We start from the raw sequence: 57,671 nt of genomic DNA, 5'->3' as shown, positions 1-57,671 counted from the left end.
AATTCGGTATGTTTTTTAGAATTTAAGTTTAATTCCAAGTTGCCCGACCAAGAGAAATCGTCAACATGAAGGTTTATTCCTTGATATTTCCCGTTGGCATGAGCGTGGACGAGGGATATGGAAGGTGTGATTGTCATCCATGAGGTGGGAGATCCGGATAGATTGATGTCCAAGCCGACCTTGTTTTCCATGCTACCATTCGTGTAAGACAGGGTTAACGTGTTGTCTTCCGAAAATAACGTGACGGGGGTGATAAACCTTTCGGTGGAATTGAAATAAAAATTCCCGTTCAGCTGGATCTTTTCCCCGTGTAGAAGATAATTGATTTCGGCCCGGTTCGTGATTTCGGGGCGTAATAGCGGGTTACCTTGCTCGAATGTTTGGTGGTCGATCGGATTTGTAAATGGGGTTAGTTGGGTGTAATCCGGGTGTGTGGCCTTTCTAGTAAAATGAAAGGCCAGTTCTTGCTGATCAGAAGGAGTGTATTGGAGTGTTAGGTGCGGGTAAAAGTAGAATCGATCAAAATTATGTTTGGCCGTGTTTTCCATGAGCTTGGTGCGGGTAATATCGTAATCGGCGTGTAGCCCTATTTTATAGAGCCAAAACTCTCCTTGTTGTCGGGAGTAGGAGAGATGTGCCGTGTAGATGTATTCATGGTGGTTGAGGCCGTCGTTAAGGGGCAAATTTGATAACCAATTGTCGAGGGTTTCTTCCGTGCCGTGAAGATTGTATCGGGTTTTGTTCCATCTGGAAAAAAATTGAATTCCGGTTTCGAGTTGCCCTTGGTTTTCGAATGTATATAGATAATCCATTTGCAGGCGGACGAATTCCGGTTTCTCGTTTCCGGTGGTGGTATAGGTGAGGAGATCATCGATTTGATACGTGCTTGGGCGGGCATCTTTCGTGTGGGAGAAGATCCCGTTTAGCGATAGTTCGTGTTTGTTTGTTTCGTAGATGTGTTTGTAGAATAAGGAACCTTCAATTGTTTTCCGGCTGAATGCTATTCGATGGTGTAGGTCATATTCTTTTGTTTGCGTGCGATTATTTATATCCCGGTTTGTCGTGATCTTGGGGAATTGTAGTTTGAGATTCCATAGGAAAAGATTGCGAGAAGAGGGTCGCATATCCAATTGGAGGGCTATGGAATGGCTTAAATGGTGTTGTTCTGTCTCTAATAGTTGAGATGTTTCTGCCGAAAAAGAGCGAAATAACTCACTGCTGATTTCGATGCGATCCGAATGTCCGGAATAATCTAGGAATAGATCCCAATTCTTTTGTGTATATCCCAAGTTTACGTTTCCCGTGAAATTGTTCGTGAAATCATAGTTGAGGGAAACAGAACCGCTCCATGGGCTCTTGGTCTTTTTCTCGTTTTCTTGAGCGTAAATGTCCGTATTCGTGCAAAAGGTAAGAAGGCTGAAGAGGAGTTGTGTGATGTGCTTTTTCATATATCTACATTGTTGTTTTGTATGTTTGACAAGGGATATATGTGAAAACTTGTGTTTGTTAGAGATGTTTTAAGATTTTTTGTAATTTGTGGTTTCTGGAGAGAAACCCAAGAGAAGTGATGGAGATACTAAGGTGATAATCCCACTTTTTCGATGATGTCTCGACGCTTGGTCAGTGCTTATTTATCCGGTGATGTATGAGCTACGTGTAAGCTTCGAATAAGCTCTGAATAAGGGGGATTATTTGGGTTAGATTACTTCTTTATTTGGGTTGGTTTAGGGTAGGAATGGGGGTGATGTGTAGTTAAATATAATTTGAATTTGTTTTTATAGGAATGGTGGCAGTGGAGCTTGATTTAAGGGTGATTTATATATCTTAAAATGATCGTTTAATGCGCTGCAAATATACTAAATTTTCATATAGCGCAAATGGAAGTGAAATATTTTTTTTCGATTTAACAATCAGTTGGTTAACGTGTCTGTTAGAAATTACAAAAATCAATCAGGTATTAATAGCATTAAACGATCGTTTTTTTATAGGAAATGATGTTTATGCGGACAGCTTCTATGCGTTATTGCTGTTTAAGTATAGCGTACAGAACACATGGCAATAAATCAGGACTCGTAGTAGGGTTAGTGCGCGAAGCGCATCCGGTCGGGTCGTAATCTTCGAAATTGCCGGTATAAACACGAGCTTTTGTTAAAAAACAATCAATGATAACGACTGATAAATTAAACTGGTATGCCGCCTATACCCGTGTAAATCAAGAATTGGTCATTAAAAAGAAATTAGACGAATTAGGAGTAGAAAATTACCTGCCGCAGGAAGAGCGGGTACGTGAAACTCCACTTGGTCGAAAAAAGATCCGGGTTATTCTGATTCACGGGATGATCTTTATCCGGACAGATAAAGCGACTAGTTTTTCTTTACTAAACGATCACATGCTGAATGTCGTTTATTTGAAAGATCGTGAAGGACGTCATTCACTGATCATCCCGGATAAACAAATGGAAGATTTCATGTTCTTGTTGGACTTTTCTACTGATGGCGTGGAAGTGCTTAATAAGGACTTGAAAAGAGGTGATCGTGTACGAGTGATCAAAGGGCCTTTGCTGGGCTTGGAAGGAGAACTGGTACGCTTGAAAGGACACAAGCGAGTCGTCATTCGTTTGGATGGTGTGGCATCTATTGCCACGTCTTATATACCAAGTTCGTTTCTGGAAAAAATAGAGTAATAGGAATCAATGGAAAAGAATTTATTTCGAGAAGTGTACAAGCAGGTGTGTGGATTGGCATTGAAAGATTGTCCCCCCTCGTCCCTGTCGGGACTTTTGCATGGTTACTTGTCGGTTTATTCAATGGTACGTGTGTATCCATGGTTAGAAGATGAGTATGGTAGTATTTGGGATATTCATGATCGAATACGAGAGATTGCTAGAGTTCTTCAGGAATTGTTGAAGGATAAAGATATTCCCGTAGATACTCGTGCGGGGTATGCTGTAGACTTGATGGATGCTTACCTATTGTATTCGGATGTAAAATTCTTGGATGCTGCTTTAGATGCTGCTTATGAGATTCTTATTCCTAAAGGGAGTGATAAGATTGTGCTGCCTTGTCGTACACCAAATATTTGTCGGTTGCTCTGTAATTGCTATTATTTTACAGGGGAAGAAGAATGTGGATTGCTAGCTAAAAATCTAGTAACGGAAGCTTTAAGGGCAAGCCGGAAATTTAGTTGTGAGGAGTTGTGTGATTGGTGGAGTGGCATCTGCTTTTACGAGGATGTTGTTGGTGTTGTTGAATTGTCCAAAGAAGGGCAGATGCGGTTGAATGAGGAACAGGTTTGTTTATCTGATAGCGTAAAACAGAAGGAGAATGTGAGGCTTGAGTCCTTCCAAAGGATAGGGCAGAATGTGGATAGTGGTTTGATAGCGGAAGTTTTTTATGTTTTAGCGAAACGGGAGTTTGAGAAATGGAATAAAACGTGTAGGTAGATTGGTAAGGAGTGTGTGCACGTGGTGATAATACTTATGATCATTTAAGTTATAGATTATGAAGATAGCGATAGTGGGAACTGGGTACGTGGGCCTAGTATCTGGGACATGTTTTTCGGAAATGGGCATTGATGTGACTTGTGTTGACGTGAATCAAGAGAAGATAGAACAGTTACAACAGGGGATAATCCCGATTTACGAGCCGGGCTTAGAAGATATGGTGCACAAGAATGTGAAGGCGGGAAGGTTACGTTTCACGACAAATTTGGTGGAGATTTTGGATGAGGTAGAGGTCGTATTTAGCGCTGTGGGGACGCCCCCAGATGAAGATGGTTCGGCAGACTTGAGGTACGTGTTGGAGGTGGCTCGAACTGTGGGACGTAACATGAATAAATATCTGGTGGTGGTGACGAAGAGCACCGTGCCCGTGGGGACAGCAATAAAAGTGAAGCAGGCGATTCGGGAGGAACTGGATAGGCGTGGTGCAACGCTTGATTTTGATGTGGCTTCTAATCCGGAGTTCTTGAAGGAAGGGGCGGCAGTGGAAGATTTCATGCGTCCGGACCGTGTTGTTGTCGGGGTGGAATGTGATCGGGCCAAAGAGATGATGGCCCGTCTCTATCGTCCTTTCATGTTGACCAATGACCGGATGATTTTTACCGATATTCCTTCTGCCGAGATGATCAAGTATGCCGCCAACTCGATGTTGGCAACACGTATCTCTTTTATGAACGATGTGGCTAACTTGTGTGAGCTGGTAGGGGCTGACATCAATATGGTACGCAAGGGAATTGGGGCAGATACCCGTATCGGGCAGAAATTCTTGTATGCCGGTTGTGGGTACGGGGGAAGCTGTTTCCCGAAGGATGTGAAGGCTTTGATTAAAACTGCAGAGCAGAACGGTTACGAGATGCAGGTGTTGAAGGCAGTGGAAAGCGTGAACGAGCGACAAAAGTCAGTGCTATTCCGTAAGTTTGTGAATCATTTTGACGGAGACGTGAAAGGGAAAACTGTGGCATTGTGGGGCTTGGCATTTAAACCGGAAACGGATGATATGCGGGAGGCTCCGGCGTTAGTCTTGATTGATTTGTTAACTCGGGAAGGTACAACCGTGAGAGTGTATGACCCGATTGCTATGGAAGAGTGCAAAAGACGAGTCGGTGATAAAGTGATTTATTGTAAGGATATGTATGACGCTATTGTGGATGCAGATGCCTTGCTGCTTATTACGGAGTGGAAAGAGTTTCGAGTACCTAGTTGGAGTGTATTAAAGAAAGCTATGCGAGGTTGTGTGTTGATCGACGGGCGAAATATTTATGATGGAAAAGAGTTGAAGAAAAATGGTTTCGATTATTACAAGATCGGATGATCGTGATATAAAATATGGTAATTATATACTACTTTACAGTCCATTAAGGTAATGTTTGTTTTCATACTCAAACTCCTCCGTCACTTCGTGTCACCTCTTCTATGAACAGAGGAGGAGTTGGTGACTTTACCCGAAAACAGGGAGTATTTCAACTCTCCCTCTGTTTATAGAGGGAGTACGGCGAAGCTGGGAGTGAGTTGGTTTACTGTAAATTCATATATAAGTTCCTAAAATATATTTATATATTGAGGAGAAAGATTAATAGCGAGCATCATGAGAATCAAGGGAGATGTATTCTGGCAATAAAGGTACAAATAAAGAAATGGCTAGGGTAAAGGTTGTCCTTACTGACGGTGGATATAGAGGTGAGTTAATTAAAAACATAAAAAAAGAGTTTCGAATATCAGAGTAATTCGGGATAAACAATATATATGATAGTAATTGTAATTATCATTTTTATCTGTTTAATGGTATTGGTAAAGGGAAAAATTCACGATAGTATATCGTCTTTATTTGCATGGGTATTCCTTTTGTATTGGGGCGTATCGTTAGTAATATCGTCTTTCAATCCTTATAACTTGTATGAAGTTTCAAATTATGCAATCTTTTTATTGCTATTGAATGTAATTTCTTTTATTACTGGATTTTTGGTAGTCAAAAAGAAGGTAAGTGCTGAAATCTCTAAAATAGATATTCAAAATATAGTAAGTAGTAAATTATTTAAAATAGTACTATTAATTGGAATTTCATTGGTTTTTTCCTTATTTTTTGCAAAACAGCGCATAATGCAATATTATGATTATGAGACGGCTTTGTTTAGAGCTGATTTCTTTGAAATTTTATTTGAAGGAAATGCATTGTTGTTATACGGATATTATATGTTTCTATTTCCACTCTATTATTTTTTGATTTCTGTAGTTTGTTATTGCTTATTTTTCTATAGAAAGTGGTGGATTATTATTGGTTCTTTGCTTTATTTATTACCTTTTATGTCGTTGAATGAAGGGCGTATGCATTATATGGGATTTGCGTTAATATTGTTATTTGATTTTTTCTTATATAGGTCCAATCGGTCAAAAGTATTTCGAACTCCAAGAAAAGTAAAATATTTTAGTGTATTAGGTTTTGTCGCTCTTTATTTATTTATGGCTCATGCCACTGCAAACAGATTAGATAAGGATAGTTTATTAGATGGAGTAAGTGAGCTCAACAAATCATTCATAATATATAGTATAAGTCCATTTCGAGCATTTGATTATGCTATCAACAATAACTATGTTGAACTTGCTGGTGGATATCAATATGGGTTAGCCAGTATTTGTGGTTTTGATTATGTAATTTCAACTCTTCTAAAAAAAATAGGTATTGAGTATACTTCTTCGCGTACAATCACGAATAGTTATCTTCAAAATAATTCAGTGGTGGTTGGACCTGATCAAGAGATTAATTATGCGTTCACCAATGCAATTTACCATTACTATGATTTTGGCGCTTTAGGAATTGTTATAATGCCTTTTATATTTGGATGTATTTGTCGTTCAACTATTATGAGATTTAGCCATGAAGGGACATTTTATTTGCATGCAGCTTGTACATTTTTGTTTTTTATAATGTCTCATATGGTATTCAGTTGGTACTTTAACAAACTGTTCACAATACCATATTTGTTGTTTCTCTTTTATAAATGCCGTAATATAAATAGAAAGTTATTAGTTAGATGATGATTGAACGAGTAAAAGGAATAATCAAAGCAAACAAAACTATAGCTGAAAACTTTATATATATAACTTTGCTTCAGGTATTTTTATTGGTGGCTCCATTGATTACTTATCCTTATTTAGTAAAGGTATTAGGCAGAGAAGTATATGGAATGGTTATAACAGCTCAGGTTCTAGTTAGTTATTTTTCTATTGTGATAGATTTCGGTTCCAATAGTATTGCCGCACGATATATTGCATTGCGACAAGGCAACAAAGATTTGCTTTCAGATACATTATCTTGCATACTTTCAGCACGATTTTATATTTGGTGTATAGGTTTTGTTGTGTACTTATTAATTGTTAATCTCATTCCATCGTTTAAAGAACATTTTCTTATGTTTTTATTGATGTTTGGTATGACACTTAATGATCTGCTATTTCCTCAGTTTTTCTTTCAAGGAATTGAACAAATGAAACATATAACAATAATTAATTTACTGATAAAAGTAATTTTTATTTTATTGATATTTGTTTTTGTAAATGAAGTGTCTGATTATGTTTTAGTTCCTTTATTTTATTCTACTGGTTATTGTTTTGGTGGATTATTTGCACTGAATATAATTCATAAGCGATTTGGAGTGCGGTTGGCTTTAAAACCGATAAATAATGTTATTTGTTATATCAAAGATTGTGCGCCCTTGTTGGCAAAGGATTTAATCGCCACGGTTAAAGATAAATTTAATTTTTTTTTAATCGGTAAATTTGTTGGAATGGGGGATGTTGTCGTTTATGACCTGTGCGTAAAGTTTGTGAGTGTATTTTCCAAACCAGTGGGTATATTAGGGACGGTACTTCTTCCGCGTTTTTCGAAGTATCCTAATAGTAAACGACAAATGATGATTGTTTATTTATCATTTGCAGTTTCCTTGCTATTGGTAATAACAGCTAATTTGTTTTTGGATAAAATTGTATTTGTATTTCTGCATGAACATATAGATTTAATGCCTATCCGGTTAATATTATTAGCACCGCTTATGCTAGCAATTAGTCAATGCATAGGTTATGTATATATTTTAGCTAATGGAATGAATAAATATATGCTATATAGTATAATTATTGCAACATTCACTTATTGTATATGTATGAGTATTACAATCATTGCAGACAAAGCAAATAGTATTATACCATTTGTACTAATTGTGTTATTATCGTATTTTACAGAGACTTTATATCGAGTTTATATTTTTCTGAAAAAAAAGAAATAATCTTGCTTACTATGCTTGTGACTTACATCAGAATTGTCAATATCGTTGTGTTTTGTTCAATTAATGAGTTCGCAGACAAATATTTAATCGGATGAGACATAAATTAGTCATATATACAGCAATTATTGGTGGTAATTATGATTTTCTGCATCAACCTATGATAGTAGAAGATAATGTGGATTACATTTGTTTCGTAAAGAAAGGTAGTCGTTTCCCATCCCGAAATGGAGTATGGGAGATACGTGAAGTTGATTACGAGAATAAGGACAACACTAGAATTGCTAGATATATAAAAATGCATCCACATATACTTTTCCCTGATAATGAATATAGTTTGTGGATAGATGGTAACATACAGATTGCTACATCTGATTTGTATTCTATTGTTGATGAAAAAATTGATGAGGGAGTTTTGCTTTCAAGTATGTTTCATCCTCATTTGGATTGTTGTTATGATGATGCTTATGTATGTATGGCATCACATAAGGACAAAATATATCGCATAGTACTGCAGTTGCTGTATCTTAAATTTCATGGTTTCCCTAAAAATTATGGGTTGTATGAAACAAATGTGTTTTATCGTAAACATAGTTCTGAAAAAGTCATTCAGTTTAACAATTTATGGTGGCACCTGTTGTCAAATCTTTCAAGAAGAGATCAATTAGGATGTACTTACTCTATGTGGAAAATAGGAATTCCTATGAATTATCTTTTACCCAAAGGACTGCATGCAAGAAATAGTAAAATCGTAAACTATTATCCACACAAGGATAAGGCTCAGGTGCGAGTTAAGCAAGGAAAACTAAGAAATACATTATATTCTTGGATTAAACAAATTGTCGGATACAGAAAGAATAAAGAATGAAAGTATCAATAGCAATGGCGGTTTATAATGGCGAGCGATTTATACGTGAGCAGATTGATAGTATTTTATACCAATTACGGGTTGACGATGAATTGGTTATATCGGTTGATAAATGTACAGATAAAACGATGGAAATTCTTACAGCCATTAAAGACAAAGATGAGAGACTGAAAATTTATAGCAATCCCTATAGTTCCGGAGTTGTAAAGAACTTTCAGAATGCGGTAGAACATTGTAGGGGTGACATTATCTTCTATTCCGATCAAGATGATGTATGGATGACGGACAAAGTGGAAACGGTAAGGCGGGAATTCACTGATATGAGGGTAGCAGCCGTGATACATGACGCAAAATTGACAGACGCACGACTGAACGTGACCGCAGAATCGACTTTTAAGTTGAGAGGTGGTGTACGTACTTCTTTTTGGGGCAATTTCGTTCGTTTGAGTTTTATTGGGTGTTGTATGGCTTTTCGAGCGGCATATAAAGATGTGGTGATACCAATGCCGACAATATATCGCTCGCACGATTGGTGGACAGGGTGCTTGCTAGCTTGTGGAAAAACTCGTGTAAAGGCTATTGGTCGTCCGCTGATATTGCATCGTAACCATGAGAACAATGCCACGCCTAAACATCGTCCATCGCTTTCATACCAGTTACAGGTGAGATGGATTATTTTTAAAAATGTGGTATTGCGATATTGTAAGAAAAAAAGAATCGATAAATCGTTAAATGTATAGGGATCTATGGCAGGAGTGATTTCAACACTTTATGAAAGTATAGCACTGCTCTCTCCACGGATAGAGGTTAAACTAAGGCAATTCTACTGGAAAAATAGTTTAAAATTGACAAGGTTTAATCCGAATAAGGTAGAAAATCGTGTACTAGCAAAAGAAGAAAATCCAGAAGTAGATTTTGATGAAATACTTAATCAATTGAAAGTGTGGGGAGTAAAAGAAGGAACATTACTGATAGTTCATTCATCGTATGATAGTTTGAAGTGTACAGGATTATCTCCTTTAGAGATAATTGGTAAATTACGAAAACTAATAGGGACAAACGGCACATTAGCAATGCCAGTGATTCGTAGTTATAGGGAAGAACCAGAACCTTACATGAAAATGAGGAAAGATTATAGACCACCAAAATCGATTTACAACGTGAGGCGTACGCCTGTTTGTACGGGTTTGTTACCTACATTGCTAATGCGTATCCCCGGAGCAGAAATTAGCTTGCACCCTTTAAATCCGATTTGTGCGGTGGGACCATTAGCAAAGGAAATGATGAAGAGGAACATCTGTGGAGAGAATCCTTCCCCGCATGGCCGTCAGTCTGCTTGGAAGTTCTGTTTGGATCATAACGCTATCATCATTGGACTCGGAACGGATCTACGACACCATAATACGATGGGGCATGTGGCAGAAGAGGCTTTTGATGATTGGTACTGGACGGATGATGATTGGTATAATTTGAGAGAATTTACAATAGAAAAGTCAAAAGAAGAAAATATAGAAATTACAGTGAGAGAACGAAAACCATTATGGGGGATGCTCTATCTGGCTGAAATTAATCGATATCATGATTTTTTGAAAGGTGGTATTGTAAAATCAAAGATGTTTGGTAACATATTATTAGAGTTTGAATACTCTCAAAGTCTTATATCATATTTACGAAAGAAAAACAAAAATGGTTATCCATATTTTAAATAAACAAAAAATGAACAATTTACAGAAACTCAATACAGTTTTTATTACTTCCTTCGAAATAGATGAGTCGCAGTTGGATGATGTGGCTTATAATACTGTAGCATTGTGGGATTCAGTAGGACAGATGATTTTGATTACCAATTTAGAGGAACAGTTTGATATAATGATCGATATGGAGGACATCATGGACATCAACTCGTATAAGGCTGCAAAAAGTATCTTGACAGAAAAATATAATATTGATTTTAAAAATGTTTAATTTATTGCAATATGCTTCACGGAAAGCTATAGTAACAGATCGTGGAGAAACATTAACATACTTGCAGCTCAATAACGAGGTTGAGTTATTCCATAAAGCGCTTCCTGCAAAGGGTTTTTTATTTATACTCAGTGAAAATTTATTGGGTGCTTTAGTCGGTTATGTTGCTGCAATGAAGAAGCATGTACCAAGCGTATTGCTTAATGGTTGTACGGATTTGGAATTAGTGCAACAACTTATTTCTATTTATCATCCTGAATATTTGTGGATTCCTACCCGAAGGGTTTATGAGATTGGTGGAAAAACGGTTTATGAGTATGGAGATTTTTCCTTACAAATGATGCAATATGAGAAAGAATATATAGGAATAATTAAAAACATTAATCCAGATCTTTTGTTATGTCTCACGACATCTGGTAGTACCGGTTCTCCTAAACTTGTGCGGCTGTCGGAAAGTAACCTCTATAGTAACGCTGAAAGTATAGCAGAGTATCTGAAAATAGATGAAAATGAACGTCCTGTTACAACATTACCAATGTATTATTCATTTGGAATGTCAGTTATCAATTCACATCTAATTAAGGGGGCTACAATATTACTCACCGATAAAACCGTGTTGCAAAGGGAATTTTGGTCGTTCATGAAAGAACAAAGGGCGACTTCCATTGCAGGGGTGCCATATACTTACGAAATGCTCAAGCGTTTAGGATTCTTTCGTATGGAATTGCCTAATTTGAAAACAATGACACAAGCTGGAGGTAAATTAAATGCTGCTTTTGTAAAAGAATATGTAGATTATGCTGAGGCTAATGGTAAATCGTTTGTCGTGATGTATGGTCAAACCGAAGCAGCTCCGCGTATGAGTTATTTACCTTATAACAAAGCTGTAGAAAAAAATGCATCTATCGGTATTGCCATTCCAGGGGGGGAATTTTATATAATTGATGCAAGTGGGAAGGAAATAATAGAATCTTATATAGATGGAGAGTTAGTATATAAAGGACCTAATGTGTGTCTTGGATATGCTGAGAAACGAGAAGATTTGCAATTGGGCAATGAAAATCATGGAGTACTACATACTGGAGACATTGCCTACCGTGATGAAGAGGGTTATTACTATATCACTGGTCGTATGAAACGTTTTGTAAAAATGTGGGGGAATCGTTGTAATTTGGATGCTATAGAGCAGTTTGTTAAGACGATAACGTTAAATTGTGCCTGTAGTGGAGTGGATGACCTCATCACCATCTTTGTTACAGAAAAGGGCTTGGAAGAGCGTATCAAAAATTTATTGATGGGAAAGACAGGCTTTAATCCATGCGCCTTTGTTGTAAAGGTGGTTCGTGAAATACCTAAATTTAATTCGGGAAAGATTGATTATCCCAAACTTCAGAAAATGATATGATAAGGCTAGGTAAGAATCTCTCGCCTCTGTGTTTCCTACCTTCGGGGCAATTGCTGTGTTATCGAAGAGGAAATCTATTGGTGGTGAAGAATTACAAGATTGAACTGAAGCATAGGGTGTTTTTTAATTTTAAAGAGCGAGTGTTGGGTAATTTCGGTACACTCTTTCGTTTGTTGCGGCTTGGAGTACGTGCGGCAGAAGCTATTGACAATGATCATATTCTATTGAATATAGGTAATAGTATCAGTGAATATAGTCTCTCGAAAGGAGAGTTGTCTAAAGGTTTTTTCGTTGGAGAGGGGATACGTCCGTTAATATTTACTATAGTAAAGGGCATAATAGGGATCAACGATGGTGTGTACTTTGGAGGTTATAGAGGAAATAAATTGAAAGAACCAGTACATGTTTATAAACGGATAGCAATCGACCAGTGGGAGATTGTGTACACTTTTGCACAAGGAATGATAAATCATATCCATAATATTGTAGCAGATCCGTATCGTAATTGTTTATGGGTCTTTACTGGTGATTTTGATGAGGCTGCAGCCATTTGGAAGATAACGGATAATTTCAAGAAGGTAGAAAGAGTGTTATGTAATAAGCAAATGTACAGAGGATGTGTCGTGTTTCCGGTAAAGCAAGGTTTGCTCTATGCAACAGACGCTCCGTTTGCTCAAAATTACGTGTACTTACTGAAGGATGATTTTACCGTTGTACAATTGAGGGAAATAGATGGATCATGTATTTATGGATGTCAGGTTAAGGATAAATATGTGTTTTCGACTACGGTAGAACCTGATGGGCGTACAAATACCATATTTAATCTGTTATTTAGTCGGAAAAGAGGAGCTGGTATTAGAGATATGTACACTCGTATGTATGTGGGTGATATTAGTGGCGGTTTCAAAGAAGTTTACAAAGTAAAGAAGGATATTTTGCCTTACTTGTTCCAATTCGGGGTGATAAGATTTCCATATGGTGTTAATACATCTGAAAAGCTTTATTTTCAGCCGGTAGCAACCAATAAGCACGATCTGGATTTGTTAGTCATTGATGATGTATCAATTTATGAATGAGATACATTTTCTTATCTTACTAAAGAATTCGGAGACGACGTTGTACAAGAAACTAATTTACGCTTTAAAGAACACGAAAGATAGGCGTCGTATGCCTGACTTAGTGAAGGAGTTGGTTTGTTAACACCTTGCCAACTTGTCGGCATCTAACCGTATCGTTTACGACAAGGCGATGGAGCGTTTTTTCGTGAACCGTATCGTAGAGGGAAATATTCGTGAAGCGGTGATACAAGAGGGGATCGAAAAAGGGATGAAGAAAGGGCTTGAAATCGGAAAAAAGAGGGGATATTAGCCGTGACACTTGAAAAAGATGTAGTTGTCTATAGCACAGACTATGGAGTAACGGACTTGACGGTAGGTAAGGAAGATTGAGGCGTTGTAAGTATTATGGTAAAAGATTTAAAAGGCGGGCTTGCTTGTTTCTTTTTTTCAAAAGATGGGGAACATAGATAGCATCAAGATAATAGTCAAGAGAAAAAACGGTAAAATATTTGACAGGTATTTGATAAGTACTTGTTTTGGCGTGTATCGTCTTAGGTGACCGTTAGTGGTGATTGATGGGCGATAGACGTGATATGTTTTGTTATCACAAATATTAAAATCAATAATCATGTCTATTTTTAAAGGTAAAACCTTGTTGATAACCGGGGGTACGGGTTCTTTCGGTAATGCGGTTTTGCGTCGATTTTTGGATTCGGATATCAAAGAGATTCGGATATTCAGTCGTGACGAGAAGAAACAGGATGATATGCGTCACCAGTTACAAAACTCAAAAGTGAAGTTTTATATCGGGAACGTGCGGGATCGGCAGTCTGTTGACGGGGCAATGAAGGGGGTTGATTACGTGTTTGCGGCGGCGGCATTGAAGCAGGTGCCGAGTTGCGAGTTTTTCCCGTTACAAGCGGTACAGACAAACGTGATTGGCACAGATAACGTGTTGGAGTCAGCAATAGCTCATGGGGTGAAAAATGTGGTTGTATTATCAACGGATAAAGCTGCTTATCCAATAAATGCGATGGGTATCTCAAAGGCAATGATGGAGAAGGTGGCGATTGCTAAAGGGCGAACGCTTGGGGAGAGGGCTACAACAACGATTTGTTGTACACGTTATGGTAACGTGATGGCGAGTCGGGGAAGTGTGATTCCTTTGTGGGTGGAGCAGATTAAATCGGGAAAACCTATTACGATCACAGATCCAAATATGACTCGTTTTATGATGACGTTAGATGATGCTGTTGATTTGGTTTTGTACGCTTTTGAGCATGGTTATAATGGGGATTTATTTGTTCAAAAAGCTCCAGCTGCAACATTGTACGTACTCGCAGAGGCGTTGAAGCAATTATATAAGGCTGATACGGACGTGAAAGTGATCGGAACTCGTCACGGGGAAAAGCTTTACGAGACGTTGGTAACCCGAGAAGAGATGGCGAAAGCGATAGATATGGGAAACTATTATCGGGTTCCTTGTGATAATCGGGATCTGAATTATGATAAATATTTCAAAGAGGGGGATGAAAAAATTGCTATGATCGAAGATTATCATAGCCATAATACGGCTCGTCTTGATGTGGAAGGGATGAAAGAGTTGTTGTTGAAACTTCGTTTTATTCGGGAGGATTTGGGACTGGATGAGAGAAGAAAATCTTCAGAAATACGCTCTGAATAGTAAACCAAGAATTGAATTAAATCTGAATAGAATTTTACGAATCTGGTAAAATCATAATTTTATAACATGAATGTATTAATAACGGGAGCCAAGGGATTCATCGGGCGAAACCTCGTATCCCAATTGAGGAATATCCAGTTAGGTAAGGCAAAGAATTATAACGTGTCTGGAGAGTTAAACGTTTTTGAATATGACGTGGATAGTGACTCGGGGAAGTTAGAGGACTATTGTAAGGAAGTAGATTTCGTTTTTAACTTGGCAGGAGTGAATCGCCCGAAGAATGAATCTGAATTCATGAAGGGAAATTTCGGGTTTGTTTCGACCTTGTTAGAGACGTTGAAGAAGCATAGAAACTCGTGTCCGGTTATGATCTCGTCTTCGATTCAAGCCACTTTGGATAACCCTTATGGGGAGTCTAAACGAGCGGGAGAGGATTTGATGTTCGAGTATGCGAGGGAGACGGGGGCAAGGGTATTGGTTTATCGTTTCCCGAATGTGTTTGGGAAATGGTGTCGTCCGAATTATAACAGTGCAGTAGCCACGTTTTGTCATAATATTGCCAATGATTTACCGATACAGGTGAATGATAAGAGCGTGATGATGAGACTTGTGTACGTGGATGACGTGGTGGACGAGTTGATCGGGGCTCTCTCTGGGAACGAGCATCGGGATGGAAATTATTGTTTCGTCCCCACTGTACACGAGCTCGAACTTGGCAAGATCGTGGATTTGATACTCTCGTTCAAGAAGGATCGGGAGAGTTTGAATGTTCCGGATGTGGAAGACTCTTTCATAAAGAAGTTGTATTCCACGTACCTATCGTATCTGCCGAAACACGGTTTCGGTTACCCGTTAAAGATGAATGTGGATGACAGGGGAAGTTTTACGGAGATAATTCGTACAAGCGATCGGGGACAGTTTTCAGTGAATATCTCTAAACCGGGAATAACTAAGGGTAATCACTGGCATCACACGAAAAACGAGAAATTCCTAGTGGTGAGTGGTCGAGGCGTGATCCGTTTTCGGGATATGAATGACCCGAACGGGGAGGTGATCGAGTATTTTGTTTCCGGAGAAAAGATGGAGGTGATTGATATTCCCACGGGATACACACATAATATAGAGAATCTTGGAGAAGGGGAAATGGTCACGTTCATGTGGTGTAACGAGTGTTTTGACCCGGAACGTCCGGATACCTATTTTGAGAAAGTTTAATTTATGGTAAAGTGACAAAATCATGGATATAAATATAGATTATTCCGGAATCCGTTTTCGGGATAACGGGAAGTTGAAGTTATTGATCATCGTGGGTACGCGCCCAGAGATTATCCGGCTGGCGGCTGTAATCAATAAATGTAGAATATATTTTGACTGTATTCTGGCTCACACGGGGCAAAATTATGATTATAATTTGAATGGGATATTTTTCCGGGATTTGAAGTTGGAGGATCCGGAGGTGTACATGAATGCAGTGGGGGATGATTTGGGGGCCACGGTGGGGAATATTATCAATTGTAGTTATAAATTGATGGTGGCAACGAGACCTGATGCCTTGTTGATTTTGGGAGACACAAATAGTTGCCTTTCAGCGATAGCGGCGAAGCGGTTACATGTTCCGATATTTCACATGGAGGCAGGAAATCGTTGTAAGGACGAATGCTTACCGGAGGAGACGAACCGTCGGATAGTTGATATTATTTCCGACGTGAACATGTGTTACAGCGAGCATGCTCGTCGCTACCTAGCTGAGAACGGGTTGCCCAAAGAGAGAACGTACGTGACTGGATCCCCGATGGCGGAAGTGTTACATGCTAATTTAAGAGATATAAAGGCCTCTGGCATTCATGCAAAATTGGGTTTGGAGAAGGGAAAATACTTGTTGCTCTCGGCCCATCGGGAAGAGAATATTGACACGGAAAAGAATTTTCTTTCTCTTTTTGTGGCAATTAATGTTATGGCAGAAAAGTATGATATGCCAATATTATATAGTTGTCACCCGAGATCAAGAAAACGTTTGGAGCAGAGCGGTTTTAAATTGGATCGGCGGGTGATACAACACGAACCATTAGGTTTTCATGATTACAATTGCCTTCAAATGAACGCTTATGCGGTGATCTCCGATAGCGGAACTTTGCCGGAGGAAAGTAGTTTCTTTACTTCAATAGGGCAATCCTTCCCGGCCGTGTGTATTCGTACCTCAACGGAACGTCCAGAGGCTTTGGACAAGGGGGGATTTATTCTTGCCGGAATAGATGAGAAGTCGTTACTTCAGGCTGTGGAAACGGCAGTGGAGATGACTGTGAAAGGAGACAATGGTTTACCAGTGCCTGATTATATAGAGGAAAATGTGTCAACCAAAGTGGTGAAGTTGATTCAAAGTTATACGGGGGTCGTAGACAAGATGGTGTGGAGAAAATATTGAGAAAATGAATGTGTTGTTCTTGACATTAAGCTGGATCACGGACATTAACTTGCGAGGAATATATACTGACTTGCTTCGGGAATTTATTCACCACGGACATACTTGTTATGTTGTGACTCCAAATGAGCGTTCAACAGGAAAACCTACGGGAGTAATAGAGTTTCCCGGGGGAAAGATTCTTGGGGTTAAGACGTTGAATATTCAGAAAACGAATATAGTGGAGAAAGGGATCGGGATGTTGTTGTTGGAAAGACAGTACTTGCATGCAATACGAAAATATTTTACGAATGTTTATTTCGATTTGATTCTTTATTCTACGCCGCCAATTACTTTTAATCAGGTGATTGAGAGTGAAAAGAAAAGGTGTGTGGCGAGAACTTACTTGCTGTTAAAAGATATATTCCCTCAAAATGCGGTAGATTTAGGGATGTTTTCTCGAAAAGGCTTATTTTATCGTTTTTTTCGTAAGAAAGAACAAAAGTTGTATCAAATTTCCGATTATATCGGTTGTATGTCCCCGGCTAATGTACGATTCGTGTTGAAGCATAACCCGGGAGTAGATCCTCGAAAAGTGGAAGTCTGTCCTAATTGTGTGAAATTGGAGGAGACAGAGAAGGTGGTTGACCGCAAACAAGTATTAAGTGAGTTAGGAATTCCTTCTGAAAAAGCGGTATTCGTGTATGGTGGAAATTTAGGAAAACCTCAAGGAGTGGATTTCTTGATGGAGGTTTTAGAGGCGAATGAACGGAGGGAAAACTCTTATTTCGTGATAGTTGGTAGTGGAACAGAATACCTAAGGTTGAAACGTTGTTTTTTAGATCATGATTTTCAGAATTCAAAACTATTGTCAACTTTGCCAAAAGAACAATACGATAATTTAGTCCGAGTGTGTGATGTTGGCTTGATTTTTTTAGATCGTCGTTTTACAATTCCCAATTATCCCTCTCGTTTGTTATCGTATTTAGAAAATCGGGTACCAGTGCTGTTGGCTACAGATAGGAATACAGACATAGGAAGAATTGCAGTTGAGAATAGTTACGGATATTGGGTGGAAAGCGGGGATTTGGAAGGATTTGTTCGTGCTATCGAAAGGTTAGGGGGAGATGCTGGCTTACGAGAGGAAATGGGGCGACGGGGATATCAATTTTTAAAAGAAAATTACACGGTAGAGAGAGGTTATAAAATAATCATGAATCATTTTTGAATGAAAATGTATAGAAGTTGTTTTAAAAGGTGTATAGATTTTTTTATCGTCTTCTGCGTACTATTAGTGATTTGGCCAATTTTAGTTATTATAGCGCTCGGATTGCATTTTGCCAATGAAGGTGCTGGTGCGTTTTTTACGCAGGAACGTCCGGGAAGAGACGGGAAGATTTTTAAAGTAATAAAGTTTAAGTCGATGACTGATGAACGAGATCCTATGGGTAATTTATTGTCCGATGAAAAACGCTTGACGAAAATTGGAAAATTTATTCGCATGACTTCTTTGGACGAATTACCACAATTGATTAATGTACTAAAGGGCGATATGTCGTTAATTGGTCCGAGGCCTCTATTGCCACGATATTTACCATTGTACTCGAAGGAGCAAGCTCGCAGACATGATATTAGACCGGGAATTACAGGGTGGGCGCAAGTGAATGGGCGTAATAACATTAGTTGGAAAAGAAAGCTTGAGTTAGATGTTTGGTATGTCGATCATCTTTCTTTTGCATTAGATATAAAGATTTTAGTCTGGACAATAAAGAAAGTGATTAAAAGGGATGGAGTAAGTAAAAAAGGAATGGTCACAACTGAATTTTTTGATGGAAATAATTGATATGAAAGATATTGCTATATATGGGGCTGGTGGGTTTGGTCGTGAAGTTGCTTGTGTGTTGAGATGTATTAACGAGATTAAGCCTGTTTGGAATTTGGTGGGTTTTTTTGATGATGGAAAACAAATAGGTAACCAAACGGAATTCGGGCCGATTTTGGGAGGAATGACACAGTTGAATAACTATGCAACTCCATTGTCCGTGGTTTTTGCAATCGGTTCCCCTCGAGCGGTGGACGTGTTAAGAAGTAAGGTAGTTTCAGATAAAATTAGTTTCCCGAATATCATTGCTCCTGATGTCAGATTTTTAGATAAAGAGCATTTGGTGATGGGGGAAGGAAATTTGTTTTGTCTGGGATGTACTGTTACTTGTAATGTTCGGATGGGGAGTTTTAATCGATTTAACGGTTATATCACTATTGGACATGATGTAGAACTAGGGAGTTATAATGCCGTGATGCCTGGGAGTCGTATTTCTGGGGATGTGAAAATGGGAAATTATAATTTTGTAGGAGTGAATGCTGCGATATTGCAGGGTGTCACGATAGGTGATAATACTGTTATTGGTGCTAATAGTGTTATTATCAGGGATACAAAAGATGGATTAACTTATATCGGTAATCCTGCCAAAAAATTTAGTTTTTAATCTTTAAATATAAATACAATGGATTTACAACAATTTATTCAACAATTTGCAGAACAGTTTGATGATACAGATTTGACGGTGTTTTCTGCTGGAACGAAATTCAAAGAACTTGATGAGTGGTCTTCTTTGATTGCTTTATCGGTTATTGCCATGATTGATGATGAGTATGACGTACAAATCAAAGGGGATGATGTGCGGAATGCAAGCACCATCAAAGAACTTTTTGAAATTGTCAAAGGTCAGAAATAATGGCTATTTTTTCTATTCCCAATGTCGTGTTAAAAGGGGTTACGGCTTGTGTTCCCCCTTTTATCGATGAAAACCATAGGTCTACATTAATGTCTCCGGAGGAGATGAAAAAATTAATCGAATCTATCGGGGTTGAAAGAAAACATATTGCAGATCAAGATACTTGTACTTCTGATTTGTGTTATAAAGCTGCCGAAAAATTGATAGCAGAGTTAAATTGGAGAAAGGATGAGATTGATTGCCTGATATTTGTATCTCAGACGCCAGATTATATTTTACCTGCCACTTCCTGTTTACTTCAAGAAAGATTGGGATTACCTAAAGAATGTTACACGTTAGATATTTCTTTAGGGTGTTCCGGATGGGTTTATGGATTAAGTGCAATTTCGGGGCTGCTATCAAATGGAGGAATGGAGAAGGGGCTTTTATTGGTTGGTGATACAACTTCTAAAACAACATCTAGGAAAGACAAAAGCTCATGGCCTTTATTTGGTGATGCGGGGACGGCTACAGCTTTGGAATATGAAGAAGGGGAAAAAGGTTTCACGTTTCATATGGCAACGGATGGTAGTGGTGGAAATGCAATTGTCGTTCCAGATGGAGGATATAGAAATCCATACTCGGAAAGTACCTTGAGCATGAAACAACAATCGGAAGGTGTTGTTATGAATAATTTGCATTGCCGATTGGATGGAATGACCGTTTTTTCTTTTGCTATATCCAAGGTTCCGAAAAGTGTGAAAGCTTTATTAGAAAGAGTGAAGATGGACAAAGAACAAATAGATTTCTATTTATTTCATCAAGCAAATTTCTTTTTAAATGAAACGATTCGTAAAAAATTGAAATTAAATGAAGAACAGGTACCTTATTCTTTGCAAGATTTTGGGAATACGAGTTGTGCTACGATTCCATTAACGATGGTTACAGAAATGAAGCCAAAACTTGAAACCGAAAAATTAAGAATGGTCGGTTGTGGATTTGGAGTTGGGCTGTCTTGGGGAAGCGTGTATTTTGAAACGAATAAGATAGTATGTCCTCAATTATTAATTTATTAAAGTTATAATGATATATAATCCGTTTGCTTTATCAGGTAAGACCGTTTTGGTTACGGGAGCATCTTCAGGAATTGGAAAAGTTACTGCAATTGAATGCTCGAAAATGGGAGCTAGTGTAATTATAACTGGGCGAGATCAAGAGAGACTTAATGAAACTTTTTCTTCTTTGGTGGGGAGCGGCCATAAACAGATTATTGCAGACCTAACTGTAGAAAATGAGTTAGAGAATCTTGTGGAACAGTTACCCGTTTTGGATGGTTGTGTGAATAATGCGGGTATTGGAATAACAATACCGATTCAGTTTTTTTCCATGGAAAACATGGAGAAAATTTTTCAAACTAATTTTTTCGCCCCTGTTTTATTAACAAGCTTGTTGATAAAGAAGAAGAAAATGGGTAAACCGTCTTCGATGGTTTTTACCTCTTCTATATCTCATATGGTTCGAGAGGCTGGAAGTGGAATATACGGTTGTTCAAAAGCTAGTTTGGAAACATTTATGAAATTTGCTGCGAAAGAATTTTCAATCAAGAAAATCCGATGTAATTCAGTGAATCCAGGAATGGTTCATACCCCATTGATTCATGAGGGAATCTTGTCAAAAGAACAAATGGAGGAAGATATGAAAAAATATCCTCTAAAGCGGTATGGCGATCCTTTAGATATTGCTTATGGTATTATATACTTTTTGTCTGATGCTTCTTCGTGGGTAACTGGACATACTCTTGTTATTGATGGTGGACGAATATTATAAAAATGGCTTTTATAACTTATAATAATGTTGGCATAAAGGCAATAGCAGCTTGTGTTCCTTCAAAAGTCGTTCGTAATGAAGATTTGATACATCTTATCCCTCAAGAAGAGATAGAGAAGCTTGTAAATTCAATAGGAATAAAAGAAAGACGAGAGGCAAGTGAAAAAGTGTGTTCGTCTGATTTGTGTTTTGAAGCGGCGGAGAGATTGCTGAGTGACAATCAAGTTGATCGGGGAGAGGTTGATGCCTTGATTTTTTTAAGTCAAACACCGGATTATAGACAGCCTTCAACAGCACCTTCATTGCAGAATAGGTTAGGACTATCACAAAAGACGTTAGCGTTTGACATGAACATGGCGTGCTCTGGATATTTATATGGTTTATCTGTTGCTTTTGCCCTTGCTTCTCAAGATGGTATAAATAATGTATTGTTACTTGTTGGAGAAACGATGTCTAAAACTGTTTCAAAGCAAGATAAAAATACAACACCATTGTTTGGGGATGCAGGTACGGCTTCGTTAATAACGAAAGGGAAAAACTTCGGTTTTTCTTTTTTTAACCTGAATTCTGATGGTAGTGGCTGTGATATTTTGAAAGTTCCTTATGGTGGATATCGTAACCCTAGTTGTAAGGGAGGTTTTGAAGAGATTGTAGATGATAATGGAAATGTGTTGACTGGGGAACAATTACACATGGATGGAATGAATGTGTTTAACTTCGGTTTGCGAGTGGTTCCTACAAGTATAAAAAAAGTTGTTGAATATGCGGGTAAAGAAATGAGTCAAGTTGATGTCATTTTGTTCCACCAGGCGAATAAATTCATGACTGATTTTTTTGCTAAGAAATTAAAATTCTCACTAAATAAGGTGCCTTACAGTCTTGATCGATACGGGAATACGAGTGCGGCCTCGATCCCGTTAAATGTCGTGTCTGAGATGTATAACACCAGTAATTTTACCGTTAGAGATAATGTTGTCATGGCTGGATTTGGAGCTGGGCTTTCGTGGGGAACTTGTTTGTTATCTCTGGCAAGTACAATTATTTCACCATTAATCGAGTATTAATTATGAGATTTTATGTTTTCAGGAATTACACGATAGAACCTTTTTTCAAGGGGATGGATGTCGTTTTTTCTGGTTATGAAGATGTTTTGTCATTTGACGAACATGTGGATCGTTATATTTGGATGTATTTGCCTTCCTTTAAATTGGAAGAAGAGGTTGTTGTTTCCGAGGTTGATAATTATACCCGTATGTTGGAATGGATTCTTTCGAGAACTAATAAATTATTGCTAGCCTTGACAATGCCAAATGTATTTGAGGTGAAATTCCAAACGAGCACGAGAAAATTAGCTGATGCGATTGAAAAGTATAACGAGAAACTTCGTGTGTTAACAACTCGATATTCTCATTTGCGAGTACTTGATATTCTTGACTTTTTACAACGCTACGGGAATGTTAATTGGATTGATTGGAAATTTTATTTTATATCTCAAATCCCGTTGAGTCCCCGTTTGGCTAAAGATTTCAACGTGTGGTTTCAACGCCAGGTTGATATAATCGAATTGAAGAGGAAAAAATGTATCGTTCTGGATTTAGATAATACTCTATGGGGAGGAGTGTTGGGAGAGGATGGGGAACGAGGAATAAAAATCGGGGAAGGTTACCCGGGGAACACGTATCGTTTTTTCCAGCAATACTTGTTGGAGTTGAGACGTAATGGTGTGATTCTGACTGTTTGTAGTAAGAATAACGAGAGAGAGGTTTTAACTATTTTGGAGAAGCATCCTGAAATGATATTACGAAAAGAGCACTTTACAGCTTATCGTATAAATTGGAATAACAAGGCAGATAATATTCGAGAATTAGCGGTGGAATTAAATATCGGCTTGGATAGTATAGTGTTTGTCGATGATAATCCAACGGAGAGAGAGCTAGTGAAACAAATGTTACCGGAAGTAAGTGTACCGGATTTTCCTGAACAGCCTTATTTATTTCCTGTATTTGCGAAAGAATTGACGGATTCTTATTTTAAAGTGTATTCTTTGACCTCGGAAGATATTGCCAAAAGTCAACAATACAGAGAAAATGCGGAACGAGTTCGGTTTGAAAAACAATTTGCTGATTTTGATAGCTATTTGAAAAGTCTCGATATTGAATTGACAATCGAACCGATGGATGAGTTTAACGTTGTGCGGATGGCCCAGATGACCCAAAAAACGAATCAATTTAACTTGACCACTCGCAGGTACACGGAAACGGATATACGCGAGTTCGAGAGGAATGGGGCTCGTGTTTGGGGACTACGAGTGAGCGATCGTTTCGGGGATAACGGTTTGACGGGTTTAATAATAGTAACGATCAATCAAGGAAAAGCCATGATTGATACCTTGCTTCTAAGCTGTAGAATACTAGGTAAGAATATAGAAGATGCTTTTGTTCGATACACGTTATCACTTTTAAAACTTGAAGGAATACGAACAATTGATGCAGTGTATTGTCCAACGGCTAAAAATATTCAAGTAAAAAATTTTTATGATAAAATTGGATTAAAGTTCAAGGAAGATAAAGAGGGTAATTGTTATTATTCAGGAGATTTGGATAATTTGGACTTGAGTGTTTCTGAAATTTATAAATTGAAAAATGATGAGAGACAAGATAAAAGAAGTGCTGAAAAAAGTGTTTGAACTGAATGAAGTACATGAGAATATTTCGCAAACAACATGTGCTAAATGGGATTCGTTAAATCATTTAAATTTGATAGTAGAATTAGAGGATGAATTTAACGTGTCTTTTGAACCGGAAGATATTGCGGAGATGAAATCTTTGGATATAATAGAAACTAAGTTGAATCGTTTAGTTTAAAGAATTGAATATTGAGAGAGTCGTTTCTGGGAGCTTTACATCAAATATGTATATACTCTGGGAGGACGTTACAAGAGACGTGGTTGTCATTGATCCTGGGGAGCAAGATGAGGTTAAACTTTTAGATTTTTTCTTAAAGACAAAGTTGAAACCTGCCTGGGTGTTCTTGACTCACGAGCATTTTGATCATTGTGCGGGAGTTAACACCTTAAATCGTTATTACGATTTCCAGTTATTCACCACGTTTGAATGTAATCATAAAATTCGAGACCAGAGAGGAAATCTTTCTTTGTACGCGGAAGGGTATTGTGAGCCTTTCGTGATCGAGATGCCCGTGCGTGTTGTGTCGGATTCGGAGCGGATACTGATTAATGGGAAAATTTACGAGATTATAATAACCCCGGGACATTCTGCTGGTGGAATGTGCGTGAAAGTCGAAAACTATTTATTTAGTGGGGATTCCTTGTTAGAAACTAAAGTACCAGTAAAGCTTCCCGGGGGAAACAAGCTACAGTTACAGGAGTCTTTACAAAGGTTGAAAGATAGGTGTGATCCGGGTGTCCGTGTTTATCCTGGGCATGGAGAGTGTTTTGCTTGGTAATGTTTTAATTATATATTATATATGAAACCTAGGATTTGGCTTTCGTTAGCCCACATGAGTGGTCGAGAACAAGAATTTATACAAGAGGCATTTGACACGAATTGGGTGGTTCCCTTGGGGCCGAACGTGAATGCCTTTGAAAAATCTCTCAGAGATTTCTTAATTGAAAATGGAGAATTGAAAATTGAAAATGAAGAGATGCGGGTGGTGGCATTGAGTGCGGGGACTGCGGCATTGCATTTGGGGTTGATATTACTAGGGGTACAGCCAGGAGATGAGGTAATCTGTCAGTCGTTCACGTTTGCGGCATCGGCGAACCCGATTGCTTACTTGGAAGCAACTCCGGTTTTCGTGGATAGCGAGAAGGAGACGTGGAATATGGACCCGGTGTTGTTGGAGGAGGCGATCAAGGATCGGTTGGAAAAGACGGGGAAGTTACCGAAGGCGATTATTCCGGTACATTTGTATGGGATGCCTGTGAAGATGGACGAGGTGATGGAGGTGGCGAATCGTTACGGGATTCCGGTGCTAGAGGATTCTGCGGAAGCGTTGGGGTCGGAGTACAAGGGGCAGAAGTGTGGGACGTTCGGGGAGTACGGGGTTCTGTCATTTAACGGGAACAAGATGATCACGACGTCGGGAGGTGGTGCCTTGATTTGTCCGAACGAGGAGAAGGCGAAAAGAGCTTTGTTCTATGCCACGCAGGCTAGAGAACAAGCCCCGCATTACCAGCACGAGAAGATCGGGTATAATTACCGGATGAGTAATATTTGTGCAGGAATCGGGAGGGGGCAGATGTTCGTGCTGGATGAACACGTTGCCCGGAGACGGGCGATTCATGATTTGTACGTGAAATTGCTAGCCGGGGTGAAGGGGGTGAAGGTAATGTGCCAGCCGGAAGGGATGGGTTTTAACTCGAATTACTGGCTGACGTGTATCACGGTGGAACCGGAAGAGGCGGGTTTCACGAGAGAAGATGTCAGGTTAGCCTTGGACGGGGAGAATATAGAGAGTCGGCCGTTGTGGAAGCCGATGCACTTGCAGCCGGTGTTCAAGGATGCGCCATTCTATGGTAACGGGACAAGTGAACGTTTGTTCGAGATCGGGTTGTGCTTGCCGTCGGGGCCGACGTTGACGGATGAGGACGTGGAGAGAGTGGTGAAAGTGATTTACGATTTATGATTTTAAATTTTAGATTGAAGGATTGAAAGATTGATAATTTTGGATTGAATGGTTGAGAGATTTGAGGGGGTATGATGATGTGATTTCCTGATTCCGATTTTTAAATTAAGAATATGTCCCGGGTAATAACGCCCGGGATTTTTTATTATTTTAAATTTAAAAACTATGACAGAATTGTTTAAGACGAGGTTCTTAGCATTATTGGCAGGAGAATCGCAGGAGGAAATTACGAAAGAATGTTTAGAGGAAGAATTAGGAAAATTTGTTGAAGAGGTTGCGGGACTATGCGACTCGGGGGGTGATTATTTGGCGACGTGTCGGACGTTGAATTACACGAAAGTTCGATTGCAGGTGTTATCGGAGATGTATAGGGACTGTGATGGAGTGGGGGAAAAAAGGTGCGTGGCGGTTATGTTTTATCGGGCGAGGATTGCAAGTGGTTGAGGACGAGTGGCGACTTTTTCACGAGAGGATGGATAATCCGGCGAGGTTCCTGAAAAATAAGGAGAAGAAGGTGTTGGTCTATTGGAAGACGGAAAATGTACAGACGAAGGTGATGGAATTGTTGATTGGTTTCGAGGCTCTTGAAGAATTTTATTCTCCGACTGGAAAGTTACTGGAGTTTTGCGAGTTGGTGGCCATTGCAGAGCAGGTTTTGGGGATCCAGATCAAAAATTATCGGCAGTTGAAAAGCAGGGTATTGAAACGGTATAAGGAGGAGACGGTTTTGGATCAATTGGAGAGGTTGATTGAGAAATTGAGGGTACAGGTTTACAAGTAGATTAAAATTTAGAGTTTAGAATCTAGAGTAAAAAGTTGGTAAGATTTTAGGGTAGTAGGAGTTTAAAACACTTTTGCTACCCTTTTTTGTTGTCTTGAAAGTGGGGGGATGAGTACTTTTTTGAATGCTGGTAATCATTGGGTTGGGATTATTTTGTTTGACGGAACCGTGGCGTATACCAAGCGGGGAGTTGAAGTGTTGTAATATTGCATTTGGAAATCAACGAGAGTTGATGAGATAAAAATAGTATTCATTTAAAAAAAGAATTATGGCTTTAGTTCGTAATGAATTTGGAATAAGGGGGCGAGTCGGAAATGTCGTTTTCTGCAAGCTGAACGGGAAGTCTTATATGAGGAGTTTGCCGGATAGAATTGATCCTAACACGTCGAAACAACAGGAAGTGAGATCTCGTTTCCGGGTGGCCGTGCGTTTTTACAAGAAGATAAAGGAGACTTCTTTGAAGGGTATTCTGGATCTTTCGGCTGACAAGATCTGTAGTAGTGGGTATGCGCTTTTTATGAAAAAGAATTTGAAGGCATTTCGGGCAAACGGAAAGATCGGTGATTTTTCGCAATTGCATTTTTCTGCCGGGAAGCGACAACAGGCGTATAATCTGCAGGGGAGAATGGATGATCAAGGAATGGTCACGCTGGATTGGGAGAATGACGAGGAGGCGTACAATTTTGAGGCGGCAGATCGTTTGAATGTTATCGTGCTTCCGTCGAATCGTTCATTTAGCCCGAAGTTGTTGGAGGGATTGGAGGTATTGCGGGTGGCAGAAAAGGCGACTTTCCCGTTAGAGCGTGGCAAGGGGGTGAAGATACATTTGTATTGTTTTTTCGAGTCCCCGGATGGGAAACGATTCTCGAATTCGCAGTACATTAAATTGTGAACGGGGAATGAAACCGATAAGTGGAATTGTTAATTCGATCAGCGAGTTGATTGGTCAATTGACGCTCCCGGCGAGGGAGAAAAAAGAGCTGGAAACCGGGTTATTGAAATTGATTCAGGAACTGGAACGGGAATTAGCACAGGCGAGAGCGGTTACGGTACAGGAGGAAGTGAGGGGGAATTGGTTGCAGCGATCGTGGCGGCCGCTGGTGATGTTGACATTTGCCAGTGTTATTTTGATCGGGACTTTTACTAGTTTACCGATTCCGGATGAAACTTCGCGGTTCTGGGATTTATTGGAGATTGGGTTGGGCGGGTACGTGGTAGGCAGGAGTGGGGAAAAAATGGCAGAGGCCATTTTTAAGATAAAAGGTAAAAACTAAAAGATAAAAACTAATCAATTTAAATTTTTTGTTATGGAGGTATTTTCAAGTTCTAATTCACCATTTTCAATTGTAAACCATCGTTTGGTGGGTGGTGGGGTAATTCATGTTGTGTGTGAGAAGAATAGGCGAGGATTGGGAGAGCCGGATATGATTATTTTGCATTACACGGGAGGTACTAGTGCCATGTCTTCGGCAAAATTCTTGGCAAGGTCGGATGTGAAGGCGTCGGCTCACGTGGTGATCGGGCGGGACGGGCTGGTGATACAATTGGTGCCGTTTAATATCGAGGCTTGGCACGCGGGGAAGAGTAGTTACGGGGGAAGGAGTGAGTTGAATCATTATTCAATTGGGATTGAGCTGGATAATTTGGGGCAGTTGCGACTGGAAGGGGGAAAGTTCGTGGCAGAGTGTGGTCGGGAAGTTCCCGTGAAGGAGGTGTACACGGAAGATTCGGGTGAAGTGCCGACATATTGGCATGATTACACGGACGTGCAGATGCGGGTGTTGAACGAGGTGTGTGGTTTGCTGGTGGATACTTATCCTATCAGGGATATCGTGGGGCATTCGGACGTGACATCGAGAAAGGTGGATCCGGGACCGGCATTGAGGGTGGCGGACTGGATTCGGTATTATTGATTTTAGGTTTTGAATTTTAGATTGAACTCCCTCCCCCCTTCGGGGTGCTCCCTCTATAAACAGAGGGAGAGTGGGATTACTCGCTGTTTTTGGGAAACTTTTCATTCTAAATTTTAAATTTTACATTTTAAATTCCATTCTTCGTGTAGGGCCCATGCGGGGAGTGCGGGATCATTTTAAATTTTCTGATTTATTCATTTTTAAATTTTAATGTTATGGCAAAATTTAATTCTTATTTATTAGGCAAGGTAAAGAAGTCCGTTGGTAACGTGACGATGTGTTACACGAACAAGCAGAATATCGCGAAGGCGAAGATCTTTTCAAGGAGGGATAACCCGACACCGGAGATGCTTGATCAACGGGCGAAGATGAAGGTGCTGGTTCAGTTGTCTCGGAGATTGATTCCGGTGATTCGGAAAGGTTTCGTGGGTATGGGAAATGGTACGACTTCGAATGCTTTCGTGAAAGCGAATCAAGTAGCCGTGGAAGTGGACGAGAAACACGTGGCAACCATCGTGTTTGATCAGTTAAAGATGGCTACCGGGTTGTTGTACACGCCTAAGGTAACTGTAACGTACGCCTCGGAGAGTAAGATGTATTCTTTCGAACAGGAGATGCAAGAAGAAGAGGAGGGGTATGCGTTGGCGGATGACAAGGTGTATGGAGTGTTGCTGGAAACCGTGTTGAATCGTGCCAAGATCGTTCCGTTGAGAGATCGGGGAGAGAATGGTAACACGAGTTACGCACTTCCCGAGGATTGGGATGAGACTAACGTGAAGGTGTATTGTTTCGCAACCTTGAAGAACGGGAGTGCGGCATCGGACAGTCGTTATTTGACGGTATGATAAGCGTGTACTTTTTTACCGGAATATTTTTCACGCTGGGATTTGATGCTTTCCTCTCGCGGGTGGCTGATGATTTCGTTACGGGGGTGTTGAGTATCGTGGGAGGAGTGATTAGCTCGGTTGTGGTGGCTTGGTGTAAGGATCGATGGGAACGGAAACGTTCCGGACGATAAGAGAAAGGGGTGGCTTCGGCTGCCCCTTTGGTTTGTAAAGTGAGGGGAGTTTTCATCATGATGAAAACTTTGATCTAATTTGCTTGAAGTTTTCATTATAATGAAAACTTTTTCGTATTTTTGGAAGAGTTTTAATTATAATGAAAATGGAGAATATAAAATATAGAGAACATTATTTGAGGAAAATAGAGCCCTTTATGGGAACGTCTTTGATCAAAGTTATGACCGGACAACGTCGAGTTGGGAAAAGTTATATTTTATTTCAACTAATAGAATTGATCCGGAAAAAGGAATCCGAGGCAAATATTATTTATATAAATCTGGAAGATATCGCTTTTGATTTTATAAAATCTGCAAAGGAGCTATATGCTTACGTGATGAGTAAATGCTTAAAAGAGAGTAAGAATTATATATTTATTGATGAGGTGCAGGAGGTTCGTGAATTCGAGAAAGCTCTACGTTCACTGGTTTTGAATGAAAATAACGATATATACGTGACGGGGAGTAATGCAAAAATGTTGTCCGGAGAATTAGCTACTTATTTGGGGGGACGGTATATTGAGTTCACGATATATAGTTTGTCATATCCTGAGTTTTTACAATTTCATGGACTTGAAAATTCGGATGAAAGTTTTAGATTATATACTAGGTATGGAGGATTGCCCTATTTGATGCATTTGAAATTAGAAGATGGAATTGTTTTTGAATATTTAAAGAGTATATATTCCACGATTGTTTATCGGGATGTGGTTAGCCGATATGCTTTACGGAATACTGATTTCTTAGAGAGGTTACTTCTGTTTCTTGCAGATAATGTGGGAAGTATATTTTCAGCCAAAGGGATAAGTGATTATTTGAAATCGCAACGAGTCACGCTGGGGGTGAATCAGATCCTGACTTATATCGAGCATTTTACAAATGCTTTTATTATTTCTTGTGTTGATCGGTATGATATTGTGGGGAAGCGTATTTTTGAGGTAGGAAATAAGTATTATTTTGAAAATCTGGGAATTAGAAATGTTATAGCAGGTTTTAAACTCCAAGATCAAGGGAAAGTATTAGAAAATATTGTTTATAATCATTTGCTTTATCAAGGGTATAAGGTTTCCGTGGGAGTATTGGAGAAACAAGAAGTTGATTTTATTGGTGAGCGGGAGGGAGAAAAGGTGTATGTACAGGTTGCGTTACAATTAAATGATGAGGCAACTATCCAACGGGAATTTGGCAATCTTTTAAAAATAGAAGATAATTATCCCAAGTTTGTCATCTCACAAGATTTATTTCATGGAAATACTTATGAGGGAATACAATATTTGGGGATTCGTGATTTTTTAATGAATGTTAGGTAAAAAAAGAGACTGAATAATCAGTCTCTTTTTTCGTATTATCTTTTCAACTTTTCAGTTAAAAGCGGAACGATCTTGCGAACATCGCCGACGATACCCAAGTCTGCCACGTTGAAGATTGGGGCAAATTTGTCTTTGTTGATTGCGATGATGTATTCGGATTCTTCCATACCGGCCAAGTGCTGGATAGCTCCGGAGATTCCCATGGCGAAGTACAAGTCGGGACGTACGGTTTTACCGGTTTGTCCTACCTGACGTTCGTGTCCCAATACTCCGGCATCAACCATGGCACGAGATGCGGATACTTCAGCACCGATGGTGTTTGCCATTGCACGTAACATATCGAATCCTTCTGCATTACCCACTCCACGACCTCCGGAAATCAATACATGAGCTTCGGTGATATCAACCAAATTCTTGGTTTGTTTAACTGTTTCAAGAACACGTACACGGAATTTAGATTTATCGAAGTTGATTTTTACATCCTCGATCGTTCCTTGCCGATTCTCGTCACGTTGTCCCATGCGCATTACGCCCGGACGAACGGTTGACATTTGAGGACGGTGTTCCTTACAGATGATGGTTGCCATCAAGTTTCCACCGAATGCCGGACGGGTCATTAACAAATCCCGTTCTTCAGAAACTTCCAATCCGGTACAGTCTGCAGTCAATCCGGTTTCTACACGGGCAGACAAGCGCGGGCCGAGGTCACGACCGATGGTCGTTGCCCCGATCAGCACGATGCTCGGTTTGTTGTCACGGATGATCTGGTAAATAGCCTGTGCGTAAGGTTCGGTAACGTAGGTTGCCAATTCCGGTGCATCCACACGTAACACGGTGTCAGCCCCGTAAGCAATACATTCCTGAGCTTGTGTCGTCAGGTCATGTCCCAATAACATGGCATATACTTTTTCATTTAAAGCATCAGCTAATTCTCTGGCTTTACCTAACAATTCCAGACCCACGTTTTGGATAACGCCTTCTCTTTGTTCAACGAAGACGTAAACGTTTTTATATTGTGCCTTATCCATCTTCTAATTTCTTTATTAGATAATAAATTTTTCTTTCAATTTGCTGATAATAATGTCTACAGCTTCTGCAGGGTCTACTTCGTAGATTTGTCCGGCAGCTTTCACACCCTTGGTGAATGATTTGAATACACGGGTCGGTGATCCGTTCAATCCGATCTTCTGGTCATCCACGGTGATGTCATTGTAGGTCCATGTTTCGATGGGGTGGTTGTAAGCCTCAACGATTCCTCTTACAGACATATAACGGGGTTTCACTCCGGATGCCAATGCGGTGAACACGCAAGGAGTGTCTACCTGTACCATCTGGTAACCGTCTTCCATGGATTTCTTCACCGTGAAAGTCTTGTTCCCGTCGAAAGTCAAGCTTTCCACGTAAGTTACTTGCGGTAAATCCAGATGCTCGGCGATCTGCGGACCCACCTGTGCGGTATCCCCGTCGATAGCCTGACGTCCGGTGATCACCAAGTCGAATTCCAGAGATCTCAAGGCTGCGGCAATTGTATTAGAAGTGGCCAACGTATCGGCTCCACCGAATTTGCGGTCGCTTAACAGGATGGCACGATCCACTCCCATGGCGTATGCTTCTCTCAAGATTGCTTCAGCCTGGGGCGGTCCCATGGTGATCACGGTTACGTGTGCTCCATATTGATCTTTTAATTGAAGGGCAAATTCAAGTCCTCCCTTGTCATCGGGATTCATAATACTGGGTACACCGTCTCTGATAAGGGTTCCTGTAACGGGGTCCAGTTTGATTTCCGTGGTATCCGGAACTTGTTTAATACAAACAACGATCTTCATGTCAACTGTCTTTTACTTTAATAAATTTGCTGCAATCACCATTCTCTGAACTTCTGACGTACCCTCGTAGATTTCAGTAATCTTGGCATCTCTCATCATTCTTTCAACAGGATATTCACGGGTATATCCGTATCCTCCGTGGAACTGTACGGCTTTGGTCGTTACTTCCATGGCCGTCTCTGCCGCGAATAGTTTAGCCATAGCTGCATCTGCGGAATAAGGCACTTTCAGGTCTTTTTTGTAGGCAGCTTGTCTTACTAATAAGCGGGATGCTTCCACTTTGGTTTGCAGATCAGCCAATTGGAATTGAGTGTTCTGGAATTGACCAAGGGATTTTCCGAATTGTTTACGCTCTTTCACGTATTTCACGGTTTCGTCCATAGCTCCTTGGGCGATACCTAATGCTTGAGAAGCGATACCGATACGTCCGCCGTCAAGTGTTTTCATGGCAATGCCGAAACCTTTACCTTCTTGTCCGAGTAAGTTCTCGGCAGGAACGATGCAGTTTTCCATGATCAGCTCGCAAGTAGCCGAACCGCGGATACCCATTTTCTTCTCTTTTTTACCGATAGAGAATCCCGGGAAGTCTTTTTCCACAATAAAGGCGGAAATTCCCTTGGTCCCTTTGGATTTATCGGTCATCGCCATGATGATATACACGTGTGCATAGCCGGCATTGGTGATGAAGATTTTAGATCCGTTAAGCACGTAATGATCTCCCTCTTTCACCGCGAAAGTCTGTTGTGCGGATGCGTCGGTTCCGGCGTTCGGTTCTGTCAGACCGAATGCTCCGATCCATTCACCGGAAGTCAACTTGGGAAGATACTTGGCTTTTTGTTCGGGCGTACCGTGTTCCATGATCGGTGCGCAGCACAAAGAGGTGTGTGCGGACACGATTACTCCGGTCGTGGCACATACACGGGATAACTCCTCTACCGCCATCGTGTAAAGGATGTTGTTACCACCGGCACCGCCGTATTCAACCGGGAATGGGATACCCATAATACCAAGTTTTGCCATTTTTTGAACGGTTTCCATCGGGAATCTTTCTGATTCGTCCACTTCCGCCGCCAGAGGTTTTACCTCTTTTTCTGCAAACTCTCTTATCATTTGTAAGAAGAGTTGGTCTTGTTTTGATAGACTGAAATCCATTATTATAAATGTTTTTAATTGATCGAAGCTAGTTTTTAATTCTAAATCAACATTTCTTCAGAATTAAGGCCGTCCCCATGCCCCCTCCGATACAGAGGGATGCAAGACCTAATTTTGCTTCATTGTTTATCATTTCGTGTACTAATGATACAACGATGCGGTTTCCTGATGCCCCGATGGGATGTCCCAGTGCAATTGCACCACCGTTGATGTTCGTACGTTCATTTATCCATTCTCTCGTAACGCCGTGTTGTGCCATGAGTTCGTGAATGACTCCCAGTGATTGTGCTGCGAAAGCCTCGTTTAACTCGATCACGTCAATGTCGGATAGTTTGATACCGGCATTCTTGAGTGCGTTGGCAATGGCTGGCACGGGTCCCATACCCATGATGGCCGGGTCCACACCGCCTTGTCCGACACCAATGATCTCGCATAGAGGGGTTAAATTGTATTGTTTAACAGCCTCTTCCGATGCGATCAGTACGAATGATGCCCCGTCGTTGATTCCTGAAGCGTTACCGGCCGTGACGGAACCCTCTTTTTTGAAAGCGGGACGTAAGGTCGATAATTTTTCCAGGGAGGTCGTCCGGTTCGGGAATTCATCCGTGTCGAACACGTGAGTTTCTTTTTTCACCTTGTACTCTATAGGCACGATCTCTGACTTGAATTTACCATTATCGATAGCCGCAATAGCACGTTGTTGCGATTCGATTGCAAATTCATCCTGTTCTTCCCGGCTGATCGCGTATTTCTCCGCGATGTTTTCAGCCGTTATGCCCATGTGGTAGCCTTCGAAGGCGTCCGTCAGACCATCATACACCATATGGTCCACTACTGTCACGTCGCCCATCTTGTGCCCGTCACGTACTCGTGCTGGGAGGATATAGCCCGCATTGGACATGGATTCGGTTCCTCCTGCAATGATCAGGTTCGCCAGCCCCGATTTGATAGCGGTTACACCATTGAGTACGGCTTTCATACCGCTCCCGCATATCATGTTGATTCCGTAAGCCGGAACTTCTTGTGGGATCCCTCCTTTGATGGATGCCTGACGGGCTACACCTTGACCCTGTCCGGCGGATAGTACGTTGCCGACGATCACTTCATCAATATTGGCGGGATTGACTCCGGTTTCCGCGATAATGTTTTTTATTACGGCGGCACCCAAGTCTGCTGCTGTCATTGAAAGAGTTGTTCCTAAAAATTTGCCGATCGCAGTTCTTTTTGCTGCTACGATATAGGTTTTTGTCATTGAGGCATTGCTTTTAAGTTTTTGGAAATTATTAATTCACAGCCTGTAGCTGCTTTGATGTCATCTAAAGTAAATTCAGGGTTTAATTCTACCAGTTCGATTCCGGCAGGGGTAATGTTCATAACACCCATTTCGGTGATAATCATGTCAACTTCCCCGGCAGCGGTTAACGGCAGCGTGCATTCTTTTAAAATCTTGTGATTGCCTTTTGCCGTGTGTTCCATGGCAAGGATCACTTTTTTAGCACCTACCAACAGGTCCATGGCTCCACCCATACCCGGGGCTTTCTTACCGGGGATGATCCAGTTTGCCAAGTTTCCTTTCTCGTCTACCTGTAAAGCACCAAGAATGGTGACATCCACGTGTCCACCGCGGATAAGTCCGAAAGAGGTTGCGCTGTCAAAGCTGCAGGCGCCTTCGATCGCCGTGATGTAGCCACCACCGGCATCCGTCAATTCCGGATTTTCTTTACCTTCTTCCGGTTTCGGACCCATACCTAATAATCCGTTTTCGGATTGTAGGATCACGTGTACGTTTTTGGGCAAGTAGTTCGGTACCATCGTTGGCAGTCCGATTCCCAAGTTTACCACGTCGCCGTCTTTTAATTCGAGAGCTACCCGTTTTGCGATAACTTCTCTTACTTGATCTTTATCCATACCGTTTTCAATTTTAAATTGTAAATTTTAGATTGTAAATTGATTACCGATGAGTCCTGTAATTTAAAATTTAAAATCTAAAATTTAAAATGCTATTTATTTTTTCTTCTAACAAATTCTTGCGCAACAAATGACGCCACGTCATCTGCATAGGTGTTCATGCCGAAGCCTGCATCGTAACCCAGCTCTTTTGCCAGCTCGTGGGAGATACGAGGACCACCACAAGCCAAGATTACTTTATCCCGCAAGCCTTCTGCCTCCAGCATTTCCACGAGTTCGATCAGGTTCTTGATGTGAACATCTTTCTGGGTGACGGTCTGGGATACCAGAAGAGCGTCGGCTTTCAGCTCGATAGCTTTGGCAATAAACTCTTCATTGGGCACCTGACTTCCCAAGTTGTGAGCCTCGATCATGTCGTAACGTTCCAGTCCGTAGTGTCCGGCAAAGCCTTTCATGTTCATGATGGCGTCGATACCCACGGTGTGAGCGTCGGTTCCGGTACTTGCACCTACAACAATCAAAGGACGTCCGATATTTTCACGGATGAACTCGTCAGTTTCGTGCATATCCCATTTCGTTCCTTCTACTTTCGGAACATGAATACTCGTGAAATCCACGGTGTGCGTGCAGCTTCCGTAACAGTTGAAGAAGGTGTAACCCTCGGTCAACTCTTTGTGGAATACTACTTGCGGGTTTTCAAAACCCATTTTTTTCAATAATTGTTTTGCAGCTTCGATAGCCTCATCCCCGGCAGGCACGGGCAACGTGAAACTCAATTGAGTTTTCCCGTCGTTCATCGTGTCCCCGTAGGGTTTTATTTTTTTCAGATCCAGCGTCTGGTCGAAATCATTTTTTTCGGTAGAATATAATCCTCCACTCATAATGAATTGAAAATTGAAAATGCAAAATTGAAAATTATCAATCGCATCGGTTTAAATTTTATTTTTATTCACTCTCTTGAAACTTGGAACTAAAAATGACAAGTCGTCATTTTCAATTCTCAATTTTCAATTTTCAATTGCCTTTCAGCATTAACTCGATAAACGGATTGTAATAATTGGCACCTTTGGCTGCAACTCCGTCAAGTCCTTTACCGCCATTCTTCGGACGTTTCACGTCACCGAAGATTCCTTTTTCCAAAGCGGTGAAAAGACCTTCACGTTCAATGTTCTCAAGTAATGCGATAGCGTTGTTCAATACTTCCTTGGCACGACTTTGGATGATACCGTCCTTTTTGAACTCTACCTCGTCACCGATATTCTTCATGTTACCGAAGATATACTTGGCATTCTCGATAGAAAGATAACGGTCGGACATGAACGGTGTGTGGATAGCTTCTGTCGGCATACCCAATAATTGGATTCCTTGTGAAGTCCAGATTCCGATCATGTTGAAAAGTGCATCCTGAATGTGTCCGCGGAAAATATTTCCCGTCATGAATTTGGTTGGAGGCATATATTTTAAAGTGGCTTTCGGGAAAATCTCACGGGTCATTTGAGCCTGAGACAATTCCAGTAAGAAACCGTTTTCAAGAGACGGGTCCATTTCGAAAGCGTGTCCTAATCCCATTTGTTCTTCTTTCAGTCCGGCGATCAAGGCCAATTGCTCGTTGATCAAGTCGGATGCCAGCACGGTGTGTGCCTGTTCCACGGCATCAGCGGTTGTCAGGTAGTTGTCCTCTCCGGTGTTGATGATCACCCCGGCGAATCCGTTGATCACTCTTGACATGAACTGGTCAACCAGTGTACGTTGCATATTAATATCCCGGAACAAGATCCCGTAAAGAGCGTCGTTCAACATCACGTCCAAACCTTCCAAGGCTCCCATTGCCGCGATTTCCGGCATACACAGGCCGGAGCAATAGTTACATAAGCGGATGTAACGGCCTACTTCTTCGCCCACTTCATCCAAAGCCTTACGCATGATGCGGAAGTTTTCTTGTGTAGCGAATGTTCCCCCGAATCCTTCCGTGGTAGCTCCATAAGGCACGTAATCCAACAAACTCTGCCCTGTTGTACGGATTACGGCAATGATGTCAGCCCCCTGACGTGCGGCAGCCTGTGCCTGTACCACGTCTTCGTAGATGTTTCCGGTAGCCACGATCACGTAGAGGTAAGGTTTCGGACCTTCCCCGATCGTGTTCAAGTAGTTTTCTTTCTTGGCACGACGATCACTGATCCGTTTGATACTTGCGTCAACGTGCGGTTTCAGTGCGGCTTTAATCTCATCTGTCGGGTGAACGGGTAACGTGGTGATGTCCAGAGTCCCCTCTGCAACGTTCTCTGCTATTTGTTGCGGGTTCATTCCGGTTTCCACGATAGCGTTTCCGAGGAAGAATAGAATACCTTCACCTAACACGCCTTTGTCTTTGATCTCATCTACCAGCACGTTGGGTAGGGGTACGGTGTTAGCGTCGACCCCGTCAATACCGAGCAAACGGCATAACGTACGCTCAACGGCAACGGTAGAGTATTGTTCCACGAATTTTTGTACATCGTCGGCTATCTTCCGGGCCACGTCCTTCGCGTGTGCCACTTTGGTGAAATCAAGCCCTAGTTTACTGTTCTGCATATCTTTGTTCTGTTATTAATTTCTGTTCTTCTCTTCGTCATCCAAAAACTCCTCTGCTTTGTCCAACAATTCTTCGTCAACGCCCAGAATACGGGCGATGCGCATGGCTTCTTGCGGCACGGAGTCGTGAGTATCTTCGATTAGCGAGTAATCGATGAACTCGTTTATATTATTGATGGTCAATTGACCTTTCACGTGTTCTTTTACAAATCCTTTTACCCGCATTTTTTTACAATGGGCTTTGATCCCGCTGTAATGGCTGGTAATCAAGGAGCGGACTCCTTTATCCGTCAAGAAGTCGAGCATGGCATTCACGATTGCTTTCCCTTCCGTGGGGTTGGTGGTTCTAGCCAGTTCATCAATCAGGATCAAGGCGTTTTTACCTGCTTTCACGTCTTGCACGATAGCATTTACCCGTAGCATTTCCGAGGCATACGAGGACAGTCCGCTTAATTCGGATTGCTCGTCCCCGATGCAAAGGAGAACTTCGTCAACCAAGGCAATCTCGGCTTGTTCTGCCGGAACGTAAAAACCAAATTGGAATAGCGCTTGTGATAGTGCCACGGTTTTTAGGATAACGCTTTTCCCGGCCATATTGGCTCCGGTAATTAAACAGGCTCCTTGCTCGATGTCAATGTCAATTGCCTGGAATTTCTTGCCTTCCTGCCAAAGAACCTCTTTTACTTGTGGGTTGAATATTTTTATATAGCGAGTTGTGCCAGAGGAAATTTCCGGTTTGCACAACTGCATATCAATGGTCTGTTGGGCTTTTGCCAACAGGATATCTAAAGTTGCCGTGTTTGTCAGGGCTTCATTAATTTCTTTTTTATAGGGATGAATCTGTTCGGATAACTTTTCCCGGATTTGGTCTTCTAATTCCGTGTGTTCGAATTGAAGTTGATCCAGTACTCGTTCTTCTGTTTTTTCATCCATTTTAAGCGTCTTCATTTTTGCCCGCAGGGCTGCCAGTTCCGGGGAATAGGCATCGTACACGTAAAAATGAGGAATACGCATCTTTTCGGGATCTAGAATGTTTACTACCGGTTCCAAGTCCGGGAGTGAAACAACCGTGATATTTGCTGATAGGAGCAATTCCCGCATCTCCACGACCAGCAAAGAAAAAGCTTTTAATTCAAATAGTTCAATGTCATCCAGTATCTGTGATTCCGTCACCCGGTTCGCTGTTCCTCGGACATCCTTCACTTGCATCAGTTTGACTTTGATCTTGGTAATGGTGTCTGTTAGTTCGGAGGTTTGTAGAATATTGCGCATTACCTCGGTTTTGTCCAATTCTTGGGCAATTGCTTCCGGGGTACGCAAATAAGGTAATGTGTTCAAGATCCGTTTCGCCAGACCGGATTGAATTTCCAGTTTGTCGATCATGAATCTGAATCCGTTAATTTCTTCTATGGCACTTCTTAAAAACACCGCTACTAATTTTAGATTTAATGATTTATGATTTTAGATTTCAGCCGCACGGGCCGTCGCTTCTAAATTCATTTTCAATTTTCAACTTTCAATTCTTTTGACGTCATAAACAGGAATTCCCAAGCTTTCTTGCATGGCAACTCTTAGTTCGTCGGAATCCAAACAATAGCCTTCCGGAGATTGGGGATTGATGCAAACGGCCAGTAGTTTACTTTTTTGCAATACCTTCATGGTACCGCCTTTTTTAAGGAAGGCGTAGTATGTTTCCATGGAGGCAAACATTTTAGTGAAATCACGGATGATCAATGTGATCTCCTTGATTTGTTTCTGCTGCCGTAGGAATTGCAATAATTTGTCACTGATGGCGCCTGCCACGTATAACGTGTTCCCGTACTTGAAAACTTCATCTTTGTTATTTTCAAGCATAAATACGGAAGGTATGTTCAGATCGTGAACTTTCCCGTTTTCGTCAATGGACCACATTCCTTGCTCGATGTCAATCAGTTGCCGGATGATTTCCGGCTCTGCTTTCTCCAAGCAAATGAGGTCATACACGTATTTTGTTTTTCTAACCAGTTGAGGAATATTACAGGAAACCGCAGCTCCCGTGGCTAACACCATGGCTTCCGTCACTGCCGGAGAGCTGAGACTGAGGCGGGAGAGTGCTCCGTCGACGATGGTGGTATCCACGTCAAAACGTTTCATCCCTTGGATGAGGGCTTTCAATGATCCCGTGTCGGCAGGCCCTGATAACAAGGCTTTTCCCGAACTGACAGCTCTGGCGGTTACCAGACGTCCTAACGAGGTTTGTTGTGTGCTGACATCCATGATCTCTGCCACCAGACGTTTAGATCGGTAATGCATCTCCGACGTGATGAATATCATGTCTTCAAAGATTTCAATTTCCGGCTTGGGCGTTTGGCAAACCTGATCCCTGTTTTCCCCGTCGATGCCTATTGAGGTAAGGGCGAAACGCTTTCCCGTATTCTTCACTTTCCGAAGAATATAGTTCAGACATTCCGTTTTTCCGGCATTTTTTGCCAGACCCACGATTGCTATACTATTGTATTTTAGAATCTCCTCGATAAACATTGGTTATTGATGATTTATTGATTAAGTGATTCTGTGATTTCCAGAGAAGAGACTAAATCACTTAATCGGAAATCACGGAATCACTTAATTATTTTATTCGTGATGATTTCTCTCGTTACGAGCCAAATGTTTGGGTTCAATAGAGAGCATATCGCCATTTAACAGTGCGGCGACACCTTCTTTGCGAGCTCGCTCACATTCCGGGCAGTGGCACTCTTCCTTGTAATCTGTCGGTTCCGTGTAGGTCGTGATAACACCTTCGTAGTTTCTCAATACAACCCGGTTCGGAGATTGAGAGATCACGTAGTTCGGCATTACCGGAGTCTTACCACCACCACCGGGTGCGTCAACCACGAATGTAGGAACTGCATATCCGGAAGTGTGTCCACGTAAGTTCTCGATGATCTCGATACCTTTGGAAACCGGAGTACGGAAGTGTTCGATACCCATAGAAAGGTCACATTGATAGATGTAGTACGGGCGAACACGCATTTTTACCAATCCGTGCATCAATTTCTTCATCACGTAGGTACAATCGTTGATACCTCTCAGTAACACGGTCTGGTTTCCTAACGGAATACCTGCATCAGCTAGGCGAGCGCAAGCGGCAGCTGATTCTTCCGTGATTTCGCTCGGGTGGTTGAAGTGGGTATTTAACCAGATCGGGTGATATTTTTTCAGCATATTCACCAACTCCGGGGTAATTCTTTGCGGGCATACTACCGGGGTCCGGCTACCGATACGGATGATTTCCACGTGAGGGATTGCTCTCAAACGGCTGATAATGTACTCCAAACGATCGTCGCTTACCAACAATGCGTCACCACCGGACAACAGCACGTCTCTTACTTGCGGAGTCTTGGCGATGTACTCGATACATCTGTCAATACGTTCGGTCGGGGAGGCACTGTCTTTTTGTCCTGCAAAACGTCTGCGGGTACAGTGACGGCAGTACATGGAACATTGGTCCGTGATCAAGAACAACACCCGGTCCGGATAACGGTGAGTTAATCCCGGTACGGGAGAATCGCTGTCTTCGTGTAACGGGTCTTCCAAGTCTGCGCTGGCTTTGTGTAACTCCAATGCAGAAGGAACGGCTTGTTTGCGTATCGGACAATGCGGGTCGTTCTTGTCGATTAAACTTAAATAATATGGGGTGATTGCCATTCTCAGCATTTGTAATGCTTTACGAATACCCTCTTCTTCGCTGGGATCCAGATCAAGATATTTTTTTAATTGATCCACAGTCTCGATTCTGTTTTTCACTTGCCATTTCCAGTCGTTCCATTGTTCATCTGTTACTTCCGGAAAAAATTCTTTTCGTCTGCTTTCAGCCATCTCAGTTTATTTATTTTAGATTTATCTTTTAATTTTTATCTTTTATCTATAAAATCGTATCGCGATGTTATTTCACGTATAGTCTATTAAATAGTTCCCGAATCTCCTCAGACTCCCGAATGATACTCAATGTCAGTTCGGCATGTCCTTTGGCGTATCCGTTCCCTACGATTAAATTTATATCTTTTCCTACTCCCTCAGCTCCCAATGCCGCTTTCGTAAAGCTGGTCGCCATGGAGAAGAAATAAACGCATCCTTGTCCTTTTGTGACGAGAATCGAGGTCATTTCTGTCGAGGGAACATTTACATTGTTAATTGTTACCTCGCAACCTCTTTCCCCTGCAATGGCAGTCACTTTTTTATACACGTCCATCACTTTTGTCGCATCGGCAACAATAACGTGAGTGGCGAGATTCATCTCTTTAATTCTTCGGGCGTTCTCTTCCGAGTATTCCACCACGATGACCTTTCCGTAAGGTCCAACGTTTTTCATGGCCTGGTAGCAACAAAGTACTCCAGACTTTCCTCCCCCTCCGATGATACATACCGTATCTCCTTCTTTTACCAGACGGGCCACTTGAGCCGGGGCTCCAGCCACGTCCAACACGGCTAATGCCAGTTTTTCCGGAATATCATTCGGTAGCACGGCATATAAGCCGCTTTCAAACAGGATCGCTTGTGCGTCCACGTCAACCTGATCTGATGCCGGGTCAAGATGCTTGATCTTGTTTATTTTTAATGGGGTCAGGGATAAGGAAACCAGTGTGGCAATTTTATCTCCGACCTTCAGTGATTTGTCCGGGAAATTAGGCCCGATCTCTTTCACTGTTCCAATGAGCATACCACCCGATCCGGTAACAGGATTTTGCATTTTACCTCTCTCTGCCACGATAGAAAGAATCATCTCTTTCATTTTGTTCGCATCCCCGTTACAAGCGCTTTTAATCTGCGTGTAACTGGCCGAATCAATGTTTAATGTTTGCACATCTATCAGCAATTCGTTGTCATAAATGCTCATCGTGTTATCCAGCTTTAATGCCGGTTGTGGAAGTGTACCTTCCGGAGTAATTACCCTGTGTGTTCCGTATCTACAACCCTTGTCCATCAAATGATTTTAAATTTTAGATTTTAAATTTAATGATTTATGAAGATGTATCAAAAACTCCCTCCCGGCTCCGCCGTACTCCCTCTATAAACAGAGGGAGAGCTGGTAAATCTTCTTGAAACCGGGTAGTAATTTAACTCATCCTCTGTTTATAGAGGAGGTGGCAGCTTTGCTGACGGAGGAGTTTCTGAGACATCTTCATAAATACTTAATTATATTAAGCGTAAAGTTCAGTAAAGATCTTTCTCAAAGCTTCGCTTTCTCTCAGTTCTTGAAGAGTGATCTCTGCGTGTCCTTTCGTGTAACCGTTACCAACGATCATGGTCACGTCGCTACCAACACCTTCTGCTCCAAGAGCTGCTTTCGTGAAGCTGGTTGCCATAGAGAAGAAGTAAACAACTCCCGTGTTCTTCGTACAAAGGATAGAAGTCATTTCCGTATCGGTGATGTTCACGTTGTTGATCGTAACGTCGCACATTTCGCCATTGGTTAACTCCTCGATTTTCTCCATTACCGGAACGGGTTGAGTTGCGTCGGCAGAGAATACATAGTCGCAGAAACCAAGTTTCTGTAAACGTTCGGTACTCTTTTGGCTGTGGCACAAACCGATTACTTTACCAGTAACGCCTGCACGTTTTTTAGCCTCGTAACAGCACAACATTCCTGATTTACCACCAGCACCAATGATTAACACGGTGTCGCCCGGTTTAACCAATTTAGCGGTTTGAGCGGGGGCTCCTGCCACGTCCAATGCCGACAAGGCCAAGTTTTCAGGAAGATCAGCCGGGATCTTGGCGTAGATACCACTCTCGAAAAGGATAGCTTTACCGTCAATGTCTACTTGGTCGATGTCCGGGCGAATATCTTTGATCTTGTCAATGCGAAGCGGGGTCAAAGAAAGAGAAACCAAAGTGGCAATCTTATCACCTTCTTTCAAATCGATTTTGCCTTTCAATGCATCACCGATTTTTTCAACCGTACCTAACAACATACCGCCTGATCCGGTTACCGGGTTACGATGTTTTCCTTGTTTTGCAACAATGTCCATCATGATTTCAGCGATCTTTGCTTTATCACCACCAGCTTGTTGCTCGATCTGAGTGAAACTAGCTGAGTCGATATTTAAAGTCTGAACGTCGATCAGGATTTCGTTGTCGTAGATCTCGTCCATGTTGTTGTCAATCTTGTTGGCGGGTTGTGGTAATACTCCCTTTGGTTCGATTACACGGTGGGTTCCGTATTTATTTCCTTTCTTTTGCATAGTATAATTAAATTTGAAAATTTATAAATCGATTATTTTAAAGGTTTTAATCCTAAAATTTCTCTTGCTTCCGCGGAGGTGGCGATTGGACGACCTAATTCTTTGGCGATACGAACCACTTTGGCAACTAATTCACCATTAGATTTAGCCAACACGCCTCTTTCCAGATAAAGATTGTCTTCAAAACCTACTCTCACATTACCACCCATCGCGATAGCGGGAGCTGCAAGCGTGAAAGCATGACGACCGATCCCGGTTGCTGTCCACGTAGAACCTGCGGGAATTGCGTTTACAAGCCAGCAAAGGTTCGGTACCGTGGCAGGAGTACATCCGGGAACACCGAGAACAAAGTTGAATTGCATCGGGGCTCCGGGAACCTGACCTTTTTTAGCCATGGTTAATACGGTGTCAAGATGTCCCATTTCGAAACATTCGTATTCCGGTTTGATATTGTTTTCGATCATTCTCTTTCCGAAGTCTCTCATCATCGGCATGGTATTCTCGAACACCTCGTCTCCGAAGTTACAGGTACCACAATCCAGCGTGGCCATTTCGGGGAATAGTTCTGTCGGCTGAAGACGTTCTTCTGCGGTCATTCCCACGGCTCCTCCGGTAGAGGGGATCAAGATCACGTCCGGGCATACCTTATAAATAGCGTCGATACACTCTTTGAAGCGTGCTTTGCTTTGAGTCGGGGTACCGTCATCTTCACGAACGTGAAGGTGGACAATAGCTGCACCTGCGTCTACAGCGGATTTCGCTTCTCTCACGATCTCTTCTACTGTATAAGGGACGGCGGGGTTTTGTTCTTTGGTAACTTCTGCCCCGCAAATGGCTGCTGTGATAATTAATTTCTCCATAATAATAATTTAGATTATTTCTTTCTCTGGTCTTCTTTTTTCACCACGCAGGTTCCGCTTGCACGGCAAACTACGATCGGTTCTTCCAGTACATCTGCTGCCGAAGCCGAAATGTCAGGTCTGGATGCGATTACTTTCTTTGCCTCGAAAACCATTTTCCGAGAAGTGTTTCCTACTTTCACGATCTCTCCGGTAGCCTCGATATAATCTCCGGCATAAACAGGTGCCAAAAACTCCACGTTGTCATAAGCCACAAACAACCCTTCGTCACCGTCATGCATGATTAATAATTCCGTGGCCACGTCTCCGAACAAATGTACCATGTGAGCCCCGTCAACCAAATTACCACCGTAATGAGCGTCTTTTGCACTCATTCTTAATCTTATCATTGATTTTTCCATTTCCTTTAATTTTAAATTTTAGATTTTAAATTGAGAACCCATTTTCAATTTTCAATTATGAAGTCCACCATGATTGACGGTGTCTTCACGTTTTCTGCGGCGATTTCACCGACTTCAACCAGTTCGTTAATTTCGGCAATTACCAAATCAGCGGCAGAAGCCATTAACGGGTTGAAGTTTTGAGATGTTCCCCGGTAAACCAGATTTCCTGCTTTATCTCCAAGGCTGGCGCCAACCAACGCGATGTCGGCTCTCAACGGTTTTTCCAACAAGTAGTCTTTGCCATCCACGTTGACGATCTGTTTTCCTTCGGCCACGATGGTTCCCATTCCGGTTTGAGTCAGGATTCCTCCCAGCCCGCAACCGCCGGCACGTACACGCTCTGCCAATGAACCTTGCGGGCAGAATTCGATTTCAAGTTCTCCGCTATTCATTTGTTCGCTCGTGTGCGGGTTCGTCCCGATATGTGACACGAAAAGTTTCTTTACTTGTTTGTTGGCAATCAATTGACCCACTCCTTTGTCCGGGTAAGCCGTGTCATTACAGATCAACGTCAGGTTCTTAACGCCTGATTTCGCTAACGCATCAACGATTTTGTTAGGGGTTCCGTTTGCGAGGAATCCGCCTACCATGATGGTCATACCATCTTTTACTTTTGATACAGCCTCTTCGATAGAAATAAATTTACTCATAGGAAGCATTTTTATATTGTTTCAGTTAAATATTTAACACATTCGCATTGATTTGTCAAATTTATATCATTTGGAGCAATAAATGAAATATTTTCAACACAAAAACGGAAATAATTCTTTATTGAGAATCATTTTACGTAGTCGAAAATAAATATCTGTCACCGCCTCTGAATTTGCGGTATTAAATTATGAAATTTTAAGATAAAAACCAACGGTTTGATTGAAAAAGTGCAATTATTATGCTGATAATCAATTTTTAAGAGGATATGGGCAGGTTAATTGGATTTGTTTGCCCCTTGTTGCTTGTATTCGCTTGGAGAGCAACCCACGAATCTTTTAAACAGGCAGAGAAATGTTTGGGTATTGGGAAAGCCTAATGCGAGAGCAATTTCTGAAATTGTTTTATTCGAGCTTGTTACGAGGTATTTCGCCATGTCTATTTTTTTCAGGCGCACGTATTCCCGGAGTGTTTTTCCGGTTTCTACCCGTACGAGATCATTGAGATAGGCAAGAGATTGGGGGATCCTTTCATGAACGTACTCGATCGAGCGTAATTCCGTTTTTGTCCCGTGTTCCGCTTGGAGATATTGTTCCAAAAGTTGATTGAAATACGCCAAAATATCATTATTTATATTGCATCGGGTGATGAATTGACGTTCGTAAAATCGCAGGCAGTAATCTAGGAGTAATTCGAGATGTACGGCTAGTAACCGGAGGCTGAACCGGTCAATGTCTCTTTGTAATTCTTTCTGAAAATTACTTATGCATCCCAGGATAATTTGTTTTTCCCGTTCGGATAAATGAAGGGATTCGTTTTCCTGGTAGGAGAAGAACGAGTATTCGGATTTCTTACAGACCAATGATGTTTCGTTGAAAACTTTGGGGTGGAACGCGATGCCTAAAATGCTGGTCTGTTCCGGAGTGTCGTGCTGGGTGATGTCAATAGTTTGTCCGGGAGCTTTGAATACTAACGTGCAGGATTGAAAATCATGACACCTGCGACCGTATCTGAAATCACCACATTGTACTTGTTTGAAGAATAGAGCGTAGAAATCGCCGGAAATAGAGAGTTGACCGAGGCGTGTGGCTTCGGCTAGGTCAATAACACTTAGGAGCGGGTGTAATGTCTTTTGTCCGATTAGCGTGTTTAGCTGACTGATAGATTCTATTTTCTGCGCATGGTTGGCCATAATGATATGGTTCGTAGTCGGTAAAACTTTGCTTGTCGCTAGATAAACTCCTCCGGCCTTCGGCCACCTCCTCTATAAACAGAGGAGGTGCTGGTAACTCTTCCCGAAGATGGTGAGTATTCCAACTCTCTCTCTGTTTATAGAGGGGAGTTTAAAATGATTTTTATTTTATCACATCAATTTCTTTCAGCCATTTTTCTACTTGCGGGCGGGCTGAACTTGCCGATCCGCCACTGGTGATGAATCCTTTTTTATTCGTGGCCTTGCTTGTGTTTTTCACGAAATCCTTAAAACAGTTTTGTTCACCACCTCCACCGTGTGTGCAGAACGGGATCACGATTTTACCTTCTAGCTTGTAGCTCTCTAGGAATGTCAAGATCGGCATGGGCATTGTTCCCCACCAGTTCGGGAAGCCGATAAAGATAATATCATACTCTTCCATGTTCTTCACCTTCTCTTTTAATTCGGGGCGGGCGTTGTCATTTTTTTCTTTTTTGGCGACTTCCGTGCAAGCGTGATAATCTGCCGGGTACGGTTTTGCTGTCTGTATTTCGAATAAATCTCCGCCTGTCAGCTCTTTGATATGATTCGCTATCGCTTTGGTGTTTCCGCTACGTGAAAAATAAGCGACCAGTACTTTCTTCCCGTTAGAAGTTTTTTGTGCTTCTACATTCATGCTAAATGTTGCCATAACTGTTGCAATTATTAAAAAATACATTGTTTTCATCATGATATATTATAAAATTGTCCATTTATTTTGTGATACAAATATATAGGGTATGGCGGGGATTGTGTGTAGATAAATTACAGATATGTGTACCATTTTTACTGATTTTGAATATCCGGTGAAAAAACTTAAGCGAGAATTATTATTTTTGTTTCAAACAAAAGCCTTGAATGTTATGGGTGAAATATTGAAAATGAATACGATTCATGATTATCATGAATTTTTAGGAGTAAAGACTTTGCATCCTTTGGTGAGCGTGATTGACCTGTCGGAAGTGCCTCCGGTTCGTTTAGCTCGTAAGAATTTTGGTTTTTACACGGTCTTTCTGAAAGATGTCAAGTGCGGGGATCTTCGTTATGGACGCAAGATGTACGATTACCAGGAAGGTACTTTAGTTTTTATCGCACCCGGTCAAATCGTAGGGGATGATGATAATGGGACTAGGGTACAGGTGAAAGGATGGGCGTTGCTTTTCCATCCCGATTTATTATTGGGGACGTCTTTGGGGCGCAAGATGAAGGACTATTCTTTTTTTTCTTACGAGGCGAACGAGGCTCTTCATATGTCTGACCGGGAACGAGAGATCGTGATTAATTGTTTTCAAGAGATCCGGGAGGAGTTGGAACACGCTATCGATAAACATAGTCGATCCATCATTACCGCTAATATTGAAGTATTTTTGAATCATTGTGTCCGCTTTTACGATCGGCAATTTATAACTCGTAAGGATGTGAATAAGGATATTCTTACCCGGTTTGAAGATTTGTTGAACGGTTATTTCGAGTCGGATGCCCCGGTTTCTTATGGTTTACCTTCTGTTGCTTTTTGTGCGGATAAACTTAATCTTTCCGCGAATTATTTCGGGGATCTGATAAAGAAGGAAACGGGAAAATCGGCTCAGGAGTATATCCAATTCACCATTATCGAGAAAGTTAAGGAACGTTTTGCCGATTCGTCCAAGTCCGTGAGTGAAATTGCCTATGAGATGGGATTCAAATATCCTCATCATTTGAGTCGCTTGTTTAAGAAAATGGAGGGGTGTTCTCCTAATGAGTACAGGGTGGCATTGAATTAATCATGCCGCCTTGTTATTCCATAATTTTTTTTGACTTCTCCTATCGTAAGGTCGAATGATATTGCGTACATAATATTTAATTTAAAGATTGGAAAAATCTCTCCTGTCCAAAGAATATACGCCCATCATCAAGTTTAATAGATATGACAATACCATTAAACCTGTTGTTTTCAATATCTACGATAATCCCCTCGTACCAAGCATCTAATCCTGTTAAGTCGGGGGATACTTTTACTCTTTCACCAACTTTCATAAAGATCTTTTTTACCGCATAAAGATACGGAGATTAGGAATATAAACAAAAGAAGCATATAAAAAGATGAGGTATTTGTGGGATAATTCTTGTATGGTTAAGAGATTTTGTCAATGGTTATATGAAGAGTGGTCGGAAAATTTTATTTTTGTTTGCCAAGAAGAAATGGTAAAGGGTACTTATGTTAGATTTGAATATAAATTGAGATTTATGCGGGAAGTCATGGTTCAATATCTGCAACATCGTTTGTTGAAGTGGTTTGACGAGAACCAGAGGATATTTCCGTGGCGGGAAGATCGGGCGACGAAGTACCAGCAAATTGTTTCTGAAATCCTGTTGCAGCGCACGAAAGCAGAGACGGTGGCAAAGTACTACGATACTTTTTTCTCTAAATTTCCCGATTGGAACGCTTTGGCTAATGCTTCGCTTGAAGAGTTGGAAGAGATTATGAAACCTTTGGGATTATATCGTCACCGGGCTCGACGATTGTATAAGCTGGGGGAAGATATTCGACGACGGGGAGGTAAGATTCCGGGAAACGAAAACGAGTTGAGGGATTCCGGTTTTATCGGGTTATACGTGACCAATGCTTTCGAATTGTTTATCTTGAGGAATCGCAAACCGCTTTTAGACGTGAATATGTCCCGGTTGCTGAAACGTTATTTTAAACCGGGAGATTTTATTGACGTGCGTCATGATAAGGAGATTCAGGAGTTGGCAAATGATATTATCGAGGTGCGTCGATGCAAGGAATTGAATTGGGCTATTCTGGATTATGCAGCATTGGTGTGTAAAAGCCGGAATCCGTTGTGCGGGGAGTGCGTTCTAAATAAGCATTGTAAGTATTATGGGTTATCCCAAGGTGATGTAACCGAAGAGCCGGAGTAGTAATCTCCTGCCATCTTTGTAACAAGTTTCTTTCGTTCTTGTTCGTATATTGGCGAAGGGCGATGAAAGGGCGATGAATGAGAGGTGAAAGGGTTATGGGAGATGATTGCTCTGGGAAAAGGCTGGCTTTGCCCTAGCTTTAGGTTATGTCGACTTGTCATTCTCCCAATAGTTTCCTGATAGTTCATTTAGACCAAGGAGTATTCAACAAGCATTCATCTTGCATTTATCTTCGATAAAATTGATTTTTGATACGGTTATATTTGCAAGTCGGGTGTGTCGTGTAGTATATTAGCTATCGGGTGGGGTACACTCTTGTTTGAAAAAAGGAATAGAGAGTGGCTAAAGAGTTTAAGGGAGAGATTAGATCAGTAATAAAACTAAAGAGACTTTTGATTTGCCCAAAAGTCTCTTTAGTTTTTATTGTTGAAGTCATTGTTTGATCAGGTAGCTATCGTTGCGATTTCCTGTTGAGTTCTCGTACCAGTCTTTGTTTTGATTCCCGCCTGAAGTAGCCCAGTCTTTGAAATGAGGATAAGCCTCCAAAAAGTCTGCTTTTTCGTAAGTATGGGGAATGTCTGTCGGAACATTGATAGCCCATATTAGGTTGGAGTTGGAGGTGTAATAGATACTACTTTTCCCGATATAGGAATTCCCTTCTTTTGTTTGTTCGTAAACGGTTTGTCCGAATTCTTCTGTCGGAGCGTATCCTCTCGTGTGAATTTCTTGCCATTGGGCGGCTTTTTCCTTTATGGGTTTGGCTATGAAAAAGTCAAATGCATCAAGGGTAAGATCTGCTTGAGGAATTGAATTGCGGAATGTAATGTAAAAAGTAATATTTACCATATCGCCCTCTTGTATTCGTGCTTTTTTATCAGGATCTGTATTAAGGAATGCGAAACCTTTGGGTGCCTTCGTGTTGGTTCTAATGTTATTGAACCTGAATATAGGAGGATTTTTCTCACTATTGCCTGGGTTAAGTAATTCCATATCGGCGTTTTCTAAAGCATTGTTCGATTCTTGTTTTTCGAACTCGTCTATTTCTCCTGCCTTTATCCCTTTTATGGCAAGGCATAAATCATAAGGTAGCGAGCCTCCAATGGCTTTGACTCGAATTCCGAGGATCATTTCCTTTACCATGTTTTTGTTATTGGGATAAAGCTGCATTTTGTAGTTTACAACTAAGTCATTAAAGTCGTAATCCCCATAGGCAGGCCAAAGGTCTTCGAACATCAAAGTTCCCCAACCATTTTCCCGGGCGGGGTAAAATATAACAGCTTGATCATTTCCTCTGCTCAAGTTTGTTTTTGCCGAGTAAGCAAGAGCTGTTTCCACTTTTTCACTGTCAGAGGGAACTACATAAGTCACGGTATTATTGTTTATATCAAGAGCTTTGGCTGCTGATAATCCTGCTTCCGTTTCGTATTTGACGTAAAGCGTGTTAATGTAAGTTGGTATGTTCAATTTGACTTGGTCTACATCCTGTCCGACATAGAACGAGGCAAAAGGAGCCGTGTCTGCTCCCGTGGAAACGTACACTTTAGAAACGTGTTCCGAAGTGAAATTACAAGTCACGTTTTCGGACATTTTCCAATCGAAATCAGCAGGAACGACTAATTCCGTGAATCCTGTTGTTTCCTTTTCCTTGTGCTCAATATCTTTCTTGGCACAACTACTTATAATTGTGGATAAGAAAAATAGGGCCAAAATTAAAGCCTTTGTTTTCATGATTAGATTTTTTTGTTATTGCAACTAGACGCCGTTATTGTATTATATTGCTATAATGTTGGTGTAAAGGTATGGTCTATTTTTCGAAATTCAAACTATTTAGCAATTAATGTGTCAGATTTATATTTTTTTATTTGATAGAGACAAATAATCTTGGTTTGAAACAAGTGCTTGCTGTGTTGCCGGAAGATTAAAAAATGTGGTGAGGGGAGAAATAAAAAAAAACAGTTTGAGATTGCTCCCAAACTGTTTTGTATGATGTAGGTGTTATCTTCTTTATTTGATAACGCCCAATTTTTTACCAATCTTGATAAAGGCGGCCAATGCACGATCCAGTTGTTCACGCGTGTGAGCGGCAGACAATTGGATGCGGATACGAGCTTGTCCTTTCGGTACAACCGGGTAATAGAATCCGGTAACGTAGATATTTTCTTTCTGTAATTCGGCAGCGAATTGTTGAGAAAGAACTGCATCGTAAAGCATCAAGGCACAGATTGCTGATTCTGACGGTTTCAGATCGAATCCGGCCTCGGTTAATTTTGCACGGAAATAGTTGGCATTATCCATGACACGGTCTCTTAATTCAGTGCTCTTTGACAGCATGTCGAATACAGCGATAGACGCACCGCAGATTGCCGGAGACAAGGAGTTGGAGAACAAGTAAGGTCTTGAACGTTGACGCAACATATCGATCACTTCTTTTTTACCAGTCGTGTAACCACCCATGGCTCCACCAAGAGCTTTACCTAGAGTACCAGTGAAAATGTCCACACGATCCATGCAGTGGTGATGTTCGGCAGAACCACGACCGGTTTTACCGATAAATCCGGCAGCATGGCTATCGTCAACCATTACCAATGCGTTGTATTTTTCAGCTAGGTCACAGATTTCGTTCATCTTGGCGATATCCCCGTCCATAGAGAATACACCATCGGTAACAATGATCCGGTAACGTTGAGCTTGAGAAATCTTCAATTGTTCTTCGAGGTCAGCCATGTTGGCGTGTTTGTATCTGTAGCGTACGGCTTTACAAAGACGAACACCGTCAATGATAGAAGCGTGATTCAGTTCATCAGAGATGATGGCATCTTCCTGACCGAATAACGGTTCGAATACACCACCGTTAGCATCGAAACAAGCGGCGTAAAGAATGGTATCTTCCGTTCCGAAGAATTGAGAGATTTTAGCTTCCAGTTCTTTATGAATATCTTGGGTTCCACAGATGAAACGCACTGAAGACATTCCGTATCCACGGCTGTCCAATGCTTTCTTTGCTCCTTCGATTACCGTCGGGTTAGAAGAAAGTCCTAAGTAGTTGTTTGCACAAAAGTTTAATACAGTTTCTCCCGTGGCAAGTTTGATTTCAGCATCTTGCGGGGTAACGATAATTCTTTCGCTCTTGTATAAGCCGGCGTCTTTTATGGACTGCAATTCAGTCTTTAAAAAGTCTTGAAATTTTCCGTACATATAACTAATTTTTTTGTTTGTTTTAATGGCCTCAAAAGTAATGATTTTTTGATTATGGCGTACTCGAAAATGAATATATCGTGTTTTATTTGGTAAATAAGTTTTGAAGTATTATTATTTGGGGATAAAAACTTAGAATTCTTTATAAATTGGGGCTATCTAAAAAGTCATTTTTCAAACTCCCTCCCCCCTTCGGGGTATTGAGCCTGCAAGCAGGCTCGAATCGGCTCTCGCTCGACAGGCAACGAGTAAACTCTCTGCCTGTTCTCGCTTACTCGCCGATTTCCCTCTATAAACAGAGGGAGAGCTGAAATACTCCCTGTCTTCGGGAAGAGTCACCAGCTCCTCCTCTGTTTATAGAGGAGGTGGCACGAAGTGACGGAGGAGTTTCTGAAATAAATGACTTTTTAGATAGCCCCTCGTCGATCAATTTCTAATGGCAGCGATTTCTTTCACGGCTTCGATAGCAGTATTCACGTCTTCTTCCGTCGTGAAAGCGCCGATGCTCATACGGACGGTTCCATGAATATCGAATGTGCCGATGACCTCGTGTACTTTCGGAGCGCATTGTAGTCCCGTACGTACGGCGATGTTGTAATCCACGTCAAGCATGGTTCCCACGTCTCCGGAATCGAATCCGTTGATGTTGAAACTTAATACCGGATTCTGGTTTTCTATGCTGCTGGCGCAATAGGTAGTTACACCCTCGATGTCTTGTAAGGCTTTACGAAGTTTATCCCAGAGTTGGATTTCCCGGTGATGGATGTTCATGATCCCTTGTTCCTGAATCCATTTAACCCCGGCGTTTAACCCGGCAACACCTAACAAGTTGAGGGTCCCGTATTCCAAGCGGTAAGGATATTCATCCAGATGTACGGGATAAGCGGAGCGAACTCCAGTCCCCCCGGCACGGGTATGTTTGATTTCGATACCTTCGCGTACATACGAACCACCGATTCCCGTCGGTCCCATGAGGCATTTGTGACCAGTGAAACAATACACGTCGATTCCGGATGCTTGCATATCCAAGTCTACGGCTCCGGCACCCTGACTACCATCAACCACGAAGATCACGCCTTTCTCTTTACAGATTTTCCCGATTTCGGTCAGTGGTTGAATCGTTCCCAGCACGTTGGAACAATGGGTTACGACAACAAATTTCGTGTTCGGACGGATGGCATTCTTTATGTCGTCGGGGTGTACATAGCCATGTTCGTCAAAAGGCACGTAAGTTAAATCTATGGTTCCGTTTTGGTGGTGCATGTTAAGCGGGCGCAACACGGAATTGTGTTCCAACATGGTAGATACCACATGAATCCCTTTCTCTACCAATCCGTTGATGATCAGGTTCAAGGAGTCCGTGGCATTATAGCTGAACGTTAATCTGTTGTGATCATTCCCGCCGTTGAATAGCTTGGTTAACATTTTACGGGTTGAGTTCACGACTTCCTCTGTCTCGACGGCAGCATCAAATCCTGAACGTCCGGGATTTACACCATGTTTGCGATAAAAGTCATTCATGAAATCATAAACTACATCCGGCTTCGGAAAGCTGGTTGCTGAATTGTCTAGGTAGATTAATTTGCTCATAAGATTTATAAATTTTAGGTTTTAAGTTTATAAAGTTTGTAAAGTTCGTAAAGTTTATAAGGTTGAATTCACGGGAGATTTTTGGACAAAATTTATCGACAGCTCTGCTGTCATGAACAAAGCCCCGCAAGGGTCCATAGACTTTATGGACCTTATGAACTTTATGGACTTTATAAACTTTTTCATTATTAATTTTCAATTACCAGGGCATCAGCGACCAATTCCGCCACTGTCTTTATGGTGATACCCAGTTTGTACGTGTGATTAATTTGAGTTAGCTGGTCCACGCAATTGTGGCACGGGGTCACGACGATCTCGGCTTTCGTTGCGGTGATTTGGTCGGCTTTGATTTTGCCGATTTTGAGACGACGTTCGTTGTACTCGCTCATGGCAAGGGCTCCGCCACCGCCACCGCAACAGAAGTTGTCCGTGCCGTAGGGTGTCATTTCCACCACGTTTGCTGCTGCGGCATTGACCACGAAACGGATTTCATTGAGAAGTCCCCCGTTTCGAACCAAGTTACATGGGTCATGTATGGTAACAACCTTGCTATTCAGCGTTTTGTCGAGTTTTATTCTTCCGCTCCGGATATATTCCCCGATGAGTTCAACCACCGTGAGTGTGTCAAAATCATACTGTGTTTTGAGATAATTGGGGCCTTCCCAGCGCATGGCTCTCGAACCGTGGCCACATTCCCCGAGTACGAGGCGTTTGCCGTGCAGGCGGTGAATCTCATCGTAAAGATTCCGGGCGATTTGAGTCGCCTCTTCATTATTACCGTTGAAATACCCGTAGTTGGTCACGTCGTAGTATTTAGACGAGAGGGTCCACTCTTCTCCCGCGGCATAGAATACTTTTGCCATGGCAGAGATGGAAAGCGGGAAGAATTTCGGCTCCCGGGGGTTCAAGGTGTAAAAAACGTTCTTGTCTGGTTGATCAAGAAAGATTCCGGCTTTCTCGTCTTCCAGTTCGTCTTGGAGTTCCTCTTCCATCCATTGGATCGTGTCAACAAACTCTTCCGTGGGAATACCCATGTTGTTTCCGGTGTTGACTGCCGCGTCGACAGTTGCTTGGAGGGTTTTAGGAACGAGGCCCATGACGGCAAGCATTTCACGTCCTTTTTTCACAAGGAAGGGAATGTCTACCCCGATCGAGCAATGTTTCACGCAGCGTCCGCACATGGTACAGGCTCCGAACAGGGAGTCGACCATCTCGTCGCATGTCTCTTGGTTTAACTCCCGGGCATGGAATAACGATGGGAACATGGCTCCCTGCCAGGTCTTGTAGCGTCGGTAAATGGAACTGACGAGGTCTACCTTTCGTGCCGGGATGTATTTCCCCTCTTTCATCGTGAGGTAGTACATGCAACTCGATGCACACAAACCACAACGTACACAAGCGTTTAGATGGGTTTCCAGCTTGCTGTCATTCGTGTTTGAAATGATGGCGAGGGCTTTGGCTTTTTGTTCGTTCGTGATATTATTTGTCATATTGAATCGCTTTTTTAGGAGGCCATGTTCCACGCCAGCCGTAGAAAAAGCCCAAATGATACCTGGCAAAGAAAAAGTAAAGCACGTGTTTGATTTTGCCCAAGGGCATCCACACGAAAAGAAGTGCCATTATAATATAATACGCTGCCCCGAATTGTAAGGTCAGCAGAGAATAAGTCGTCAGGAAGAGCATGATGGTGCAGAGAAGATTAGAAATGTAATCATCCG

Annotated in this window: 60 protein-coding genes (2 of these 60 cut by a window edge); 36 read left to right on the top strand and 24 right to left on the bottom strand. The window is 41.5% G+C overall.

Going from position 1 to position 57,671, the window contains the following annotated elements:
- Positions 1 to 1,448, bottom strand: the 5' portion of a protein-coding gene (locus tag I2I33_RS09025; RefSeq protein WP_087420686.1) for an outer membrane beta-barrel family protein. The gene continues 319 nt to the left of window position 1, outside the view; only the first 1,448 of its 1,767 coding nucleotides appear in the window; its start codon is at positions 1,446 to 1,448; its stop codon lies off the left edge, out of view.
- A gap of 714 nt (positions 1,449 to 2,162) precedes the next feature.
- Between I2I33_RS09025 and I2I33_RS09020 the strand changes: the two genes are divergently transcribed.
- The 34 genes from I2I33_RS09020 (at position 2,163) to I2I33_RS08855 (ending at position 31,401) form a co-directional block, all read left to right on the top strand.
- Positions 2,163 to 2,684: a UpxY family transcription antiterminator gene (locus I2I33_RS09020; RefSeq protein ID WP_087420688.1), complete on the top strand. Its 522-nt coding sequence runs from the start codon at positions 2,163 to 2,165 to the stop codon at positions 2,682 to 2,684.
- Positions 2,685 to 2,693: 9 nt separating this feature from the next.
- Complete coding sequence (locus tag I2I33_RS09015) at positions 2,694 to 3,443, top strand: hypothetical protein (RefSeq protein ID WP_087420689.1); 750 nt, start codon at positions 2,694 to 2,696, stop codon at positions 3,441 to 3,443.
- A 58-nt stretch (positions 3,444 to 3,501) separates the two neighbouring features.
- Positions 3,502 to 4,812, top strand: a complete 1,311-nt coding sequence (locus I2I33_RS09010; RefSeq protein WP_087420690.1) for a UDP-glucose dehydrogenase family protein — start codon at positions 3,502 to 3,504, stop codon at positions 4,810 to 4,812.
- Positions 4,813 to 5,243: 431 nt separating this feature from the next.
- Complete coding sequence (locus tag I2I33_RS09005) at positions 5,244 to 6,533, top strand: O-antigen polymerase (RefSeq protein WP_087420691.1); 1,290 nt, start codon at positions 5,244 to 5,246, stop codon at positions 6,531 to 6,533.
- Complete coding sequence (locus tag I2I33_RS09000; protein ID WP_087420692.1) at positions 6,530 to 7,777, top strand: oligosaccharide flippase family protein; 1,248 nt, start codon at positions 6,530 to 6,532, stop codon at positions 7,775 to 7,777. The genes I2I33_RS09005 and I2I33_RS09000 overlap by 4 nt, the downstream gene beginning before the upstream one ends.
- A 91-nt stretch (positions 7,778 to 7,868) precedes the next feature.
- Positions 7,869 to 8,642, top strand: coding sequence for a glycosyltransferase domain-containing protein (locus tag I2I33_RS08995; RefSeq protein WP_087420693.1), 774 nt, complete (start codon positions 7,869 to 7,871; stop codon positions 8,640 to 8,642).
- Complete coding sequence (locus tag I2I33_RS08990; RefSeq protein WP_087420694.1) at positions 8,639 to 9,382, top strand: glycosyltransferase; 744 nt, start codon at positions 8,639 to 8,641, stop codon at positions 9,380 to 9,382. The genes I2I33_RS08995 and I2I33_RS08990 overlap by 4 nt, the downstream gene beginning before the upstream one ends.
- A gap of 6 nt (positions 9,383 to 9,388) precedes the next feature.
- Positions 9,389 to 10,351, top strand: coding sequence for an AAC(3) family N-acetyltransferase (locus tag I2I33_RS08985; RefSeq protein ID WP_087420695.1), 963 nt, complete (start codon positions 9,389 to 9,391; stop codon positions 10,349 to 10,351).
- Between the two features lie 7 nt (positions 10,352 to 10,358).
- Positions 10,359 to 10,607 carry an acyl carrier protein gene (locus tag I2I33_RS08980; protein WP_087421276.1) on the top strand — a complete coding sequence of 83 codons (249 nt, stop codon included), beginning with the start codon at positions 10,359 to 10,361 and terminating at the stop codon, positions 10,605 to 10,607.
- On the top strand, positions 10,600 to 12,012 hold the full coding sequence (locus I2I33_RS08975) for an AMP-binding protein (protein WP_087420696.1): 1,413 nt from the start codon (positions 10,600 to 10,602) through the stop codon (positions 12,010 to 12,012). Before I2I33_RS08980 ends, I2I33_RS08975 begins: the two co-directional genes overlap by 8 nt.
- The gene (locus I2I33_RS08970) at positions 12,009 to 13,088 is read left to right on the top strand and encodes a hypothetical protein (RefSeq protein WP_229128245.1); all 1,080 of its coding nucleotides are present in this window, start codon (positions 12,009 to 12,011) and stop codon (positions 13,086 to 13,088) included. Before I2I33_RS08975 ends, I2I33_RS08970 begins: the two co-directional genes overlap by 4 nt.
- Positions 13,089 to 13,224: 136 nt before the next feature.
- On the top strand, positions 13,225 to 13,380 hold the full coding sequence (locus tag I2I33_RS08965; protein ID WP_162613747.1) for a hypothetical protein: 156 nt from the start codon (positions 13,225 to 13,227) through the stop codon (positions 13,378 to 13,380).
- Between the two features lie 318 nt (positions 13,381 to 13,698).
- Positions 13,699 to 14,754, top strand: a complete 1,056-nt coding sequence (locus I2I33_RS08960; protein ID WP_087420697.1) for a polysaccharide biosynthesis protein — start codon at positions 13,699 to 13,701, stop codon at positions 14,752 to 14,754.
- A 66-nt stretch (positions 14,755 to 14,820) separates the two neighbouring features.
- Positions 14,821 to 15,969, top strand: coding sequence for a capsular polysaccharide biosynthesis protein CapF (locus tag I2I33_RS08955; RefSeq protein ID WP_087420698.1), 1,149 nt, complete (start codon positions 14,821 to 14,823; stop codon positions 15,967 to 15,969).
- 22 nt (positions 15,970 to 15,991) lie between these two features.
- Entirely contained in the window at positions 15,992 to 17,176 is a 1,185-nt protein-coding gene (locus tag I2I33_RS08950; RefSeq protein WP_087420699.1) for a UDP-N-acetyl glucosamine 2-epimerase, read from the top strand.
- A 4-nt stretch (positions 17,177 to 17,180) separates the two neighbouring features.
- Positions 17,181 to 18,380, top strand: a complete 1,200-nt coding sequence (locus I2I33_RS08945; protein WP_087420700.1) for a glycosyltransferase family 4 protein — start codon at positions 17,181 to 17,183, stop codon at positions 18,378 to 18,380.
- Positions 18,381 to 18,386: 6 nt separating this feature from the next.
- Complete coding sequence (locus I2I33_RS08940) at positions 18,387 to 18,995, top strand: sugar transferase (protein ID WP_087421278.1); 609 nt, start codon at positions 18,387 to 18,389, stop codon at positions 18,993 to 18,995.
- A 1-nt stretch (position 18,996) separates the two neighbouring features.
- Positions 18,997 to 19,638, top strand: a complete 642-nt coding sequence (locus tag I2I33_RS08935; RefSeq protein WP_087421279.1) for a NeuD/PglB/VioB family sugar acetyltransferase — start codon at positions 18,997 to 18,999, stop codon at positions 19,636 to 19,638.
- A gap of 18 nt (positions 19,639 to 19,656) precedes the next feature.
- Positions 19,657 to 19,887, top strand: a complete 231-nt coding sequence (locus I2I33_RS08930; protein WP_087420701.1) for an acyl carrier protein — start codon at positions 19,657 to 19,659, stop codon at positions 19,885 to 19,887.
- On the top strand, positions 19,887 to 20,942 hold the full coding sequence (locus tag I2I33_RS08925; protein WP_087420702.1) for a 3-oxoacyl-ACP synthase III family protein: 1,056 nt from the start codon (positions 19,887 to 19,889) through the stop codon (positions 20,940 to 20,942). Before I2I33_RS08930 ends, I2I33_RS08925 begins: the two co-directional genes overlap by 1 nt.
- 7 nt (positions 20,943 to 20,949) lie before the next feature.
- The gene (locus I2I33_RS08920; RefSeq protein WP_229128244.1) at positions 20,950 to 21,693 is read left to right on the top strand and encodes an SDR family NAD(P)-dependent oxidoreductase; all 744 of its coding nucleotides are present in this window, start codon (positions 20,950 to 20,952) and stop codon (positions 21,691 to 21,693) included.
- 2 nt (positions 21,694 to 21,695) lie between these two features.
- Entirely contained in the window at positions 21,696 to 22,757 is a 1,062-nt protein-coding gene (locus I2I33_RS08915; RefSeq protein ID WP_087420703.1) for a ketoacyl-ACP synthase III, read from the top strand.
- Between the two features lie 2 nt (positions 22,758 to 22,759).
- A complete protein-coding gene (locus I2I33_RS08910) occupies positions 22,760 to 24,379 on the top strand; it encodes an HAD-IIIC family phosphatase (RefSeq protein ID WP_087420704.1) in 1,620 nt (539 codons plus the stop codon).
- On the top strand, positions 24,339 to 24,557 hold the full coding sequence (locus I2I33_RS08905) for an acyl carrier protein (protein WP_087420705.1): 219 nt from the start codon (positions 24,339 to 24,341) through the stop codon (positions 24,555 to 24,557). The genes I2I33_RS08910 and I2I33_RS08905 overlap by 41 nt, the downstream gene beginning before the upstream one ends.
- A 46-nt stretch (positions 24,558 to 24,603) precedes the next feature.
- Positions 24,604 to 25,158 carry an MBL fold metallo-hydrolase gene (locus tag I2I33_RS08900; RefSeq protein ID WP_087420706.1) on the top strand — a complete coding sequence of 185 codons (555 nt, stop codon included), beginning with the start codon at positions 24,604 to 24,606 and terminating at the stop codon, positions 25,156 to 25,158.
- A gap of 21 nt (positions 25,159 to 25,179) precedes the next feature.
- Entirely contained in the window at positions 25,180 to 26,340 is a 1,161-nt protein-coding gene (locus tag I2I33_RS08895) for a DegT/DnrJ/EryC1/StrS family aminotransferase (protein ID WP_087420707.1), read from the top strand.
- A 165-nt stretch (positions 26,341 to 26,505) separates the two neighbouring features.
- Positions 26,506 to 26,784, top strand: a complete 279-nt coding sequence (locus I2I33_RS08890; RefSeq protein WP_087420708.1) for a hypothetical protein — start codon at positions 26,506 to 26,508, stop codon at positions 26,782 to 26,784.
- Positions 26,720 to 27,121, top strand: a complete 402-nt coding sequence (locus tag I2I33_RS08885) for a hypothetical protein (protein WP_140402571.1) — start codon at positions 26,720 to 26,722, stop codon at positions 27,119 to 27,121. The genes I2I33_RS08890 and I2I33_RS08885 overlap by 65 nt, the downstream gene beginning before the upstream one ends.
- Positions 27,122 to 27,389: 268 nt before the next feature.
- Entirely contained in the window at positions 27,390 to 28,013 is a 624-nt protein-coding gene (locus I2I33_RS08880) for a DUF6266 family protein (RefSeq protein ID WP_087420710.1), read from the top strand.
- A gap of 7 nt (positions 28,014 to 28,020) precedes the next feature.
- Positions 28,021 to 28,395 (top strand): 3TM-type holin, encoded by a 375-nt coding sequence (locus tag I2I33_RS08875; protein WP_087420711.1) that lies wholly within the window; start codon positions 28,021 to 28,023, stop codon positions 28,393 to 28,395.
- A 33-nt stretch (positions 28,396 to 28,428) separates the two neighbouring features.
- On the top strand, positions 28,429 to 29,034 hold the full coding sequence (locus tag I2I33_RS08870) for an N-acetylmuramoyl-L-alanine amidase (RefSeq protein ID WP_087420712.1): 606 nt from the start codon (positions 28,429 to 28,431) through the stop codon (positions 29,032 to 29,034).
- 215 nt (positions 29,035 to 29,249) lie between these two features.
- Complete coding sequence (locus I2I33_RS08865; protein ID WP_087420713.1) at positions 29,250 to 29,879, top strand: hypothetical protein; 630 nt, start codon at positions 29,250 to 29,252, stop codon at positions 29,877 to 29,879.
- Positions 29,876 to 30,052, top strand: coding sequence for a hypothetical protein (locus tag I2I33_RS08860; RefSeq protein ID WP_162613748.1), 177 nt, complete (start codon positions 29,876 to 29,878; stop codon positions 30,050 to 30,052). The genes I2I33_RS08865 and I2I33_RS08860 overlap by 4 nt, the downstream gene beginning before the upstream one ends.
- Positions 30,053 to 30,198: 146 nt before the next feature.
- Complete coding sequence (locus I2I33_RS08855) at positions 30,199 to 31,401, top strand: ATP-binding protein (protein WP_410491998.1); 1,203 nt, start codon at positions 30,199 to 30,201, stop codon at positions 31,399 to 31,401.
- 35 nt (positions 31,402 to 31,436) lie between these two features.
- On the opposite strand, the gene I2I33_RS08850 is transcribed toward I2I33_RS08855, so the two are convergent.
- The 17 genes from I2I33_RS08850 to I2I33_RS08770 all read right to left on the bottom strand — a co-directional run bounded on the left by I2I33_RS08850 (position 31,437) and on the right by I2I33_RS08770 (position 48,916).
- Entirely contained in the window at positions 31,437 to 32,429 is a 993-nt protein-coding gene (locus tag I2I33_RS08850; RefSeq protein WP_087420715.1) for an electron transfer flavoprotein subunit alpha/FixB family protein, read from the bottom strand.
- Positions 32,430 to 32,444: 15 nt separating this feature from the next.
- Positions 32,445 to 33,227, bottom strand: coding sequence for an electron transfer flavoprotein subunit beta/FixA family protein (locus tag I2I33_RS08845; protein WP_087420716.1), 783 nt, complete (start codon positions 33,225 to 33,227; stop codon positions 32,445 to 32,447).
- Between the two features lie 12 nt (positions 33,228 to 33,239).
- Entirely contained in the window at positions 33,240 to 34,379 is a 1,140-nt protein-coding gene (locus tag I2I33_RS08840; protein WP_087420717.1) for an acyl-CoA dehydrogenase, read from the bottom strand.
- A gap of 46 nt (positions 34,380 to 34,425) precedes the next feature.
- Positions 34,426 to 35,631 (bottom strand): acetyl-CoA C-acetyltransferase, encoded by a 1,206-nt coding sequence (locus tag I2I33_RS08835; protein WP_087420718.1) that lies wholly within the window; start codon positions 35,629 to 35,631, stop codon positions 34,426 to 34,428.
- Positions 35,628 to 36,287 carry a 3-oxoacid CoA-transferase subunit B gene (locus I2I33_RS08830; protein WP_087420719.1) on the bottom strand — a complete coding sequence of 220 codons (660 nt, stop codon included), beginning with the start codon at positions 36,285 to 36,287 and terminating at the stop codon, positions 35,628 to 35,630. Before I2I33_RS08830 ends, I2I33_RS08835 begins: the two co-directional genes overlap by 4 nt.
- Before the next feature lie 92 nt (positions 36,288 to 36,379).
- Entirely contained in the window at positions 36,380 to 37,168 is a 789-nt protein-coding gene (locus I2I33_RS08825) for an OAM dimerization domain-containing protein (protein WP_087420720.1), read from the bottom strand.
- Between the two features lie 133 nt (positions 37,169 to 37,301).
- Complete coding sequence (locus I2I33_RS08820) at positions 37,302 to 38,858, bottom strand: lysine 5,6-aminomutase subunit alpha (protein WP_087420721.1); 1,557 nt, start codon at positions 38,856 to 38,858, stop codon at positions 37,302 to 37,304.
- A 15-nt stretch (positions 38,859 to 38,873) separates the two neighbouring features.
- The gene (locus I2I33_RS08815; protein ID WP_239428269.1) at positions 38,874 to 40,286 is read right to left on the bottom strand and encodes a MutS-related protein; all 1,413 of its coding nucleotides are present in this window, start codon (positions 40,284 to 40,286) and stop codon (positions 38,874 to 38,876) included.
- Between the two features lie 81 nt (positions 40,287 to 40,367).
- Positions 40,368 to 41,378, bottom strand: a complete 1,011-nt coding sequence (locus I2I33_RS08810) for a hypothetical protein (protein ID WP_087420722.1) — start codon at positions 41,376 to 41,378, stop codon at positions 40,368 to 40,370.
- 93 nt (positions 41,379 to 41,471) lie between these two features.
- A complete protein-coding gene (ablA, locus tag I2I33_RS08805; protein ID WP_087420723.1) occupies positions 41,472 to 42,716 on the bottom strand; it encodes a lysine 2,3-aminomutase in 1,245 nt (414 codons plus the stop codon).
- Between the two features lie 67 nt (positions 42,717 to 42,783).
- Positions 42,784 to 43,821: a zinc-binding dehydrogenase gene (locus I2I33_RS08800; protein WP_087420724.1), complete on the bottom strand. Its 1,038-nt coding sequence runs from the start codon at positions 43,819 to 43,821 to the stop codon at positions 42,784 to 42,786.
- Between the two features lie 217 nt (positions 43,822 to 44,038).
- Complete coding sequence (locus tag I2I33_RS08795) at positions 44,039 to 45,082, bottom strand: zinc-binding dehydrogenase (RefSeq protein ID WP_027201907.1); 1,044 nt, start codon at positions 45,080 to 45,082, stop codon at positions 44,039 to 44,041.
- 32 nt (positions 45,083 to 45,114) lie between these two features.
- Positions 45,115 to 45,942 (bottom strand): 3-keto-5-aminohexanoate cleavage protein, encoded by an 828-nt coding sequence (locus I2I33_RS08790; protein WP_087420725.1) that lies wholly within the window; start codon positions 45,940 to 45,942, stop codon positions 45,115 to 45,117.
- A 14-nt stretch (positions 45,943 to 45,956) separates the two neighbouring features.
- Positions 45,957 to 46,343 (bottom strand): hotdog domain-containing protein, encoded by a 387-nt coding sequence (locus tag I2I33_RS08785; protein WP_087420726.1) that lies wholly within the window; start codon positions 46,341 to 46,343, stop codon positions 45,957 to 45,959.
- A 44-nt stretch (positions 46,344 to 46,387) separates the two neighbouring features.
- Entirely contained in the window at positions 46,388 to 47,035 is a 648-nt protein-coding gene (locus I2I33_RS08780) for a CoA transferase subunit A (RefSeq protein ID WP_087420727.1), read from the bottom strand.
- 275 nt (positions 47,036 to 47,310) lie between these two features.
- The gene (locus I2I33_RS08775; protein ID WP_087420728.1) at positions 47,311 to 48,225 is read right to left on the bottom strand and encodes a helix-turn-helix domain-containing protein; all 915 of its coding nucleotides are present in this window, start codon (positions 48,223 to 48,225) and stop codon (positions 47,311 to 47,313) included.
- Positions 48,226 to 48,388: 163 nt separating this feature from the next.
- The gene (locus I2I33_RS08770) at positions 48,389 to 48,916 is read right to left on the bottom strand and encodes a flavodoxin (protein ID WP_229128243.1); all 528 of its coding nucleotides are present in this window, start codon (positions 48,914 to 48,916) and stop codon (positions 48,389 to 48,391) included.
- Between the two features lie 211 nt (positions 48,917 to 49,127).
- Here I2I33_RS08770 and I2I33_RS08765 point away from each other — a divergent pair, with 211 nt between their 5' ends.
- Positions 49,128 to 50,027, top strand: a complete 900-nt coding sequence (locus tag I2I33_RS08765) for a helix-turn-helix domain-containing protein (protein ID WP_087421282.1) — start codon at positions 49,128 to 49,130, stop codon at positions 50,025 to 50,027.
- Between the two features lie 76 nt (positions 50,028 to 50,103).
- Here I2I33_RS08765 and I2I33_RS08760 read toward each other — a convergent pair whose 3' ends face one another.
- Positions 50,104 to 50,280: a transcriptional regulator gene (locus I2I33_RS08760; protein ID WP_118261509.1), complete on the bottom strand. Its 177-nt coding sequence runs from the start codon at positions 50,278 to 50,280 to the stop codon at positions 50,104 to 50,106.
- Between the two features lie 210 nt (positions 50,281 to 50,490).
- Between I2I33_RS08760 and I2I33_RS08755 the strand changes: the two genes are divergently transcribed.
- A complete protein-coding gene (locus I2I33_RS08755; protein WP_162613749.1) occupies positions 50,491 to 51,168 on the top strand; it encodes a hypothetical protein in 678 nt (225 codons plus the stop codon).
- Positions 51,169 to 51,600: 432 nt separating this feature from the next.
- On the opposite strand, the gene I2I33_RS08750 is transcribed toward I2I33_RS08755, so the two are convergent.
- From I2I33_RS08750 to I2I33_RS08730, 5 genes are all read right to left on the bottom strand, one after another.
- Positions 51,601 to 52,896: an LruC domain-containing protein gene (locus I2I33_RS08750; protein WP_087420731.1), complete on the bottom strand. Its 1,296-nt coding sequence runs from the start codon at positions 52,894 to 52,896 to the stop codon at positions 51,601 to 51,603.
- A 276-nt stretch (positions 52,897 to 53,172) separates the two neighbouring features.
- A complete protein-coding gene (gene kbl, locus I2I33_RS08745) occupies positions 53,173 to 54,363 on the bottom strand; it encodes a glycine C-acetyltransferase (RefSeq protein ID WP_087420732.1) in 1,191 nt (396 codons plus the stop codon).
- A 426-nt stretch (positions 54,364 to 54,789) separates the two neighbouring features.
- Entirely contained in the window at positions 54,790 to 55,953 is a 1,164-nt protein-coding gene (locus tag I2I33_RS08740) for an aminotransferase class V-fold PLP-dependent enzyme (protein WP_087420733.1), read from the bottom strand.
- Positions 55,954 to 56,141: 188 nt separating this feature from the next.
- Positions 56,142 to 57,443, bottom strand: coding sequence for a (Fe-S)-binding protein (locus I2I33_RS08735; protein ID WP_087420734.1), 1,302 nt, complete (start codon positions 57,441 to 57,443; stop codon positions 56,142 to 56,144).
- Positions 57,433 to 57,671 carry the final stretch of a hypothetical protein gene (locus I2I33_RS08730; RefSeq protein WP_087420735.1) on the bottom strand. The gene runs 424 nt beyond the window's last position, so only the last 239 of its 663 coding nucleotides appear in the window; its start codon lies beyond the right edge, outside the window; it ends in the stop codon at positions 57,433 to 57,435. Before I2I33_RS08730 ends, I2I33_RS08735 begins: the two co-directional genes overlap by 11 nt.

It is taken from the genome of Butyricimonas sp. BSD2780061689_150309_C8, from assembly GCF_015560935.1.
GTDB classification, from domain to species: Bacteria; Bacteroidota; Bacteroidia; order Bacteroidales; family Marinifilaceae; genus Butyricimonas; species Butyricimonas paravirosa.
This window is presented reverse-complemented; position numbering and strand designations above follow the sequence as displayed.

Coding starts and splice junctions, on each gene's coding strand:
- I2I33_RS08855 (WP_410491998.1), top strand. CDS start 30,199: ATGGAGAATATAAAATATAGAGAACATTATTTGAGGAAAATAGAGCCC.
- I2I33_RS08810 (WP_087420722.1), bottom strand. CDS start 41,378: ATGTTTATCGAGGAGATTCTAAAATACAATAGTATAGCAATCGTGGGT.
- I2I33_RS09020 (WP_087420688.1), top strand. CDS start 2,163: ATGATAACGACTGATAAATTAAACTGGTATGCCGCCTATACCCGTGTA.
- I2I33_RS09000 (WP_087420692.1), top strand. CDS start 6,530: ATGATGATTGAACGAGTAAAAGGAATAATCAAAGCAAACAAAACTATA.
- I2I33_RS08890 (WP_087420708.1), top strand. CDS start 26,506: ATGACAGAATTGTTTAAGACGAGGTTCTTAGCATTATTGGCAGGAGAA.
- I2I33_RS08885 (WP_140402571.1), top strand. CDS start 26,720: ATGGAGTGGGGGAAAAAAGGTGCGTGGCGGTTATGTTTTATCGGGCGA.
- I2I33_RS08770 (WP_229128243.1), bottom strand. CDS start 48,916: ATGGCAACATTTAGCATGAATGTAGAAGCACAAAAAACTTCTAACGGG.
- I2I33_RS09005 (WP_087420691.1), top strand. CDS start 5,244: ATGATAGTAATTGTAATTATCATTTTTATCTGTTTAATGGTATTGGTA.
- I2I33_RS08795 (WP_027201907.1), bottom strand. CDS start 45,082: ATGCAAAAGAAAGGAAATAAATACGGAACCCACCGTGTAATCGAACCA.
- I2I33_RS08910 (WP_087420704.1), top strand. CDS start 22,760: ATGAGATTTTATGTTTTCAGGAATTACACGATAGAACCTTTTTTCAAG.
- I2I33_RS08940 (WP_087421278.1), top strand. CDS start 18,387: ATGTATAGAAGTTGTTTTAAAAGGTGTATAGATTTTTTTATCGTCTTC.
- I2I33_RS08735 (WP_087420734.1), bottom strand. CDS start 57,443: ATGACAAATAATATCACGAACGAACAAAAAGCCAAAGCCCTCGCCATC.
- I2I33_RS08925 (WP_087420702.1), top strand. CDS start 19,887: ATGGCTATTTTTTCTATTCCCAATGTCGTGTTAAAAGGGGTTACGGCT.
- I2I33_RS08750 (WP_087420731.1), bottom strand. CDS start 52,896: ATGAAAACAAAGGCTTTAATTTTGGCCCTATTTTTCTTATCCACAATT.
- I2I33_RS08970 (WP_229128245.1), top strand. CDS start 12,009: ATGATAAGGCTAGGTAAGAATCTCTCGCCTCTGTGTTTCCTACCTTCG.
- I2I33_RS08765 (WP_087421282.1), top strand. CDS start 49,128: ATGGGTGAAATATTGAAAATGAATACGATTCATGATTATCATGAATTT.
- I2I33_RS08850 (WP_087420715.1), bottom strand. CDS start 32,429: ATGGATAAGGCACAATATAAAAACGTTTACGTCTTCGTTGAACAAAGA.
- I2I33_RS08950 (WP_087420699.1), top strand. CDS start 15,992: ATGGATATAAATATAGATTATTCCGGAATCCGTTTTCGGGATAACGGG.
- I2I33_RS08865 (WP_087420713.1), top strand. CDS start 29,250: ATGGCAAAATTTAATTCTTATTTATTAGGCAAGGTAAAGAAGTCCGTT.
- I2I33_RS08895 (WP_087420707.1), top strand. CDS start 25,180: ATGAAACCTAGGATTTGGCTTTCGTTAGCCCACATGAGTGGTCGAGAA.
- I2I33_RS08830 (WP_087420719.1), bottom strand. CDS start 36,287: ATGGATAAAGATCAAGTAAGAGAAGTTATCGCAAAACGGGTAGCTCTC.
- I2I33_RS08825 (WP_087420720.1), bottom strand. CDS start 37,168: ATGAGTGGAGGATTATATTCTACCGAAAAAAATGATTTCGACCAGACG.
- I2I33_RS08755 (WP_162613749.1), top strand. CDS start 50,491: ATGCGGGAAGTCATGGTTCAATATCTGCAACATCGTTTGTTGAAGTGG.
- I2I33_RS08920 (WP_229128244.1), top strand. CDS start 20,950: ATGATATATAATCCGTTTGCTTTATCAGGTAAGACCGTTTTGGTTACG.
- I2I33_RS08870 (WP_087420712.1), top strand. CDS start 28,429: ATGGAGGTATTTTCAAGTTCTAATTCACCATTTTCAATTGTAAACCAT.
- I2I33_RS08935 (WP_087421279.1), top strand. CDS start 18,997: ATGAAAGATATTGCTATATATGGGGCTGGTGGGTTTGGTCGTGAAGTT.
- I2I33_RS09015 (WP_087420689.1), top strand. CDS start 2,694: ATGGAAAAGAATTTATTTCGAGAAGTGTACAAGCAGGTGTGTGGATTG.
- I2I33_RS08975 (WP_087420696.1), top strand. CDS start 10,600: ATGTTTAATTTATTGCAATATGCTTCACGGAAAGCTATAGTAACAGAT.
- I2I33_RS08845 (WP_087420716.1), bottom strand. CDS start 33,227: ATGAAGATCGTTGTTTGTATTAAACAAGTTCCGGATACCACGGAAATC.
- I2I33_RS08860 (WP_162613748.1), top strand. CDS start 29,876: ATGATAAGCGTGTACTTTTTTACCGGAATATTTTTCACGCTGGGATTT.
- I2I33_RS08915 (WP_087420703.1), top strand. CDS start 21,696: ATGGCTTTTATAACTTATAATAATGTTGGCATAAAGGCAATAGCAGCT.
- I2I33_RS08785 (WP_087420726.1), bottom strand. CDS start 46,343: ATGGAAAAATCAATGATAAGATTAAGAATGAGTGCAAAAGACGCTCAT.
- I2I33_RS08990 (WP_087420694.1), top strand. CDS start 8,639: ATGAAAGTATCAATAGCAATGGCGGTTTATAATGGCGAGCGATTTATA.
- I2I33_RS08995 (WP_087420693.1), top strand. CDS start 7,869: ATGAGACATAAATTAGTCATATATACAGCAATTATTGGTGGTAATTAT.
- ablA (WP_087420723.1), bottom strand. CDS start 42,716: ATGGCTGAAAGCAGACGAAAAGAATTTTTTCCGGAAGTAACAGATGAA.
- I2I33_RS08835 (WP_087420718.1), bottom strand. CDS start 35,631: ATGACAAAAACCTATATCGTAGCAGCAAAAAGAACTGCGATCGGCAAA.
- I2I33_RS08875 (WP_087420711.1), top strand. CDS start 28,021: ATGAAACCGATAAGTGGAATTGTTAATTCGATCAGCGAGTTGATTGGT.
- I2I33_RS08960 (WP_087420697.1), top strand. CDS start 13,699: ATGTCTATTTTTAAAGGTAAAACCTTGTTGATAACCGGGGGTACGGGT.
- I2I33_RS09010 (WP_087420690.1), top strand. CDS start 3,502: ATGAAGATAGCGATAGTGGGAACTGGGTACGTGGGCCTAGTATCTGGG.
- I2I33_RS08775 (WP_087420728.1), bottom strand. CDS start 48,225: ATGGCCAACCATGCGCAGAAAATAGAATCTATCAGTCAGCTAAACACG.
- I2I33_RS08900 (WP_087420706.1), top strand. CDS start 24,604: ATGTATATACTCTGGGAGGACGTTACAAGAGACGTGGTTGTCATTGAT.
- I2I33_RS08800 (WP_087420724.1), bottom strand. CDS start 43,821: ATGGACAAGGGTTGTAGATACGGAACACACAGGGTAATTACTCCGGAA.
- I2I33_RS08840 (WP_087420717.1), bottom strand. CDS start 34,379: ATGGATTTCAGTCTATCAAAACAAGACCAACTCTTCTTACAAATGATA.
- I2I33_RS08790 (WP_087420725.1), bottom strand. CDS start 45,942: ATGGAGAAATTAATTATCACAGCAGCCATTTGCGGGGCAGAAGTTACC.
- I2I33_RS08760 (WP_118261509.1), bottom strand. CDS start 50,280: ATGAAAGTTGGTGAAAGAGTAAAAGTATCCCCCGACTTAACAGGATTA.
- I2I33_RS08930 (WP_087420701.1), top strand. CDS start 19,657: ATGGATTTACAACAATTTATTCAACAATTTGCAGAACAGTTTGATGAT.
- I2I33_RS08905 (WP_087420705.1), top strand. CDS start 24,339: ATGAGAGACAAGATAAAAGAAGTGCTGAAAAAAGTGTTTGAACTGAAT.
- I2I33_RS08880 (WP_087420710.1), top strand. CDS start 27,390: ATGGCTTTAGTTCGTAATGAATTTGGAATAAGGGGGCGAGTCGGAAAT.
- I2I33_RS08945 (WP_087420700.1), top strand. CDS start 17,181: ATGAATGTGTTGTTCTTGACATTAAGCTGGATCACGGACATTAACTTG.
- I2I33_RS08985 (WP_087420695.1), top strand. CDS start 9,389: ATGGCAGGAGTGATTTCAACACTTTATGAAAGTATAGCACTGCTCTCT.
- I2I33_RS08955 (WP_087420698.1), top strand. CDS start 14,821: ATGAATGTATTAATAACGGGAGCCAAGGGATTCATCGGGCGAAACCTC.
- I2I33_RS08980 (WP_087421276.1), top strand. CDS start 10,359: ATGAACAATTTACAGAAACTCAATACAGTTTTTATTACTTCCTTCGAA.
- I2I33_RS08780 (WP_087420727.1), bottom strand. CDS start 47,035: ATGAGTAAATTTATTTCTATCGAAGAGGCTGTATCAAAAGTAAAAGAT.
- kbl (WP_087420732.1), bottom strand. CDS start 54,363: ATGTACGGAAAATTTCAAGACTTTTTAAAGACTGAATTGCAGTCCATA.
- I2I33_RS08820 (WP_087420721.1), bottom strand. CDS start 38,858: ATGCAGAACAGTAAACTAGGGCTTGATTTCACCAAAGTGGCACACGCG.
- I2I33_RS08740 (WP_087420733.1), bottom strand. CDS start 55,953: ATGAGCAAATTAATCTACCTAGACAATTCAGCAACCAGCTTTCCGAAG.